The following is a 57,671-nucleotide window of genomic DNA, read 5'->3' as shown; positions in this document are numbered from 1 at the left end:
ACTGCGGTATTGGAGCTGGGGCTTGCTGTGAGCCTATATTTCCATAATTATTGGACGTGGGTGGCGTATTATTAATAACGCCACTTTGATTGGGGGTATAGTTGGGAGCACTGAGTGTATTCGAGGACGGAGGTACTACTAATGTTGGTTGTGTTACATTAGACAATGGCTGAGCAGTATTTATGTTATTCAACCTATTGTTGATAACTTGGTTAAGAAGAATAGCCCTGCTATTAGGAACTGCACTTGGAGTTTGCGGTATGCCTACAGGTGCTAATTGAGGTTGAGGATAAGCTGTTCCAGGAATGGAAGTTTGTAGTTGGTTTGCAGTTGGTGGTTGTATATAACTTGTTCCACCAGATAAATTTTGTGGTTGCGGATTATTGAAACTTGGTTGGGGGTAAGCTGTTCCAGGAGTAGTTCCTGGTTGTATGTAATTGGTTCCAGAAATCGCTCCCGGCTGCGTAGAACCTGTTCCTATGTTCAGAGGATTGATTGTGTTTGTATTAAAGTTAGTGCTTGGAACAACAGTCTGACTGCTTCTGTTTTCAGTGGATAGTAAAGATGATGGCTCAAGAGGGTATCTCTGAGTTGAGGTGATACGATTTGAGTTTGTAGATTGTTGGCTCTTTATTTGGTTAAGCGCTGTTTGCAAGGCACTTTCTGAGACGCCGTTTTGATTAGAAGTGGTTTGAGTCGCTAATCCCGTTCCCAAACTCGGAGCTAAGGCATTCACTCCTAGTGAATTGCTACCATTTTGAAGATTTTTAAATTGTAATAAACTCTGTGCTTGTGCTAGGAATGGATTTTCCAACTCTAGAACGGGTGTAGAATTACCGTCCTTGACATTAAGCTTTAATTTACTATCACTTGTAGAAGTCTGGGTGTTGCTATTTAAAGCTTCTAATAAACTTTTGCTGTTTTTTGCTTGAGTGTTTTGTTTGGAGGCGAGATTTTTGGCTGGATACGGAACTGGTGGTAAATTATTAATATCCGGTGTTATTGGGCTGTCTTCCTTTGAAACAGAGGAATTGACAGGCTTGTTATCCGCAACTTGATTTTTTTGCCATTGAGTCAAAAAGTCGGGGTTTGTCCAGTATTCTTTGATACCCAGTCCTACGACAGATAAAAAAATTGCTGTTCCCCAAAAACTAGGTCGTGCTAAATACCATAACCTAGCTTTGAGATAGCGTAAGTAGGCGGGAGGATGGTGGTGGCGTGACATGGGCAATATAGTCTAAGTTTACAAATAAATTGGTAAAAGAAAAAAGGTTTAGACCAGCGGTTTTAATGCGAGTTTTTTTATCCTACCTACTCCACAATTGTAATTTATTAACCCCAGGTGTGATTGTTGTCAAAAAACTATTTTTGTGCAACTCGCCTCAATAACAAGAAACCTACACCAAATCCCAGAAAGTTACACATCCAAGCAGCTACCAAGGGAGAAAGGATACCAGCTTCTCCTAAAGCACCAGTAATAAACCAAAGCAAATAATAACTAAAAATAACTATGACACTGATGCCAAAACTTGTCCCTTTTCCAGTACGCTGAGGTACGGTTCCCATTGCTGCACCGACCAAACCAAAAACGACACAGACAAATGGTAAGGAAATTTTTTGTTGAATCCTGACTTGGAGTTTGCGAATTTTGTGCTCATCACCACCGAGACGTTCAACCTCTAGTTGTTCCAGTGCTTGACCAATGTTCATCTCGCCATAGTCTCGGCTTTTCTGTGCCAAATCAAGAGCAGTCCGAGGCAATTTTATTTGTTGGTGTTCAAACCTGAGAATGTTACGATAAGAGCGGTCAGGGGCGACTAAATAGATGGTACCGTTGTGAAAATCCCAGACATTTTGAGATGGATTCCACTCGCCTGATTCTGATACAATGATTTGACTCACACCTTGTGTAGAACGGTCAATAATTGTCAAACCTTTCATCTCTTTACCGTCAAATTCATCAGCGTAAAACAAGCGTGTTAAGATTTTACTATTTCCACTACCATCCTTTTTTTTTACCTTCTGGTATTCGGGGTAAAAAATGTTTTGCCGCTTAACAATAGTTGGAGTTTCGGACTTGAGAGCCGCATTCAATATTTGAGTTGCTCGGTATTTGGATGCTGGTGCAAGCTGTTCGTTAAACACAAATGTCATTCCTGTAACGATCAAACTCAACATCACAGCAGTGAGTACCATGCGATACACACTAACTCCGCAGCCGCGTAAAGCTACAAGTTCGCTATCGCTGGAAAGACGACTGTAAGTCATCAAAGTAGCCAGGAGCGTGGACATGGGGAAAGCTAAAACGATAAACTCTGGCATAGTTAACATAAAAACTTGAGCGGCGATGCTTATCGGTAATCCGGATTCCACGATTTTCCGTATTAGCTCGAACATAGCATCTATTGTTACGCCAATTGAAGCGAAAGCCCCAACACCAAACAAAAATGTTGGCAACAATTCCCTCGCCAGGTAGCGATCCATTATAGAAAAAGGGAGCAGCGAATTGATGGTGTAGAAAGACTTAAATTTAGGCATTAGTTATTAGTTATTAGTTATTAGTCATTAGTCATTGATACTAGGTTTTTTGTCACGATTCATCAAACATTTATGCACTATACTATGCAAACTCAAGTGAGAAATCCTGGTTTCGGGTAGCAACAATTTCAGCCACAAGAAGATTTAAGCATCAAAAATGTAGCAGTTATCAAAATAAATCGTAAACAAAATAAAGCCAGATTACGAAATTTTAATTAAAAACAGTAAATATAAAAGTTTTTTTATTTTTAATTGATTTTTTATTTACGCTTGGAAGTTATCGCCCAGATAGTATTGCCGCACAAGGGGGTTATTGTAGAGTTCTTTGGAGGTACCGGAGGCAAGGATTTGCCCCTCACGCATAATATATCCGCGATCTGTGATGGCTAGAGTTTCGCGGACGTTATGATCGGTGATTAAAATGCCCATATCGCGATCGCGCAGTTGCGCGACAATTTGCTGAATTTCTGAGACTGCTATGGGATCAACTCCTGCAAATGGTTCATCTAAAAATAAAAATTTTGGTCCTTCTTTACCAGCAGCCAACGCCCTTGCCAATTCTGTCCGGCGTCTTTCACCTCCAGAAAGTTGAATTCCTTTGTTGTTGGCTACTTTTTCTAAACGAAACTCCCGCAACAAGGTATCCACTCGCCTTGCCCAATCCCAGCTTGGCACATTTGTTTGTTCTAGCACCAAAAGAATATTATCTCGCACGCTGAGTTGACGAAAAACACTTGCTTCTTGTGCCAAATAACCAAGGCCTAGTCGCGCCCTTCTGTGCATTGGTAGCGGAGTCATATCTACATTGTCTAACCAGACTTTTCCCTTATCTGGTTTTTCTAAACCTGTGGCTATGTAAAAAGTCGTCGTTTTACCAGCGCCATTAGGACCAAGTAACCCAACGATTTCGCCTTGGGCGACTGAAAGGTTGACGCGATTGACAATGACTCGCTTGCCATAAGTTTTATGAACATTTTCTAAGACAATTTTCACCCTCTGCCGTCCTTTATGAGTTATCTGTGCTAATTAGATTTTTTCACAGGTGCTGTTGCAGGAGCAGATCCAGGAGTTTGGTTATTCTCGTTAACCAGATAAATAGATTCTACTTGACTACCTTGCTTGGGTGTAGCAACAAATCGCGCTTCATCAATTAGATACGTTACTGAGTCAGCCTTAATGCTATTGCCTCCTTGTTGCAAAACATAGACGTTGCCACTAAGAATAATCTGACGTTCGCGGGTAAAGTATTGTGCTTGGGCAGCTGTTGCTTGAATACCTCGTGCGGGATAAGACAGTTCCACTTCACCGCGAATAGTTGCCACTTGTGTCTTAGAGTTATACTCTTGTACCTTTCCACGGATGTAAAGAGGACGATTTTGCTGAGCTTTTTGAGTTTGTGCAGTAGCTCTTTGCAGTTGGCTCGGAAAGGTCATTGACCCCAGAAGCACAACTGGTACTATTAAAGCTAGTGCCAAACGACGTATGTGAAACTGAGGCAATTGATAGTGGGGCATGATAGCAATTTATAGTTTCTGATTTTTGATTGTTATTCCAATTTTCTCAACTACTTTAACCACAGATCATAAAATACGCATTTTGGGCTATTCGAGGATAGCTGCTGGCTAAAACTAGGAGTATTGACGCTGTCTCGACTTTTAAGGTTTCATTTGTTAGAAACGCCGGAATAGGGAACACGGAACAGGGAACAGGGAGGTGTTTGTTTCATCCATAACGGATTGCAATCCCTGCCCATGGGGTGCTATCAGAGCACACAGATTTGCATGCACTGCCACCTAGGTTGAATCTACAGTATTTTAATAATTTTTAATATTTCTTTAATTTTTTTTTTAATTCTTTACGTATTTTCATTATTAACTCTGATAATCCTAGGCAAGGGTAAACCTTCATCTTGACCGAGGTTAAGAGCGGCAATCTTTTCTGGCTCTGTGAGTTGTAATGCCTTCAACAATGCCGCACTCTGAATTAATAATTCGTCTACATCAATGCCGCCATATTCTGATGGGTAACGTCGCAAGCGATTGCTACCCTCACCCAACAAAATGACCGCACCACGTAAATTTTTGTTGCCTAAATGATAAAATGCTACGGCAATTTGCAAAATGCCTTGATAAAAAGTTTTGTCTGGCTCTGTTGCTTCAATCCACAGAGCCTCCAAGGTATCATGACAAGCATAATACTCCCCAGTATTAAACTGCTCTACACCTTGCCAAAACTCATCAGGCATTTCTTCGTTCATCCCATACCATCTCGTACTTCCTTAATTGTTTCTAAAGAAATTTCTTGCTTATCACCAGCGAAATCATTATCTGATGTAAGGAACAGCATGCAGTGACATTCTTTGCGCTCCCGCATTGGTACGCATGGACAGTTCCAAAAAGTAGCTTTGACTTCCGCTTGTTTGTCTTCATAATGGCGACATGGACACAAAGGAGCTCCGATTTCATCTTTGTGCTTGGCAAGTCCTTCAATCACAACTGCGGTAACAGAAGGTTCAGAACAGAAGTACGTTCCAGTACGCTTGGCGTATTGTTCCGAAAAATGCCGCATCGCCTCTAGGCTATGTTCGCTGGATTTTGTTGTGTTAACCTCTGGTGAAATCATGGGATCGGCCATTCATAATTTAAACATTTCTTTGCATTGTACCGCAGCCTACGGGAGCTATAACTAGGGAGGACTCCCCTTCTTTGAAGCGATTTGAAATTTTGTAAAATGTGTGTTAAGGCGCGAGTTCGTGACTCAAGGGTTAGGACACAAGGCAGATTTCACTATTTTGAATTGACAAAAACTGTATGGGGAGCAGAGCATCGTAGAATCGGCAGAATCTGGACATCACATCATAGTTACCGTTTCCTCGCACCCAATTGAAATTTTCATGGGTGAAATTTGAATGCATTTTATAGCGATAGATTCTTGCGGTAGACATACATAGGACTTACGCACGAGTTACTAATGAACTTGACTGTGAGATTGCTTTGTGACGTCGCAATGACACAACTACGTTACTTTTGCATAAGTCCTGATACACAAAAAGTGCTGAGCCTTAAGTGAGATGTCCTCAAAACTCAGCACTCAGCATTTCATAGTGTCTAGCGTTTCGCTAACTTCTTCGCCAACTTCCGCAGACGAATTGACTGAGGAGTCACTTCCACCAATTCATCTGGTCCAATGTACTCTAAAGCACGCTCTAGACTCATATCGACTGGTGCTTGCAACTGTACCAGTTCATCACCGCCAGCTGCACGGTGGTTGGTCAGTTGCTTCGTCTTGCAGACGTTCAATTCCAAGTCTTGGGGACGATTGTGTTCTCCGACAATCATGCCTCTGTAAACTTTCGTACCTGGAACAATAAAGAATACACCTCTATCTTCGGCGTTCTTCATGGCGTAGAAGGTGGAAACGCCTTCCTCAAATGAGATTAAGACACCTTTGTTACGGGCTTCAATATCACCAGTGATAGGACGGTAGTCAAGGAAACTGTGGTTCATGATACCTTCACCACGAGTCATACGCATGAATTCACCGCGAAAACCGATTAATCCACGGGCGGGGATGACAAACTCTAGCTGGGTGCGTCCGTTACTACCCACTTGCATATCTTGCATTTCGCCTTTGCGTTGTCCCAGTCGCTCAATGCAACTGCCAACGGCATCTTCAGGAATGTCTAATACCAGAAGTTCGTAAGGTTCGCAAGGTTGCCCGTTGACTTCGCGGTAAATCACCTGTGGCTGGGATACTTGAAACTCAAAACCTTCGCGGCGCATGGTTTCTATTAAGATCCCTAGGTGGAGTTCTCCACGACCGGAAACCAAGAATTTATCGGGGGAGTCGGTTTCTTCAACGCGTAGGGCGACGTTAGTTTCTAGTTCGCGAAGGAGGCGATCGCGCACTTGTCGTGATGTCACCAACTTTCCTTCTTGACCTGCAAAGGGCGAATCATTCACCCAGAAGGTCATTTGCAATGTCGGTTCATCTACCTTAATCAGTGGCAATGCTTGGGGTTCGTTCGGGTCAGTAATCGTTTCCCCAATGTTGGCATCAGCAAACCCTGACACAGCTACGATATTGCCAGCGGAAGCTTCTGTGATTTCAATGCGCTTCAGCCCTTCAAAGCCCATCAATTTGGTGATTTTTGCCTTGACAACTTCGCCGTTTTCTTTTACCAAACCCGCTTGTTGTCCCATGCGGATGATGCCATTGTGAATTTTGCCAATGACAATCCGTCCCAGATACTCAGAATAATCTAGGGTTGTGACTTGTAGTTGCAGTTGCTTGTCGGCGTCACCCACTGGTGCTGGTACATGGCGCAGGATAGCTTCAAATAGTGGCTGCATATCCTTGGCTTCATCTTCCAACTTTTCTTTGGCATAGCCACTTATACCAGAAGCAAACAGATAAGGAAAATCACACTGATCATCATCTGCCCCTAGTTCCAGAAACAGATCCAGCACTTTATCTGTGGCACCATGTGGGTCTGCTTGGGGACGGTCGATTTTATTAACGACAACGATGGGGCGCAGTCCTTTTTCCAGGGCTTTTTTCAAGACAAAGCGTGTTTGAGGCATGGGACCTTCGTTGGCATCAACAATGAGAATGCAACCGTCAACCATGCCGAGTACACGTTCTACTTCACCACCGAAGTCAGCGTGTCCAGGCGTATCAACAATGTTGATCAGCGTCTCTCCATAGTGAACCGCAGTATTTTTGGCAAGAATTGTAATTCCCCGTTCCCGTTCTAGGGCGTTGGAGTCCATGACGCAATCCGGAACGTCTTCTCCTTCACGGAAGATGCCGGATTGTTTGAGGAGAGCATCAACAAGGGTTGTTTTGCCGTGGTCAACGTGGGCAATAATAGCGACGTTACGGATTGGGAGCGTCATAATAGAGCGTTTGGATAAAATTAGCGTGGGGATTTTAGAACTTACATCTAGTGGAGGAATGTTATAACAGAATTCCGGTAGTTTGATAAATTCTGTAAACAACCCTTAACAATTCTATATTAACTCTTTATGGTTGAAGTGTTTTTGCGAATCACCAAGATGCTAAGGACGTAATAGATTGGATGTTATGCTGGCAACACCGTGATATAAACCACTTGCGCTCCCGTATCCTGTGACCAAATCAAGCAGGGGTGCAGGGAATATCAAAAAATGATCAAAAATTTTTGTCCTCTACACCCTTGCAATTCGGTTTAAAGCCGACGTATTGTCCCTAAAAATCTGGTAGCCTTCTTTTTGTTGATTAACGCCAGTCGCCTACGGCGCTGGACTAACTGTTTAATTGCAGGGGTGAAAAATCCGGCAGATTTCATTCTATTATGAAAAAGATTTTTTCTATAACTTGTTTGATAGCTTTATTGTGTTTAGTTGGTTCGTGCTCCATATTTGATCGAACGGTTCAAATTAAGGATGTCAGCAAACCAGAACAAATCACCATCAGCAAAGCACCATTACAAGGAAATGTTTATCTCATTAGTATTCAAGTTACTGGCCAACTTGATGGCACAGCGAGTTTAACGATTGATGGCAGAACCTCTGTATCAGATAAAATGCATAACAATGTGAATTTTAAATGGGAAAATGATTGGTATTCTGATGTCGCTGTTATCCAATACCAACCAATTGATGTTAAATCTGGTAAGTTGACCATTTCCTATCGCTTTTTTGGTTAATATCACTATCGGTACGATTGGGGTAGTTAATGCATTCAAGATTCTGGTAACTAAGTGATAGCGCTTACATATAGTACTCCTACATCATTTGTGAAACTTTCTTTTGTTTCTCTGCTCTAAATTAACCGTTGAGTAAATATAAGTGGTAGGTAGGTATTCAAATGTGATTAGCCATAATAAAATATGATTGTACCAGTCGAATTTTACATTTCTTATGTCTATCGAGCAAATTTTCAACGTTGCTAATATTTTCGTTTTACCATTTTGGACATTAATGTTTCTCCTACCCAAATGGAAAGTGACACAAAGGGTTATGGAATCGTATCTTCCTTTTGTGCCGTTGGCAGGCGTGTATTTGTATTTGTTTGTTACTAGCATCACACCAGAAAATGCTCAAGCTTTATCAAATCCTCAATTAGCAGATATTGCTAGATTTTTTGCAGATGAGAAAGCTGCTGCAACTGGTTGGGTTCATTTCCTGGTTATGGATTTATTTGTTGGGCGCTACATTTATTTAGAAGGACAGAAAACAGGAGTTTGGACAATCCACTCGTTGGCGCTTTGCTTATTTGCTGGTCCAATGGGATTACTTTCTCATATTTTCACGACTTGGATAACAAAGGCAGTTTCCCCAACTGTTAAGAACGAAGCGGCAGAAGTTGCCGAGAAAACAGTATCTTCTTAAAGTGACTTGATTTCACTACACTACTCCCTGACTCCCTATCTCAAGCGTGTCCTACGGGTATATTTTGAATTTTGAATTCTTTAGTGCTGCTGCTTCCTCTGGTGCTTGAGCGACTAATCGATTTCTGCTACAGAAGAAGAAGTAAAAAGTCGCAATAATCAGAACAAGTGCAATGCCCTTGATACCAGGTTGATAAGCAGGTATAAAATAACAAGCAACCAGGGCAAAAATTGCTAGGATAGACCCAAGACTTGCCCCAAAAATCCCCAATGGGCTTTCGTAAGGTCTTGGTAGATTAGGACAACTGAACTTGAGCTTGATGTAGCTGAGCATCACGAGAATATAGGAAATGAGTGCTGCAAAAACAGCCATATTTAAAATAACTGCATCCACTGCATCGCTACCTAAGTCAATTAGCATGACACAAATTAATCCGACTACTGTACCTAGAATTAATGCCCGATAAGGAGTATGGTTTTCACTTGTAACAGAAATCCAATGGGGTATATATCCGGCACGGGACAGGGAAAAGAGCGATCGCCCGTAACCGTAAATCACAGTATGAAAGCTAGCCACCAAGCCAAAAGTGAGTGCAATCACTGTTAAGACGTCACTAGTCACACCCTTACCAAAATAAGCTTCCAACCCATCTTTTAGAGGAACATTGGATTGACCAATTGCAGCAGCGCCACCACCAACACCAGAGTTTAGCACTAGAGTAAGAACCGAAAGGGCAATCAGGGTGAACATACTTAATATAAGTGCTTTGGGCATATTCCTAGGCACGTCATTAGTTTCTTCGCTAGAGAGTGGAAGTATTTCAATTGCCAGATAGAACCAGATAGCATAGGGAATTGAGGCAAAAACTCCCTGCCAGCCTTTGGGTAACCAGGTTGCTGATTCCCCCAGATTGGCAGGAACATTGAACAGTAGTTCCGGCTTAAAAACATCTGCTGCCAACATACTCACATAAAATATCCCTAACACCAGCATTGCTGCCAAGGTGAGAAAAACACTCACATTCAGAGTCAGTTCCAAACTCTGGATCGCGATCGCCACGAAAATTGTGTAGGCAAGCAGCCACAGAAGGTAGCTTGGTACGTTGGGTATCAACGATTTCAGGTAGTTACTCATACTAAAGACAATCGCAGCAGTCGTTAGCACATACTCAATGGTGACAGCTACACCGCAAATAAACCCCCAAAACGGACCAAAGGCGTTACGAGTGAAGGAGTAAAAGCCGCCTGTATGGGGTAAGGCTACTGACAGTTCCGCAAGACTGTACACCATGCATAAATACATGATTGCGATCACAAAGGTAGCAATCGTTAAACCCCAGAAGCCACCTGCTGCCAAACCATAGTTCCAACCAAAGAAATCACCAGAGATCACAGCACCAACACCTAAACTCCACAAAAGGAAAGAATCAGCGCCTCTTTTTAGTTGCCGCTGCCTTAAATAATTTTTTTGAACATTTTTATACGAGATAATTCCTCTTGATTTTTGCATGAATACACTTATGCTCATCAGTAACATATGTATTCTGTTCTTGGACTTTATCTCCGGAATTTTGTAATGAACTATTACAATTGCAGTTAGGATGAGTTATGACTTAAATCGTTATGTTAACTGACATAAACAAATATTTTTCAGATAAATTTTCAGAAAAGTCCAAGTGATCGCAGACCGAATATAATGTGTCCCAAAGCACATAGTCTTCTAAAAGTAAAAATCGATATGCCATCCAATAATTTTACTGTCGTCTACGGTTTTAGGTAGGAAGAAGCCATTTTTCAAAAAAGACACTGCCTTTTCTACTGCATAAGTCGATTTCGCCTACATCTATATAGAAATTAGACCACTGTATATTTTGCACCCCCTTTAGCAGCGGATGAAGGGGGGCATTTTTTTGCACCTGATGACATCAGGTGTGGGGTTGCTGTTAAGACTCACCGTCACGTTAAAAGGGGCACAGCATACCGTACCCCAAAAAATGTTGAAACTTAATGAAAAAAGCTGTTTTTCGCTACGAACTTCTGGAATCTAGTACTAAGTCGGTCAACCCTACCATTGCTAATTCTAGGTATTTGTCCGTCCCGACCCGCACGTTAAGTGACCTTTACACTCCCGATACTGTAAGATTACATGTCTTGCTGAAATCTTTTTAAAATATCTACTAGGTTGCCTTGGGATTGCTGCGGTAGTAAATCAATCAGAGGAAGTTCTTTTGTGCCACCACCAATTTTAACAGGAATAGATTCTAAAACTTGTACAACTTCATCTTGATCCACTGATTTTCCAGCAGTAATTAAGGGATATACTTTTTCTGCAACTATAGTATGTAACTTGGCATTCGATAAGTAAAGGTGCCATTTGGCAATATCTATATAAATGTTTTCGCCTATTTCTGCTGCTAGGGCTTCTATTGACTCTGTAATGTTAGTGTTAGCCATAAAGATAATCCTACATAAAGCGAGAACTTTCATTTTATATAGATTATCCCTCAAATCTGAGACTGACTCTACCACCGCAAGTTACAATCGCCCTAGTCTGTCTGGTCAGTCTTCAGGTGGATGTAGGTGGTATTTCGGAGTAATTGGCGATCGCCGAAATATAAATCAAATGTCCCAATACCACGACCATCCAACCTACTGTTAACCAAGGAAGCCACTCCCAAGTAACCATATTCAAGTTATGGAAAAACCACAAACCGGAATTACACAGGGCAAATATCGCCACATGAATGGCAAAATTCATCCGGTCATCTAATTTCCGGTAAGCAGGGTCTTTGCGATCGGGTTTACGAGGCCAACGAGGAGGCATAAGTTATTGTTACAGATATTAACAAAAGTGCTTTCTCACTCATTTTATGATTTTTGGGAGTAAGGTTGACTACCTTTTGAGAACTTGATTAACAAACGCAACAGCCAATTGTGTATTTAATTTAGGGTTGAGTGTACTTAGACACCCTAAAAAAATAAAATACTTACTATGGAAAAAGTTTTATTTTTTTGTTGCTGCTTAGCAGCGCTTGGCACCACCGCCTTGCTCCTTTTATGGTCGTTGCCCCTCTCCCCATTTACACACCCTGGAATAACTGCTAATGAAGCCGTGATCATCTTCTTCCCTGTCATGCTTATGCGCTGGCTTGCTCTCGCCGCCGCACTCATACTGATTGTTATTGCTTGGGGGCGACGGTTGAATATGGCAATGCGCTGGATTGTTGGTCTGAGTATCGTCGTACTAGCCCTACACTTCGTGCTTGGGGTGATAAATACTGGCGTGATGAATGCTTGGATGAGTATTGACCACACAAAAACCCGCGCTACTAACGCCGTTTACGCAGCAATCTACTTTGGTCTGCCCACGCTTTTGCTGCTACTCACAGCGCCCCTAATGCTGAGTGCTGCTCGTTTTTTGCGCTGATCGTCGAATCGGCGGTTACTGAAAGTGGCGATACGCCTTTGGCGTCTGCGCTCCGCGCAATCGCGCTCAGACACATTAACCAAAAGGTACATCAATCTGACTGGCTATAATCTCCTGATTTCCCGCCAGTTTTACTAATCAACCTAATCGATTCAATTTGAATCGACTTTTCCAAAGCTTTCGCCATATCATACAAAGTCAGAGCCGCAACAGAAACTGCAGTTAAAGCTTCCATTTCGACCCCTGTTTCTGCTTTGGTCTTGACTGTTGCTTGAATTTGGTAACCAGGTAATTCTGGATCAGGTGTCACCAGTACTTCGATTTTTTGTAATGGTAAGGGATGACATAGGGGAATCAAAGAAGCCGTCTGTTTGGCTGCCATAATTCCGGCTAGTCTGGTGGTTCCTAAGACATCCCCTTTTGGAGCATTTCCTGCTTGAATGGCGGCGAAGGTTTCTGGTAGCATCCTGACTCTGGCTGCGGCGACAGCTTTGCGAACGGTGGACGCTTTTCCAGATACATCCACCATCTGAGCCTGACCCTGATTATCCAGGTGGCTCAAGTTTTTGGAGAAAATTTCAAAATCTTCTTGCGTCATTTAAAAAAGGTGTGCTATTATTAGATGTCGGCAAGGGCGTGTAGCTCAGTGGACTAGAGCACGTGGCTACGGACCACGGTGTCGGGGGTTCGAATCCCTCCTCGCCCGTTATTTGAGAGACACGAACTTTCGTGTCTCTATCTGTTATATATCTACGTATCTTTCAATGCATAAACATCTCGACCGCGCCCAAGAGCAAAGCGCACGGAACTAGATAAATCTTTGCCAGAAAAAGTCAAAAAGACGATAAGACCTAAGAATGTTAAACTAGCGCATAGACCAAACATATTTCTATAGCCAAGATATTCGGCAACATAACCAAGAATTGGACCTGCGATCGCAATCCCTATATCTAAGCCCATCAGACAGATAGCAAATATCTGCCCCCGTTCATAAGGGTGCGCTCGATCCACCATCAAAACTGCAATAATGGGAATCAGAGTGCCAGAAGCAATCCCCTCAATCATTGATGCAAATAAGAAAGTCGCAGGACTCTTTGCTAGCCATAGAACTGATAATGCTAACGTGTAAAGAACTAGACTGATAGTAATAAACAAACCACGACCAAAGCGATCGCTTGCCTTTGCTGTAAATATCCTGATGGCAAAACTAGCAACTGCAGCGGCTGTATAAAACAACCCTGGATTTAAATTAATCCCTGTTGATTTAATGAACAACGGGACAAAAACGTGTAAAGCACCAAAAGCCAAACCAACCAGCAACATGATAAAAGCCGGAATTCTCACTCTGGGGCTAAACAAAACTTGCCAAAATTGAAGATTTTGGATACTACCTTGCTGATGTGTTGGCAATGGTGGATTGACAATTGTCAACAAACCTAAAAACGCCACAAAAGCCAATTCAGCAGTCATCAGAAATAAAATCTGATCACCAACTCCGGCTTGCAAATATCCGCCTAAAGCAGGTCCAATCGCCACTCCGATAGGATTAACCAAGCTCATGTAGCCAATGATTTCACCTCGTTTTTGCGAAGGAGCGATGTCAGCCACCAATGCATTAAAACCAGTGGTGAAAGCCGCTAAACTAATACCATGAAAAGCACGCACTACTATCAGTAGGGGAATAGATTTGACTAACAAGTAACCAAGCGGTGCTATAGCAGCCACGAGCGTACCAATTAGTAAGACGATTTTACGACCCCGCCAATCCGCTAAGCGTCCTAACAAAGGGCGAAAAAACAACAGTCCGATGGCAAAACTACCCATCACAATCCCAATTTGCTGCTTTGTTGCACCCACAGACTCAACATACAGTGGTAGCGTTGGCAGCAATGAACCAATGCTGGACCAGAATAATAAACCTGCTGCAAATAAAATCAGCAGCTTGCTTTGCAATTGGATATTGATTGTGCCAGACATATTCACAGCAAATGCTTATTAATTGTGTCTTTGTTTAATCTTTTACCAGCAATTTCAATCAAATACAATAATGACTCGTTCTTAAAAGAGTACAAAATCCCGTAAAACCCGATAAGCAGGCTTTTTTATGGTATCAAAAAAAAGAAAAGATTGGCTTAGGGGTCGCGTACTATAAAAAGATCGGTTTAGTTATTAGATAAACTAGTAGCATTTCTTACTATCGAAAGCTTAGTAGGTCTATTTGAAAATCTTTCTAAAGATGCAACTTAAACAGTCATGCTGTCCATCTGTGTCAACTTAAGCCAAAACTTTTTCACATGGTGGGTGCGAACGCTTACGCGTAAGCGTTCACGTTCGCCGTGTCTGGAGGATATAGGGCACCTACTTGAATTGCTTATGCCCGCGTCTTTTGCCTGAACGCAAAATTTAAAGAGACTGCAAAATCTCTTCATCCATAGAAAAATCAACTTCTACTTGATCTCGCCCAGAAGTGAGAAAATCATTCTCAAAGGAGTCTTTGAGTCCAGAAATTAAATCATACTCAGGCTGCCAGTTTAATTCTGTTTTCGCTTTATTCACTGAGGCAAAGAAGTGCTGCACCCGCAAAGGAAAAGCTTTGCGCTTCTTACCGAAATCAAATTTTTTCGGATCGTAATGCACGATATTTATCTCATCGGGTGATTTGCCAGCAGCAACGATGCAGGCGCGGGCTAAACCATCAAAAGTGACGAAGCGATCGCCAGACAGATTGTAAATTTGTCGCAGTGCTACAGAATTGCCCAGAACTTTGGACATTGCTGTTGCTAAGTCTTTGACATGACCGAATTGGGTTATGTGCAAACCGTTCCCAGGGATAGGAATGGGACGGTTACGCACAATTCTGTCAAAAAACCAAGCTTCTAAATCGTTATAGTTCTGAGGACCGTAAATGTAGGTGGGACGAATTGAGGTAAAAGGCAATCCCTGTTGCGTTAGGTAAGCTTCTGTTTCATGTTTACCTAAGTGGCGACTTTTGGGATCGATAGTATCCCCTTCCACATGAGGCATTTGGTCTGATTTGAGATATACTCCAGCAGAACTCATGTACACAAAATGTTCTACGCGGTCTTGAAAAATTTCTGCTAATGGTTGAGTATCAGTCAGTTCTCGTCCGTTGTTGTCAAAAATGGCATCGAAATTTTCTTTAGATAATTTTTCTTTTAACTGGGCAGCATCAGTGCGATCGCCTATAATTTGTCCTACACCCTCGACTGGTGCAGGACGATTCCCACGATTAAAGAGTACGACTGAATGTCCTTGTTCTACTAATAATTTGGTTAAGTAAACACCAATGAACCGTGTACCACCCATTACTAAAATTCGCATACCATTACCCGATCTTAAGTTGCTTGATAAAGGGACTAGTACAGCATGGCGGAATTCGCAAGCCGGAGAAAACCCTGAACATAAGGGTTTTTGATTTTTTGTCAAATGGTATGCTTATTTCCGCGCCCGACGTACTAGGGACTGGTGAGTAGGAGTGAGGATATGAAAAAAAATCCGCGCCCTAAGACTCAATACCTAGTATTTTGTCCCCATCTTGAGGTTATCAGTTTGCGGTATTCTGCAGGAACCTCCTATAAAAGGATTACGTCTTTAGCTAGAAGTGGGGCGTTTCCCATTCCTTTGGGAATACTGTTTGGTGTAAAGCAACCTCTAACTCCCGCCTTGCGTGTTCTCTACCAATTACAGTTAGCTGTGCCCACTAAATGTGCCCTCGTTCATGAATGGTTAACACCGAAAGCCACTGGTGGTTCAGAACTCGTTGTGCGAGAAATTCTCAACCACATCGATGCTGATTTATACGCCCTCATCGATTTTGAATCCAGTCACTCGGAAAGTTACTTATACCAGAGGAAGATTGGCACAACGTTTCTTCAACACTTTCCTTTTGCCCGTAATGGTGTACAAAAATATTTGCCCTTGTTACCACTAGCAATAGAACAGCTAGATTTACGAGCATATGATGTCATTTTATCTTCATCCCACGCCGTAGCAAAAGGAGTTATAACCACTTCCGAACAGTTACATATTTGCTACTGTCATAGCCCCATGCGCTACGCATGGGAGTTGACTTTCGATTATCTTCAACAGAGCAAGTTGGGAAGTGGTTTACCTGGGTGGATGACGCGGTATATACTGCATCGTCTGCGTCAGTGGGATGTGTTGAGTGCGAATCGTGTTGATTACTTTATTGCTAACTCAAAACATACTGCAGGTCGTATTTGGCGTTGCTATCGAAGAGAAGCAACAGTCATTTATCCGCCAGTTAATATTGAGAGTTTTCCTTTCTTGCCTCAAAAAGAAGATTTTTATCTAACTGTTTCCCGGTTGGTGAGTTACAAACAAGTATCTTTGATAATCAGGGCTTTTAATAAATTGCAACTACCTTTAGTAGTAATTGGAACAGGATCAGAGATGAGAAAAATCCGGAGTGTAGCACAATCAAATATACAAATACTGGGGTGGCAACCCGATGATGTGGTAAAAAAATATATGGCTAATGCTAAAGGTTTTGTCTATGCAGCTCGTGAAGATTTTGGCATAGCTTTAGTGGAAGCGCAGGCTTGCGGCACTCCCGTGATCGCCTATGGTGCTGGTGGTGCTTTAGAAACTGTGCGAGATCTACGCGAACACGGCGAGCAAGGAACTGGTATCTTTTTTAAAGAGCAAACAGAGGAGGCATTAGTAGACGCGATCAAAAAATTTGAAGTTTATCAAGGAAAATGTAATCCTGAGTATGCGCGAGTGCACGCTGCTCAATTTTCCCCGGAAATGTTTGCACAGCGCTATCTTGACTTTCTAAATAAGTGTATACAAAAAAGACCATCACCTGATTGATGGTCTTGTTTTACAGGCTTTTGGAAATTTGCCCCAGAAGCACCTCCTTTTAGCTTTAAGATTGGGACTATGTGTGGTGTGGATTGTTAAGGAGTATGATGACTGCCCAGAGCTCACTCCTCTCCGGGAAGCGATCGCGTACTAAGCCCGGGACTGGGCGCTGTTTTTCCAGCAGCGTCCGCTCATCTGAAGGACGGACACAACTAAATGCACCTCGGTTAGCGTTGAGCAGGAGATCGCCCTTTAAGGCACTGCGCTCCGCACAACCGCATAGAGCGTTTTTACGCTCAACTGCAACAAATGTGGCTGCCCTATTGCCCTGGAAACGGGCAGGTGTTGTTGAGACAAACACTTCAACAACATACAGAGGATCACGGCTTTTCTTCAAACGCGATCAACACAAAAAGATACCTAAAGTTCAAACTAAAGGTCTGTCTTTTCAAGTTTTAAACGGAGAGTTTACCAAGCGACTGTTCGATATTTTCTTTTCTCTGTCGGTACTAATTCTGTTTTCCCCTTTGTACTTAATTTTGGCTTTGCTGATTGCTTTAAGCTCACAAGGTCCAATTTTTTATATACAGGAACGGGTTGGTAAAAATTACAAACCCTTTTATTGTATAAAATTCAGAACAATGGTAACCAATGCCGACGAAATTCTCGTACAAATGATGGAAACATCTCCTCATATGCGGCAAGAATTTGAGACAAATTTCAAACTCAAGCATGATCCACGAATTACGACAATCGGTCGTTTTTTGCGAATGACTAGCTTGGATGAATTTCCTCAGTTCTGGAATGTTTTAAAAGGAGACATGAGCGTCGTCGGTCCGAGACCTCTAGTCGCAGAAGAGTTACCTAAGTATGGTTCTCACATAGAGCAGATTTTAACTATCCAACCAGGAATTACTGGATTGTGGCAAGTCTCTGGACGTAATGATATTCCCTATCCTCGACGGGTTCAAATAGACTTGCATTACGCCAAATTCAGAAATTTTTGGTTAGATTTGTGGATAATTTTTAAAACCATTGGTGTTGTCATTATGCCCAAAGACAATGGAGCGTACTAAACAATTCAAAATTAAAAGTATGGCACTTTGTCTGGGGCACAGGCTAACGCTCTACGTACCAAGCTATCTCCTTGAGAGAGGCTATGTGTATGCCTACGATACCTTTTGTGTTTACACTATCAAAATTGACAAGCTAATGCTCGGGAGCATTGTAGTCGTTTTTTTATTGCAAATTAAATTCGCGACAATGATCTCGTGATCAAAAATTCGTAATTCCTAATTAAAGTTGTGATTATGAATTACGAATTTTTCCTGAGACTCTGTGCTCAAGCGGCAACTTGACTGCTGAGTTGAGCCTAAATGGTCACTTCACTAAATTTTTTCTTATTTTTAGATAATTTTAAAGTAAACGCTTATATAAAGTTTTTATAAAGGTAACAAAAAATTACAGAATGAGGTAAAAGAGTTTGTATAGGGTAATAAAATCTTGCTGTCAACTCAGGTATCGGCAGATTTACGCATCTGTCCATAAATCTACAAATTAGAACTTGTAAATTTCCCGTTGGAAAATTAAGCAAATACTTGTTAGGTTGTACCAGGGTCGCCTGTAGTATTCATCTATTCAGTAACCACAAGGGATAAGAAAGCATGACGCAAAAGAAGCGAGCGTTGATTACTGGTATTACCGGTCAAGATGGTTCATATCTGAGTGAGTTTTTGCTAGACCAAGGATATGAAGTTCATGGTATTATACGTCGGACATCCACCTTCAACACTGACCGCATAGATCATATCTACGAAGACCCTCACAAAGAGGGAGTGCGGTTATTTCTACACTATGGCGACTTGACGGATGGTACCACTTTGCGCCGCATTCTAGAGGAAGTCCAACCAATAGAAATTTATAATCTGGGTGCTCAATCCCATGTACGGGTGAGCTTTGATTCTCCTGAATACACAGTGGATGCTGTAGGTGTAGGAACGCTGCGTTTGTTAGAAGCAATTCGTGACTACCAGCGTCGCACAGGTATCCAAGTGCGATTCTACCAAGCAGGTTCTTCGGAAATGTTTGGTTTGGTACAAGCAGTCCCACAGACAGAAACCACACCGTTTTACCCCCGTAGTCCTTATGCTTGTGCTAAGGTTTACGCTCATTGGCAAACACTAAATTACCGTGAATCTTACGATATATTTGCGTGTAATGGAATACTGTTTAACCACGAATCACCAAGACGAGGTGAAACGTTTGTCACCCGCAAGATTACTATGGCAGTTGCCAGAATCGTTGCTGGCAGACAGAAAAAGCTTTACATGGGTAATCTTGATTCCAAGCGCGACTGGGGCTATGCCAAGGATTATGTTAAGGCAATGTGGTTGATGCTTCAGCAGGACAAGCCAGAGGATTACGTGATTGCTACGGGTGAAACCCATACAGTACAAGAGTTTCTCGAACAAGCGTTTGGTTATGTCAACCTTAACTGGGAAGACTATGTGGAATTTGACGAACGCTATCTCCGTCCAGCAGAGGTGGACTTGTTAATAGGTGATTCTACCAAGGCTCAGCAAAAGTTGGGTTGGAAACCATCGATAACATTTGACCAACTAGTAGCCATAATGGTAGAAGCTGACCTGCAAGGATTGGGACTGACTTTACCAAATGGTAAGGTAGCAAAAGTCCTCAAGGATAATGCTATGATTCGGCAAGAATTGGGTGCGCTCCACTTGTGATGTACACCGCGAGGAAAAAAATATGAATGCCTTAGAACTCAAGGACAAAAGGATTCTCGTGACTGGTGGGGCTGGTTTTTTAGGGCGTCAAGTCATAGACCAGCTGTGTAAGGCAGGAGCCACAGAAAATAAAATTACGGTACCGCGATCGCATTCATGCGATTTACGTGTCCTACAAAATTGCCAACGAGCAGTGGATCAACAAGACATTGTTATCCACCTAGCAGCTCATGTCGGCGGTATCGGTCTTAACCGTGAGAAACCTGCTGAATTATTCTACGACAACTTGATGATGGGAACTCAGTTGATTCATGCATCTTATCAAGCGAAAGTAGAAAAATTTGTCTGCGTTGGTACAATCTGCGCTTATCCTAAATTTACCCCAGTTCCATTCAAAGAGGATGACCTGTGGGATGGATACCCAGAAGAAACCAACGCTCCCTACGGAATAGCAAAAAAAGCCCTTCTTGTCCAACTGGAAGCTTACCGCCAGCAATACGACTTTAATGGTGTTTACCTGCTACCTGTGAATCTGTATGGACCAGAGGATAACTTTGATCCTAAAAGTTCTCACGTCATCCCAGCGCTGATTCGCAAAGTTTATGAAGCACAAATCAAGGGAGAAAAGAAACTCCCAGTTTGGGGTGATGGTAGTCCTACCCGCGAGTTTCTGTATTCAGAAGACGCGGGGCGGGGTATTGTGATGGGGACTCAATTTTACAACGACCCTGAACCCGTTAACTTGGGAACAGGTTATGAAATCTCCATCCGTGACTTAATCAATCTCATCTGTGAATTGATGGAGTTTGATGGCGAAATTGTTTGGGAAACCGACAAACCCAACGGTCAACCGCGTCGCTGTTTAGATACCGAACGGGCGAAGAAAGCCTTTGGTTTCAATGCTGAAGTAGACTTCAAGCAAGGGTTGAAGAACACGATAGAGTGGTGGCGTAAAAACGCTGCTTAATTATCGTCAGAATACTAATTAATTGTAAGGTGGGCATTGTCCACCTTATTTTTGTTTTTTAGAACTCAGATGAGAAAAACAGAGTTACGCAAATCGTTGCTCAAAACACGTCAATCTTTATCCGTAACAGACTGGAAACATAAGAGTCAGCTTATCTGCCAAAACCTTTTAGACTCCCCTCAATTTAACCAAGCAAAAACAATACTCGCTTATTTTAGCTTTCGCCAAGAACCAGATCTGGGTTCTTTATTTTCAGATTCCCCTCATCGTTGGGGTTTTCCTCGCTGTGTTGGTCAGTCGCTTTCTTGGCATCTCTGGACACATCAAGACACCGTAGTAACCGGAAATTATGGCATCACGGAACCCCATGCTGACGCACCAACTATAGCTCCTGGAGACGTTGATTTAATTCTCGTTCCTTGTCTGGCTTGTGACTATCAAGGATATCGCTTGGGTTATGGGGGGGGATATTATGACCGAATGCTGAGTTCTCCAGAATGGATAAATAAGCCAACCATAGGTATTGTGTTTGCATTTGCCTATTTACCTGAGATACCCATTGATACTTGGGATAAACCGTTGCAAAGTGTATGCACAGAAATAGCCACTTAGAAATTACTCTTTTGACAGAGTTACAAAAGATTTTTATCTAGTTTCTTTCTCCTCCTATAGAGAGAATGCTTGATGATAATTTATAGCAATAATAATATGAAGCAGATGACACTTAAGTCACTTGCAACTGAATTAATCGTGCTTACTAACAAATTCAAGGAGATTCTTATGGCAATTTCAGATGATGTGCAACCCGGAAGCGAACGACCAGATAATCTGCGAGATGAACTTTTTTACTATCTACTTAATAAAGTCAAACACAGTGAGCAAGGACAGGATGTTACCTACTTCGCTGAAGATTTTGAGGGTAAATCAGTAAGCAAACCTGAATTGATTGAACATCTGGAGCATTTGATTCGGGAAGGAGCGATCGAGGGTAAGGTTGAATCTGATGGCTCGTCTGGTTTGGTGACTTGTAAGAACGCTCGAATTACGACAGAAGGTGAAAACCTGGCGAGAGTAAATTTTTTCAAGGTGTAGCCGTCATTTAGGAATGATTTAACAAGATTTGGCAAACTGAACTACCAACTTATACCCTTTCACGAAAATCCTGATACATTTCACTCCCCCTACTCCCCCTACTCCCCCTACTTCCCCTACTTCCCCTACTTCCCCTACTTCCCCATATGTATCAACGTTAAAGTGAAACGGTATTACCAGACTCCCCACATCTGCCTGTACGGGCGTGGGGATGTCTCGTTTTAGACGGCGTTTAAAACCGATTAAATAGTTTTGAAAGAAATCAGATATGGAAGGAAGCGCTTGTGCAAGTAGAACTTAAAAGTCGGGAGTGAGTTTCTTTAGTGCAGCGCTTGCATGTAGTCTGACTTGAGCATCTTTGTCTGCCAACATCTGGGTTAATGGATGTATTGCTTGCTTTTTGCCCAACTGTCCTAAAGATAGGGCGATCGCACTTTTAATATTGGCAATTTCAACTCCCGGATGGTTTTGTTGCAACATTTCCAATAAAATTTCTGCTGATTTGTCTGTTAAACTTGTATCACTGACTCGCCCTAAAACTGTAACAATTTCCTGCCATACTGTGGGGAACTCCAGTTGATAAAGTGCTTGTTGCAAATACTCTAAACCCGATAGTGTCCCTACCCAACTTAAAGCGCGGATGGCTTCTAGTTGCAACCGAATTGGTACATTAGGCGACACCAAAACCTGAAATAATTGCTGTGCTGCAGCCTCACCACCCATTCTAGAAAGAGCAACGACGGCGGCACAAGAAACATCTTGGTTAACGTCATAAAGTCTCGCTTGTAATTCTGCCACCAAATCTAGCGCTTCACGTAACTCAGGGCGAAAACCCAAACCAACCACAGCTTCTCGCCTGACTGGGGCGGCAATATCATTCAAAGCATTGATAAGCACTAGTGGCACACGGTGATCGTGAAAGCTACTCAGTGCTTCAATTGCCACAGCACGCACAGCAACTTGTGAATCTTGCACTATGCTCAACAAAGGTGCGATCGTTTCTTTTTGCCGGATGTAAGAAAGCATTTGAGTTGCTAATAGCCGTGTCTGTTCCTGGGCTAAAAGTTCTGTTAAGGAAGCAATAGCAACACAACCCATTTGCCCCAAGGCAGTAGCTGCTATCTCCTTGAGTTGCTCACTGTCATTGCTTTGTAGCAATTCCATTAGAGGTGGAATGGCATTTGGATTTTTCAAATCCCCCAAAATGCGTGCTGCGTAAGCGCGTAACTCTTCCTCTACGTCTTCATCTTTTAATATATCTATCAATGGGGGGATGGTAATCGTCCCTAAGCCAGTTAATATTTTGGCTATTTCCCAGCGTTGCTGAAAATCTCCATTTTCCAGAACACAAAGTGCTAATTCCAGGAGATGTTCTTGATTTTTCAGTATCTCTGGATGTTCTAAGTTGTGTTGTTGAGTCAACTGTTGCAAGCATTGAATCAGTGATGACCAATCAGCTGCGTTGTATGCTACTTGCGCTTGCACTAAAAGCTGGTTGATGTTATCCACAATTAACAAAATCTCTCGCTAGGTTTCAAAAGCTATCAGCTTTTTGTCATGTGTCCTCGCTTGCAAGGCAGAGGTGATAAGGGAAGAAAAAGTTTTAAGATATGGGTTTGAGACAAGCGCTCCTACCAGGGGTGTTCCATTAGCGACTCATGACTAACACCGAATTTTTCTCTATCTTGACGGAGTAGGTTGCTAACGGTTTTGTAGCTGGACCTGTTTGCACCTTACCATCATTTCCAAATTTTGAGGCATGACAGGGACAGAAGAATTTTTGTGCATCATCTTTCCATTGGACTGTGCAACCTGCATGAGTACAAGTAGGGTCAACTGCAATTAGATTATTTGATTTAGATTTACCAACTACCAAGACTGGACCAACAGGTGAGTTTTTGGCAAGCAACTGACCAGTCTTATCTAAATCTTCCGTTGTACCTACAGTTTGCCAACCTTTAGGTTTTTGGGAAGAACAAGCTGCAATCAATACGGGTAAGGAACTTGCTATCCAACCCAAACCAACGAAAGTTATGAAATCACGACGATTCATGGCTGCTAAAAAAAGGTAGAAAATATAACCCTAGTGTGGCATCTCAAATGTTGTTCTGGGTAAATAAAAGGCTTTGCGTCTCTTGTGCTTATTTTGATGCGAGAAATGCATCTGATTGATACAGTTTAATCAATTTTTCTAAAATTTCGTAACTAAAGATACGATTTTCATCGCTTTACAACATTAATGTAAGGAGGAACAAGTACATAATGTGTATTCAAACAGTGCAGCAAACAAATTATTTTTAGCAAGCATCTAAACACCAAAAAATACAAACAATTTTTTCTACTTATATACCTCATAAACCTAGAAAAACAGGATGTTATGAGGTGAACTAGCGCTGGTCTCACCGTAAGGCGTGGCGTTAGCCATAGGGTGATAAATTGATGTTGAGCAACGACCTCTAAAACTTTTCTGGAATTTGCAATTGAGTTGAGCTCATGACAGACCTAGCAACTACCACTACAACCAGCTTAAACAAGTTTGAGAAATTTAAGGCACAAAAAGATGGTCTTGCTGTTAAGGCAGAAATAGAAAAATTTGCCTCTGTTGGCTGGGAGGCGATGGACGAAACCGATCGCGATCATCGGCTTAAGTGGGTGGGTGTATTTTTTCGCCCAGTCACTCCTGGTAAGTTTATGATGCGGATGCGGATACCTAATGGTATTCTCAGTTGCGAGCAAATGCGTGTGCTTGCTGAAGTGATTCAGCGTTACGGTGATGATGGTAACGCTGACCTTACGACCAGACAAAATATCCAACTGCGGGGCATCCGGATTGAAGATTTACCAGAAATCTTTAAGAAACTTCGTGCCGTAGACTTAACCAGTGTCCAGTCAGGGATGGATAATGTCCGCAATATTACAGGCGATCCAGTCGCTGGGTTAGATGCGGATGAATTGTTTGACACACGAGAGTTGGTACAACAAATTCAGAATATGATTACCAGTCAAGGTGAAGGTAATCCTGAGTTCACCAACCTCCCACGCAAATTTAATATTGCGATCACTGGTGGACGGGATAATTCAGTTCACGCCGAAATTAACGATTTAGCTTTCGTTCCAGCTTTTAAGGAAGTCGAGGGAGCTCGGATCTCTGAGCAGGGAGCAGAGGAAGAAATGACTTTCTCATCCCCAATATTTGGCTTCAATGTTATTGTTGGTGGATTCTTTTCTGCTAAGCGCTGTGAGGCGGCTGTTCCGCTGAATGTTTGGGTTCCACCAGAGGATGTCGTCGCTTTGTGTAGAGCCGTTTTAGAAGTTTTTCGTGATCACGGCTTACGCGCAAATCGGCAAAAAGCCCGCCTGATGTGGTTAATTGACGAATGGGGTTTGGAAAAATTCCGCGCAGAAGTTGAAAAACAGTTTGGTAAGTCGTTAATCAGGGCAGCAGCACGGGATGAAATTGATTGGGAAAAACGCGACCACGTTGGGGTATATAAACAAAAACAACCAGGATTGAACTACGTAGGGTTACACATTCCCGTTGGTCGGTTGTTTGCCGAGGATATGTTTGAAATCGCACGTCTGGCAGAAGTTTACGGCAGTGGCGAAATCCGTCTTACGGTTGAACAAAACTTGATTATTCCCAATATTGCTGATTCATTGCTGGAAAGTTTATTAACAGAACCTGTACTTAACAAGTTTAGTATTAACCCCACTTTGTTGACGCGATCGCTCGTTTCTTGCACAGGCGCACAATTTTGCAACTTTGCCCTCATTGAAACCAAAAACCGCGCTTTAGAAACCGTAAAGGCGTTGGAAGCAGAGGTAGAACTAACTCGTCCTGTGCGAATTCACTGGACAGGATGCCCCAACTCTTGCGGACAGCCCCAAGTGGCAGACATTGGCTTGATGGGAACTAAAGTTCGCAAAAATGGTAAAACTCTGGAAGGGGTTGATATTTACATGGGTGGTAAAGTTGGCAAGGAGGCACAACTAGGAACCTGTGTTACCAAAGGTATCCCTTGCGAAGACTTGATACCAGTCTTGCAAGAACTCCTGATTTCACATTTTGGCGCACGCTTACGAGAACCAGCGACAGTTTAAAGCTACGCCTGATTTCATTTCCATATTTTTTTTCTACATTATTTGTCCTGATTCATTAAGTATTAGAAATGACTTAGGGGATAAGGACAGGCTTCACTAAAAATGTAGCCACATGAATGTTTTTAGGACCATCGCACGATTGTCCCCAGATTTGTCGATCCAATTTTTCTGTCTTCTATCCAATAAAACCCAATGCTCAAAGGATTGTTTTCGTTTAACGGTCGCTATCGCATTCTGCACCAGACTTGGTTTGCCTTCTTTCTAACTTTTGTTTGTTGGTTTAACTTTGCTCCTTTTGCGACAACTATTGGCAAGGAGTTACATCTGGCACCAGAGCAAGTTAAGACTTTGGGCATTTGCAATCTTGCTTTAACAATCCCCGCACGGATCATCATTGGGATGCTTCTAGACCGTTTTGGTCCGAGAATTACCTATTCAATGCTGCTGATTTTTGCTGCTGTTCCTTGTTTGGCAACAGCGCTATCGCAGAATTTTCACCATCTCGTCATCAGTCGCTTACTAATGGGAATTGTTGGTAGTGGGTTTGTCGTTGGTATCCGGATGGTGGCGGAATGGTTCCCACCAAAGGAGATTGGAATTGCCCAAGGTATTTATGGCGGTTGGGGTAACTTTGGGGCTTTTGGGGCAGAGTTTGCCCTACCTACAATTGCGGTTGCTGCTAGCTTTTTGAGTGGTGGCGCTTCTAATTGGCGGTTTGCGATCGCCCTAACTGGTATCATCGCCGCTATCTATGGCGTGATTTATTACAACAGTGTTCAAAACACACCCCCCGGCAAAGCTTATAAAAGACCTAAGAAAAATGGTGCTTTAGAAGTGACCAGTGTTAAAAGCTTCTGGGCAATGATTCTGTCAAATTTCGGTTTGATTTTCGCCTTGGGTTTGTTGGCTTGGCGTCTGGAACAAAAGAACATTCACTTTTTGAATTTGAGCCAAATGTATTTGGTTTGGGTCATGTTGGCAGGATTATTTGCTTACCAAACATACAAAGCTTGGCAAGTTAACAAAGAACTTCTCACTGGCAATAAAACCTACGCTCTTTCTGAACGCTATCAGTTTGGTCAAGTTGCTTTACTCGAATTTACTTACGTGACTAACTTTGGTTCGGAACTTGCTGCCGTTTCCATGCTACCCGCGTTTTTTGAAAAAACCTTTGGTTTAGAACATGTGGTAGCTGGGATGATTGCTGCTACTTATCCCTTTTTAAACTTAATTTCTCGTCCCAGTGGAGGTTTAATTTCTGATAAGTTTGGCTCCCGTAAATGGACAATGACAATTATTTCTGTTGGCATTGGTGTCAGCTATTTAATGGCACATTTTATTAACGGCAGTTGGGCGCTTCCAGTTGCAATTGCAGTGACGATGTTAGCCGCTTATTTTGCTCAAGCTGGCTGCGGTGCGACCTACGGAATTGTACCTCTCATCAAGAAAGAAGCGACTGGACAAATTGCTGGAAATGTGGGAGCTTACGGTAATTTTGGAGGCGTGGTTTATCTGACAATTTTCAGCTTAACTGATGCACCAACGCTGTTTACCACAATGGGTGTAGCTGCTCTGATCTGCGCTTTTATGTGTGCTTTTTTCCTGAAGGAACCAAAGGGTTCGTTTGCTGCTGCTTATGAAGGTGAAGTACCAGAAATGGGAACTGCAGCGAATCACAATTCTGGTCTGATGGCGGAGAAATAAGATGAAATAATTGATATCTTAGAAAAATCTGGCATAAGAGTATTAATAACCGCAGATGGACGCAGATAAAGTATCTGTGTTTATCTGTGTTTTTTTCATAAAATGATGTTGTTTTAAAAATCTTTATTTAAAATTAATAGATTAGATAAATTGTATAAGAAAGCTCTATCAATCAAGTCACTAAAAAACGACATTTTGTATCAGTAAAAACTTTTTTTGTTTTTGAACTCAGATTTAATTAAGTAGAAATACTTGCAATTACGAAATTTGACTTAAAAGAGTAAATAAAATTAAGCAAATATTAGTTACTCTGATTTCATGTTTGGTCAATCAGTACTCGGAGAATTTTGTTAGTGCAGTAAACTGAATAGAACAAGTTTAAAAACATAGTATTTTGCTGGAATAGATCTTTGACAAACGAAACATTTAAACAATTTATGAACATGGTGGAATTGCCATGACTGAATCTACCAAAACTGTGTGTCCATACTGTGGTGTTGGCTGTGGACTGGAAGTTTCTCCGCCAGCACAATTAGGCAAAGCGACTCATCGAGATAGTCACGGAAATCCGATTTGGCGGGTGCGAGGCGACAAAGCGCACCCTTCTAGCCAAGGTATGGTTTGTGTCAAAGGTGCCACAATCGCTGAGTCTTTAGACAAAAACAGATTGCACTACCCAATGGTACGAGACTCGTTGGATCGGGAGTTTCGCCGCGTTAGTTGGGATGAAGCTTTTGATATTATTGTCAATCGTATTCAAACACTGCGCCTCACCACTGGATCTGAAGCTATATGTATGTATGGTTCAGGTCAGTTTCAAACTGAGGACTACTATATGGCTCAGAAACTCTTAAAAGGGTGTCTGGGTACTAATAATTTTGATGCTAACTCGCGTTTATGTATGTCTAGCGCTGTAGCTGGATACATACAAAGCTTTGGATCGGATGGTCCGCCGTGTTGTTATGAAGATTTGGAGTTAACGGACTGTGCGTTTTTAATTGGGACAAATACGGCGGAATGTCACCCAATTATTTTTAACAGACTTGAGAAATACCACAAAAAGAACCGCAAAGTGAAAGTGATTGTGGTTGATCCCCGTCGCACACCAACCGCAGAAGCCGCTGATTTACATTTAGCTATTCGTCCCGGTACAGATATTGACTTGTTGAACGGTATCGCTCACTTGTTGATGCGCTGGAACTACATAGATACCGCATTTATTGACGACTGCACTAGCAACTTTCCCGCATATGCTGAGGTGATTCGCCACTATCCTCCAGAGGTGGTGGCTCGTCAATGTGGTATCAGTGTTGAAGATTTAGAAACAGCAGCACGCTATTGGGGTCAATCTAATCGGGTGTTGTCCCTGTGGTCGATGGGCGTGAATCAATCATCAGAAGGAACTGCTAAGGTCAGAACTATTATTAACCTGCACCTGATGACTGGACAAATTGGCAAGCCAGGTGCAGGACCTTTCTCTCTCACTGGTCAGCCAAACGCGATGGGAGGACGAGAAGCTGGAGGTTTATCGCACTTGTTACCTGGCTATCGAGTGGTCAAAAATCCTCAGCACCGCGCCGAGGTTGAGGAGTTTTGGGGACTCAAGCCAGGACAGATTTCTCCAAATCCCGGTATGACGGCTTGGGACATGATTACTGGGCTGGAAAATGGCAATGTGGGGTTAGTGTGGGTTGCTGCTACTAATCCTGCTGTGAGTATGCCGGATTTGGAACGGACTAAGAAGGCTTTGTTGCGATCGCCCTTCACCATCTACCAAGACGCCTACTATCCAACAGAAACCGCTGCTTACGCTCATGTCCTGCTTCCAGCTGCACAGTGGAGTGAGAAAACTGGCGTGATGACCAATTCTGAACGCATGGTCACGCTGGGTCCAGCATTCCGTCAACCGCCTGGTGAAGCCAAACCAGATTGGGAAATTTTTGCAGAAGTTGGTCGCAGGTTGGGTTACCACAAGGAGTTTGCTTTTGCTAATTCTGCTGAAGTTTACGCTGAGTTTGTCAAACTCACTGGCGATCGCCCTTGCGATATGACGGGTATTAGTCACCAGCTATTACAGCAAAGTCCGACACAATGGCCCCATCCGCAAGAGAGGGGCATAGAAGAAGTTGAATCTAGACTCTCCCGTATTCCCTTGCAAGGGAAGCGTCTCTACACCAACCTCCGCTTCCACACCCCTGATGGACGCGCGCGCTTTGGGGCGTATCACTCGCGAGGCTTGGCAGAACCACCAGACCCGAATTATCCTTTTGTCTTGACAACTGGGCGACTTTATGGTCATTGGCATACCCAAACTCGTACTGGTCGGATTGAAAAGATTTGCCAAATGCATCCTGAACCGTTTGTTGAGATTCATCCCCGTGATGCTGCAAAGTTGGGGATTACAGATAGTCAGTGGGTGGAAGTGCGATCGCGTCGGGGAAAAGCTAGGTTTCCGGCAAAAGTTACGAAGGCGATCGCCCCTGGTACAGTGTTTGTCCCTATGCATTGGGGTGCGCTTTGGGCAGAGAATGCTGAAGCTAACGCCCTGACTCATCCAGAATCTTGTCCCGATTCACTACAACCAGAATTAAAAGCTTGTGCCGTACAGCTCGTGCCTGTGGCTGCTGAATCGGTTGTTACCGATAAGACCACTAGGACCCGAGCCGAGATCGGTGCGTAGTTCATGCCACTTCACCCAAAAAGCTTACTAAAAAAGTCCCATTAAGTGTGTTTGGTAGAATAAAGGTAACATTATCAACAGATAGGTCTTATTGACAAAACTAGATCTATCTTTTTTTATCATAAATTGCTGCACATTTTTTTGATCACAAGCGTTTAAAACTATTTTGTCGCCCCGTCAGGTTTGCTCTACAGTACTGTTCATGCTATTAATGCTTTGGAGAGTTATTTAATAAGCAAATGGTATGCACAAAATTGCTGTTATCACCTTCTGCTTTGACCGGGAATTGGAACTGGTACGCTGTATAAAGAGTGTTCAGGCTCAGCAGGATGCACCACCCTTTGTCCATTACGTGTTTTCTGAGCGCGTTGAAGCTCTTAAAAACGTTTCCGAGGTAGCAAAGGTGGAGAAGCTTGTTCATTGGGTTTCCATTAGCAATCCCTATCATGCAGAACACTCTTCTCCTCGCATGGCCAAGCTACGTCAGGCGGCCTTGGAGATGATACAAGAGCCGTATGTCTGTTTCCTGGACGATGATAATGAAATTCTACCGAATCATTTGAGCAGTTTGTTTAATGTCATAGAAGTCCAGCAACTAGATGCTGCCTATTCCTGGAGGGTATTGGTTTACCCTGATGGTTCTCCGTTCACGGGGGATTACTACCCATGGAACCCAAGCCAGGAAATTGCGGAGTCATTATACCAGTGGTGTTTGGAAAATGGGCTACTCCGTCCTGGAGACTCGATTGTCTACGATGGTCCCCGAAATTCAGATGATCCACGTAACGTAGCCACTGTAGATATGAATGAGTGGTTGTTTCGCACAGATTCCATACGCCATCTCGGGTTCAACCCGGAATTTTCTCAGCAGGAACTGGCAAATCAAGTCGGTGAAGACGACAAATTGCTAGAAAAAATTCTCCAGAACGATTTTCGTTTTGAGTGTACCCAGAACGCAACTGTCCGTTATTACCTGGGAGGTGTTTCCAATGCTATACCCAACATCAAGTGAATCAAAGCTAACCAAAGAATCCAGCAAACTAGCAATCAATGGGGGAACCCCTATTTGTCAAAAGACCTGGCCCACTTGGCCTCAATCCAACCCGGCAACGGAAAAAGCGGTCATTGATGTTTTGCGTAGCGGTCGCTGGACAATTAGCGGTTTTACTAATGGGAAATCTACTCAAGAGCAGATATTTGCGGCAGCTTTTGCCGATTTTCTAGGAGTGAAGCACTGCATACCCACCGATCACGGTACCTCAGCTCTAGAACTAGCTTTAGCCGCGTGCAGTGTAGGACCAGGAGATGAAGTGATTGTACCCGGACTTACCTGGGTTGCCTGTCCCTATGCAGTGCTGACAAATCAGGCGGTTCCAGTGTTGGCGGATGTAGATCCCCATACCATGTGTATTGCCGCTGAATCAGTGCAGCAGCTGATCACGCCTAAAACCAAGGCTGTACTGGTAGTTCATTTATACTGTCGTATCGCCGACATGACCGCCCTAAACCTCATAGCAAAAGAACACAATCTGGTTCTGATAGAAGACTGTGCCCAAGCCCATGGAGCCCGGTGGCGCGGAAGAAGTGTGGGAACCATAGGCAAGGTGGGAGCGTTCAGTATGCAACAGGGAAAACCTATGACTTCTGGAGAGGGAGGATGTTGTGTCACTGATGATGATGAACTGGCGGATCTGATCTATCGTCTACGCACCGATGGCAGAAGTTTTTTACCGAATGTACAAGCGTTGGGAAAGATGCAATTGTGGGAACACGGTGGGGTAGCTGGGCGTAACCACTGCCTTTCTGATATTCAATTGGCAATCCTTACAGCCCAACTCAAGGACTTGCAGGATCAAAACGCCCGTCGTCGGGAAAATGCTGCTTATCTCACAGAACTGTTGATACAATTACCAGGAGTGTCTATTCCCAATTTTCACGATCCGGAGGACGAAGAAACTTACTATCACTTCGCTTTTTTCTTAAATGAAGAGTTTTTGCAGGGGCGCTCTATTGGCTGGGTTAGTGAGGCTTTGTCCGCTGAACTTGGCATCTGGGTTCATCAGCCCTATGTGCCACTAAATCGTCATCCTCTTTATGTTCCAGAGGAGAAACACTGGGTAAAGCAATGTACCGAGGCCCGCGAGGCAGTGCGCAAAGATCAATTTACGCTTCCCTACGCAGAAGAAGTTTATGGAAAAACCCTACTCCTGCATCACTCTATTCTCCTAGCAGAACACAAGGATATGGAGCTGATTGCTGCGGCAATGAAAAAAGTTCATGAGGTCGGGAAATGATGCGCCCTGATACGATAGCAACACCGTATAATAAACAGCATTCTCAAGTAGAGGAGCAGCTAATCAAAATTAACTTTTTCTTTGCTGAGCGGTCAATGCCCATCTTCATCGGACAAGACGTAGGTTCGTCATGTATCGAGTTTTGTGCCCAGAGAAATCCGGATCGGCTCTTTTTCATAGCAGATTCTCATGTCTGGGATCTGCACGGCGAAGAAATCATCTCTTACTACGGGTCTCATTTTCCTATCGAAACTGTTCTGGTGGAACCAAATGAGCAGTGTAAAACTCTAGATCTGGTCAACCGCCTGCTAGAGGCGGCTATGGCTGCTGGTGTAACTCGTCGCAGCATCATCATGGCTCTGGGTGGCGGACTAACGGGGAATATTGCAGGTATGGTAGCTGGACTGCTCTATCGAGGTATTTCCCTAGTGCATCTGCCCACATCCTTTCTAGCCATGTCAGATTCTATCCTTTCTCTCAAACAAGCGGTTAACGGCAGTACAGGCAAAAATCTTTTTGGTATGTATTATTTACCGACTGCCAGCTTTGTATCTGTGAACTTTCTGCGAACCTTGCCTCAGGTGGAACTCGTCGCTGGAATCAATGAGTTGATCAAGAATTGTTTGGTGTTTGACGCTGAGCGTATTGAAATCTTGCTCTCGCTTATCAATCAGCCTCAAACTTGTTCCACCCTAACACAGCTTTTAATTCTGGGGATTGAAGCTAAACAGAAATTACTACTGCAAGATCCGAATGAAAAGAACATCGGCATTTCTCTGGAATACGGACACACCGTTGGACATGCTTTAGAGTATCAGGGCTATGGTCTGTCCCACGGGATTGCTGTTGCATTGGGAATGCTTGTGGCATCTGCCATTTCCTTCAAGCGGGGGTGGTTAAGTGAACAGGAGTATTGGCTGCACTACGAACTGATTAACAGTGTCAATGGCAACCTACAATTTCCGCAAAATCTCGACTTGGATACTACTATCAATATTATCCGTAGGGATAACAAACACGGCTATCTCACTCTCTGCCAAGATCCGCATCCTTTTGTTTTGTTGCGGTCAATAGGAAGGGTTGAGATGACTGAGGGCAAACCCCTAGTTGGTGTTAGCGAGGATGAGATTATCACCGCTATAAAACAGGCTCAAAGTGATGCATGGGAGTATTTTCACAGGATAAACTGTGCGCAAGCGAATATATGGAACGCAGGAGTTGGTTGATGTTTGACCAGGCTGTTATCCTTGCAGGTGGACGAGGAACTCGTCTAGCTCCTTTGACCGACACCTTACCCAAGGTCATGGCACCCGTGCATGGTCATCCTTTCCTAGAATATCAGATCATGTATCTGCTCCGTCAAGGAATTACCTCTATTCTTCTTTTGGTCGGCTATCGCTGGAAACAGATTTGGGACTACTTCGGGGACGGTAGCAAATGGGGAGTGGATATTAAATATAGCCAAGAATTAACACCTTACGGTACTGCCGGATGTTTGTCTCACGCCTATCCTCAGCTTAGAGACTCCTTTGTTGTGATTTATGGTGACTCTTTTCTGCCTTGTGATTATGCACTCATGTTTAAGTGTGCTACTGAACACGCACCTACCGCTTTCATGACCGTCTATCCCAACCGAGGAGAATTGCCCGTTCCTAACAATGTGCAAGTTGATTCTGAGGGTTACGTTCAGCAGTATCTCAAAGATAAACCAGAGCTAAAATTTGATTATGTCGATGCGGGTGTACTGCTGTTGCACCGCCATCATGTAGCCGCTTTTCCCCAGCATCTTCCTTCCAGTTTAGAGGAGGACATTTTCCCCCGTTTGGTAGCTTCAGGAATGATACGAGCTTTCGTGAGCGAGCAGCGCTTTTATGACATTGGAACGCCAGATCGATTGGATGTGTTCCGGCAAGATGTTACGAAATTTTTCGACCTATCAAATTTTCGCGTGGGTTCAGGCTTACTATGAATAATTTACAAAATCCTATGGCTCTCGAACCAGAAAATCATCAATCTCGGCGTATGATTACTGAACCCCAACACTATATAAAGGTGTTGCGAGATGTGCTCTCCCTTCTTGATTTTGTAGCGATAGAAAAGATAGCTCACATCATCTTTAATACTGTAAACCGACAAGCCCAAGTGTTGCTAGTGGGTAATGGTGGCAGCGCCAACAACGCAGCTCATTATCGTTGCGATTTCTTGAGCACTTTCCGCTATCACCAACTTCGGTTCCAAGTGCTTAACTTAGCTGAGTCTCCTGCGATGCTTACTGCTCTGGGAAACGATTTTGATTTTACTGAAATCTTCAGCTACCAGGTTCAAGAAAATGGCAGACCTGGCGATTTACTCATCATGCTCACAGCTTCAGGTAATTCCCCGAACATTCTTGCCGCCTGCAAGACAGCTCAAAAGTTGGATATGTGTACTGTATCAATTACTGGCTTCGATGGGGGGAAGGTTGCCCAGATGGCCGACTTCAACATTACTATTCCCTCTGATAACTATGGTATTATCGAGGATACTCAACTAGCTGTGGGTCATATGCTCAGCCAAACTATTAGCGGAATGCTTAAAAAATCTTTAGTAGGCTGAAACTGTCATGCAGAGAAACTCCCATGTTAGACCAGCAGTCTTTTTAGACCGTGATGGCACTCTCATCAAACATGTGCATCATCTTTGCTCCCCAGAGCAGGTAGTACTTGAGCAAGGAGCAGCCGAGGCTCTCTGTCTCTTGCAAAGCGCAGGGTTTGCCTGCGTAGTGGTAACCAATCAGTCAGTAGTTGGACGGGGAATGCTGACTTTCGAGGGACTAAAAGCTATTCACGATAAGATGGAGCAGCTCCTTTCTATGCAGGGAGCAAGTGTGGAGGGTATTTACTTTTCCACTCACGTTCCTCGTACTTCAGACTTACGCAAAGTTGAGTATTTTGATAGAAAGCCGGGTCCTGGTATGCTGCTCTTAGCAGCCCAGGAATTAGGACTCTCTGTAGCAGATAGCTGGATGATTGGCGACTCCATCAGTGATGTGCTGGCTGGTGTAAACGCTGGTTGCAAAGGTAGTTGTCTCCTGAAAACAGGGCTGTATTCTCTTGAATGGCAAGATGACAACCAAATCTCGTTTCTCGCCTCGGATATATTGGATGCAGTTCAGATAATTCTGAAACAACATAGCATTTGTATATAGGCTATTACCCTTCTTGCGTAACCAGCTTTTCTAGTTGTGTCAACAAGCATTCAAATTTCTTTCGCTTTTTGGAGTTATCCTACACCTTTAACCCTAATCACAAATCTTAAACCAGGAGAGTTATAATGACAGTGTTGGTTACAGGTGCAGGTGGTTTTATTGGCAGCCATCTCACTGAAGCCTTGTTAAGCCAGGGATACAAAGTTCGGGCTTTAGTACATTACAATAGCCAAAATAACTGGGGGCATCTCCGAGAGTTACGACCTGAATTGCAAAGCAAACTAGAGGTGTGTCTGGGGGACATCACAGATACTTATTTGGTCACCAGTCTGGTTGCAGGGTGCGAGGTTGTATTCCACCTTGCTGCCTTAATTGGTATTCCCTATTCCTACCAAGCCCCAGCTTCCTATGTGGCTACGAATGTGTGTGGAACTCTAAATGTTCTGCAGGCCTGTCGTCAAGCAAGTGTACGTCGGCTAATTGTAACTTCTACAAGTGAGGTTTATGGTACAGCTCGTTACACTCCCATAAATGAAGCTCATCCATTACAAGCGCAATCTCCATACGCTGCAAGCAAAATAGCCGCAGATAAGCTAGCTGAATCTTATTTCTGTAGCTATGATCTACCTGTCGTAACCTTCCGCCCATTCAACACCTATGGGCCTCGTCAATCTGCCCGTGCTATCATTCCAACGGTGTTGACTCAGGCTATCGCCAAAGTTGAAAAAATCACTCTCGGAAATCTAGAACCAAAGCGTGACCTGACCTTTGTTTCAGATACTGTGCAGGCGTTCTTGTTAGCAGCTCAAACACCAGGGATTGAAGGAGAAACCATTCACTTTGGGCAAGGTACAGCAGTGAGTGTAGCGGAGATTGCTCAACGATGTTTGAGTGTGGTTGGTAGCAAGGCGGAAATTGTGAGCGTGACTGAACGACAACGACCCCAACATAGCGAAGTTCAACTACTCTTGTGTGATGCGTCTAAGGCACAACGCATGTTGGGGTGGAAACCAATAATCTCACTAGATGAGGGATTGTCTCGAGTAGCTGATTATGTGCGAAGCTACTCTGAGCAATATCGCCATAGAGATTATGTCGTATGAGTATACAATCCTTTTATGAATAAATGTAACAACAGTGCGGTAAGTTGATAATTGATCCCTTGCAATCATCCTTTAAACATTTTCCAAAAAACAGTATTCATCCGTGAGAGGTTAAGGTAATTGCATTTTTGTCAAGAGGTCTTTGGAATATAAGTTGTTCCATGCCGTAGCATATGGGCATGAACAGGAAAAGGTAGACAAGCCTTCTCACCAGCCCGTTCAACAATTCCAGCGATAGTTCTTGTGCTAATGATCCGTGTCGAGAAGACTGGAAAACATAGGGACTAGCAGGATAATCTCTTTGCAGCTTGCGGAGAGCGCGAATTTCCTCAGAGTAAAGACGATAAATAGACGGAGTACCTTTTTTAACTTGCTTTACGTAAATTGTGCCACTATTCCAGTCTATTTGCTCCTCGACTCTGGGCAGTGTCAAAGTCCGGTAACCTGGCGATACCAGTTAATTGTCTGCTTCAGTCCAGTCTCAAAATCTACTTTGGGCTGGTAATTCAGTAGCTTCTGAGCTTTGGTCAAATCAACTAGGCGAATGGGAATAGTCGTTGGCTTGGATGGATCGTAGGTCGGAGGAACGGTATGCCCAGTTAGTTTGAGAATCAATTCTACCGCTTCCTTAATAGTCACGGGTTGACCGGAGCCGATGTTGATGGGATCACAGTTAGCACAGTGTTCCATTGCTGCTAGGATTCCTGTCACAAGATCGGTTGCGTAGACAAAATCTCGCACTGTCGAACCATCTCCCCAGACCTCAAACGGATTCTGCTTCTCCAGAGATCTACGAATTAGTGCAGGCAATACCTGGGAAGTTTCAAAGTCAAATTTGTCGTAAGGTCCGTAGACATTTGTGGGACGCACGACAGCGACTTTGAAGCCATAGCGTTGGTAGTAAAACTGCGCCAATTTTTCAATGTAACGCTTCATCCAGCCCACCCCCATGTAGCTGGGGTATGGGTCACCCACAAAGGCTTCAGTTTCTTTAACCGGGTAATCTGCTGGGGGATAGATAGTGGTGCTACTGATAAACAGTAGACGATTGACCTTTGACAGACAGGCAGCTTCAAACATCTGGGAATTGAGTAGGAGATTAATTGTGACGTGAGCCACTGGGTTTCTAGCCATAACGGCAGCACCTGAAGTATTGGCAGCACAGAGAAAAACATAGTTCATGCCTTTCACCACTTCATAACAGTCATCCCGTTGGGTCAAGTCACACTGGACATATTCGATACGCTCGTCCTGAACGAGGGATGGCTTTTTATGAAGTGTTGCTCGCACCACTGCCCCGCGATTTAACAATTCCTCGATCAAATGAGTGCCAATTAACCCTGCTCCTCCAGTTACTAAAACCTTTTTATTCTTGTAAAACATAGATTCTCCAGAATTTGTACTATTGTGGCTTCACATCTACAAACGGCAATCGGCATTGATAGTGACTTCAACGTATTTATTCTTTCATAAAGTCGTCAGTAGACCGAAAAGTTTTGGGATTGAGATCAGGTACGCTCCTCGTATTAACCTGCCACACCTGACGTTGCCTCTGTTAGCTGTATTATTGCAATACCTTAGCCAATTTAACAATGTGCCGAAATCAGGTAATAAGCGTAGGTTTTTCCATCCCCCTGAGTATACTAAGTTGGGCAAAAATTGTAGTGAGTGTGATTGAACGACAACGACCCCAAGATAGTCAAGTTGAACTACTCTTGTGTGATGCATCTAAGGCACCACGGATATTGGGGTGGAGACTGACAATCTCTCTAGATAAGGAATTGTCTCGAGTAGCTGATTATGTGTGGAGCTACTCTAAGCAATATCATTATAGAGATTATGTCGCATGAGTACAGAATCTCTAATGAATAAATGTAATAGCAGTGCAGCCGGGTTAAGAACTGTCATTTTGGCTGGGGGTAAGGGAACCAGACTGAGACCTTTTACCGTCAACTTTCCTAAGCCTCTTGTACCCTTAGGCGATACACCTGTACTGGAAGTCTTAATCCGTCGCCTTATCCACTATGGTATTACTGATATTACTCTTGCCTTAGGGCATCTAGCTGAGTTGGTTAAAGCATACTTTGACCATCGGCAGAAGCTAGTTGAACACATTACACTCCATTTTATCGAAGAAGAAGAACCAACGGGAACAGCGGGTTCACTATCATTTGTTCCCAATCTTGATGATACATTTTTGGTAATGAATGGAGATTTGTTAACTAATCTAAATTTTCATGATCTGGTGCAGTTCCACCGAGAACAGAAAGCATTGCTCACAATCGCAACCCATACTCGCACAGTCAAAATAGACCTAGGTGTTCTAAAATTGGACGATACCTATCAAGTCGTTGATTACTTGGAGAAGCCAGAAACAAAGTATCAAGTCAGCATGGGGATCTATGTCTATGAACCGAGCGTACTTAAACACATTGAGTACGGCAAATATCTTGATCTGCCCGATCTGGTATTGCGACTTTTGGCAAAAGGGGAGCGAATTTGTGCGTATCCGACCGATTGCCTCTGGTTAGATATTGGTAGACCGGATGACTACGCCAAAGCCCAGGAAATCTTTTCCGAAAAAAGGGAGGAGTTTGACCTTGTCTAATTGGCACATTCCTCTTAGCGATTTGGATTATGGTTCTGAAGAAACCATGGCTGTTCAAAGAGTGCTGCAAAGTAAGTGGCTTTCTATGGGGCCAGAAGTTCAGGCTTTTGAACAGGAGTTTGCAGAATTTTTGGGAGTAAAGCATGCGATCGCTGTAGCTAATGGAACAGCAGCTTTGCACTTGTCCTATCTGGCACTGGGGTTAGAGCCTGGGGATGAGATTATTCAACCCGCAATTAATTTTGTAGCAGCAGCCAACATGGCTGTAGCAATAGGCGTGAAACCAGTGTTTGCCGATATTATTGGTCTGAATGAACCTACAATAGATCCAGCAGATATTGAACGTTGCATCTCGCCTCGTACAAAAGCTGTTGTAGTTATGCACTATGGTGGTTACCCTTGTCGCATGGCAGAAATTCAAACAATTTGTCAGCAATATGGTTTGGTATTGATTGAAGATGCCTGTCATGCTGTAGGAGCACGTTACCTTGACTCCCAAGCAAGAGAGCCCCATGGGAACATGGTAGGCACGCTGGGTGATATTGCCTGCTTTTCATTCTTTAGCAATAAAAACTTAGCAACTGGAGAAGGCGGTTTAGTCACTACCAATCGGGATAATTTAGCTGAACGTCTGCGTCTGCTTCGCTCCCATGGAATGACGACTCTCTCTTGGGAGCGTCACAAAGGTCATGCAAGCTCTTATGATGTAATCCTACACGGGTATAACTATCGACTTGATGAGTTGCGAGCTGCATTGGGTAGAGTTCAGCTTAGAAAACTGAAGCGCAATAACTCCCGACGCCAGCAAATTGTATTAGCTTATCAAAAGCATCTGACCCCGCTATCAGGTTGGACTGTTCCCTTTTGGGACTATCTTGGTGACTCCGCTCATCACTTAATGGCACTTGTAGCACCAGATAGGGAAACTCGCACTCATGTAGTCAAAGCTTTAAAGCAAGCAGGCATTCAAACAAGCTTTCACTACCCCTGCTTAGCAGACTTTACAGCGTTTAGACATTTGACAAGTCATGACTTAGAACAAAGCCGCTTGTTTGCCCAAAGTGTTATAACACTACCACTGTTTCCAACTATGACCACAGACCAAGTTGAACAGGTTTGCTCCCATATTTATGAATTTAGCAGTCTTACGAAGCTAAAAGATGACCTCCATTAAAACTATTTAGGAGTAACTTTTTAATAATTCCCAAAATATCGGGGATAAGTAGACAAGACGTACTATAGTTTTCATAGCTACCTCTAAAGGAAATGTACATGCCAAGTGTCCATACTATCAAACCCAAGCCGGAGCAACAAACCTTCTATTCCCCCTACTGTAGCGAGTATCCCAAAGCTCTTTACATAGAGTTGACTGATCGCTGCAATCTTTTATGTCCTATGTGCCGCCAATCTGCCGTAGCAGGCGATGTGCTACCACTAGAAACCTTCAAGGAAATTGCAGACACCTTATTTCCTCATGCAGTATTCGTAGATCTCCGAGGGTGGGGCGAAAGTACAATGTTGCCTACCTTTGATGACTATCTCGACTATTCCCTCAAATTTCCTCTAAAGAAAAAGCTGATTACTAATGCCACCGTAAATAAGCCATCTGTTTGGCAACGACTTGGTGAAAATGGCGTCGTAGTCGGTGTATCTATTGATGCAGCAGACAAAGAGTTGTATGAACAGCTACGCGTTGGTGGCAAGTTAGAGAAAACTCTTGCAAACGTGCAGCAGTTAGTGCAAGCAGCTGAAGCGGCAGGATATGACCCTAAACAACAAGTATACTTTTGTATTACTGCCAGTGGTTCAAATATTTTCGATATTAAAAATATCGTTCGCATAGGACTCGATTTGGGTATTGACCGTTTCAAGTTAGAACCCATCAAAACCTCTGATCAAGACCCTGTTCACCTCAAGAATTTCACCCTGGAGGTGCGAGAGGAAATGGAAACACTGCGCGAACTCGCTAGGGAAACAGGGGCACGTATCGAACTTTCGGCATCAATGATTGAGGGGGATGTACACGTAATGGCGACGCGAAAGCTGTGCATCCATCCTTGGCAATATCTTTATGTCAATGCCAGGGGTCGGATGGGATTTTGCGACCACCTCAATGGTGTAGAGGAATTTACTTTTGCTCGCTGGGGCGAGGTTGATTTCGATACCTTCTGGAATGGAGAACAAATGGTGAGACTGCGACAGGAACACTTGGAGCGCTTCCACCAAAAGCAGCAGATCTCAATTTGTGGCGATTGCAATTGGTGTTATGACCAACGCTACATGGATTTGGAAGACTGGGTAGAACCGGGTTGGTCAGCCTATCGCGTGCAACTTTGAAGAACGAGCAAAGAAAAATACAATGGTCAGTGAAGAACTGTGTTGCCCCTGGGAGCAGCTCTTTTATGAGCCAGCGCTGCTCGATTCTGCTTCCGGCGATGCTGATAGCGGTGAAACCGTAAAGTATTACTGTTCAATTCTTAAACAAGGAGAAATCCGGGTACTTGATGTTGGTTGTGGAACAGGTCGGTTAGCTATTCCGCTAGCAGCTCAGGGCCACGAAGTATATGCCATAGATAGTTCCAGTGATATGGTCTCTTTTTTTCAGGAGAAGCTTGCTCACCTTGACAGTGAACTCCAGTGCCGCATCCATCTGCATCATCTAAATATTCAGTCGCAATTTTATGATGGCAGCCTTGATGTTGCTATAGCAGTAGACGATTTTCTTACGCATTTTTTGGATGATTCAAGTTTGCTTTCCACTCTCAAAAATATTTGCTATAGTCTTAAACCGGGCGGTCGTTTCCTGACGGACTTACGAGGAAGGAGTCAACAACGCATAGCAACAGCCACCCAACCTTTTCCCAAACCCATGCATTTCTTCGGTATTGTTCACCAAGTGCCAACGCCATTTGGAAAGAGATCAGCTGCTATGCGCTCTGTAGAAAGCTATGACGAAAATAAGCGCATCCTGACTAGCACTCAGATTTTTGAATGGATCTTGCCTGATGGCACTGTTGAGAAAACAATCTACCGCACTCTACGCCAGCGATTGCATCGTTTAGAACAACTCGCTGCTGCTGCGGAGGATGTGGGTTTGAAGTTAGGATTAGCACACCAACGTCTTAACCCATTGAACGAGGCTAGCTACGAAGAGGGAATGTCTGTGGAATTTTATCGGGTGTAACGATGGTTAAAAGGATTCAGTGAAACAATGAATTTACTCCTTTCCGCCCATGCCGATGATATTGCCTATTCCCTTGGCGGTGCCTTGCTAAAGGGATATATCAGTCAAACTACAGCTACTTTAATCACCGTGTTTCAGCGCGGTTTATATGTCCCCTACGCTCGACCAGAAGCTTCGGTAGAGGAAGCCAGTGCCATTCGGAATACTGAGGATCTTGCCTACGCCGCCAAAGTTGGCCTCAAGCACAAGGGGTTGGGGTTAGGGGATGTTACTCTGCGGGGATACCCAGATTTGGACTCCATTTTCACAGTGACAGATTACCGCCAAGACCCAGGTGCAGTGGAGAGTATCGAGACAATCCAGTCATTCTTAAATGAGCAAACAGAAATGACGCACCTCTGGGTACCTTTGGCGATCTGCAATCATATCGATCATGTATTGCTACTGAAGGCGGTTCTTGGATGGAAGGCAAAACCCGAACTGGAAGTGATTTTTTATGAAGATATTCCCTATGCGGGCTTTGAGGAGCTAGACAGTATTGAAACCTGGGTACAGCAAGTCATTGGCTCGGCAGAAGCAGAAATTATCGATATCAGCGAACAGTTCGAGGAAAAACTGAAAAATTTGGAAATTTATGCTTCCCAGGTTAGCCAAGATGACATCGAGTTGGTAAAACTGCATGCCCGACGCATCGTACCGGGTTTGGCAGTGGAACGTGTGTGGCGCAAAAAAAGGTTAGGAGAATGAAAGTCGCGATCGCAACTCAGTGGTTAACACATATGGGAGGTTCTGAAGTCCTAACAGTAGCGACTGCTTTGTCTCTAGCACTCCTGGGACATCAGGTACAGGTCATCGTTGCCGAAGGGACGATTCATCCCAAATTTGAGCGTCAATTAGATCAACAAGGAGTGAAGCTAGTTTCTTTAGCGGTCTATAATAATATAACAGATAAAGTTGCTGCTCTAACACAGCTGCTGCGACAACAGCAACCCACTCTGGTCCACTTTATTCCCCTCGAATCCTTAGCTTGTGAGTGGATAGCAACGGAAACGGTTCGAACAATTCCTGTGGTAGTCACAGAAACGACTAACGCTTCCCCTTCCGTTTGGTGGATTGGCGATCGCGAGCACTATGCTTTTAAAGCAGCCGATGGAGTAATCGCTATGTCCCATCAAGCTGCGGCGAACATTCAGCGCTATAGGAAAACAGAGCAACTTTTACAAGTCATACCACCGTCCTTGCCTCCTATAGATAATATGTGGGATCCACCTTTGATGGAAATAACGGATACTGCCCTCAATAATATTGGTTGCGTCAGCCGACTGTCTGAAGAGAAGGGGCTAGAATTTCTTCTAGCTGCTATGACTATGATTGATAGAAAAGCTAGGAAAATAACGCTGCACATATTTGGTGAGGGACAAGAGCGTTATCGAGTTGAATCTCTAATTCGGGCTTTCGATTTAAATGATGCGGTTGTGCTGCACGGATATGTCGAGGACATATATGTAGCTATAAAAAGCTGTGCACTTTTTGTTCTTCCTTCTTTAGTCGAAGGGTTGCCTCTGTCTTTAATTGAAATTATTGCTTCGGGACGACCTTTCATTGCTACAAATGTGGGAGGTATCCCAGAACTGGTTGATGGTGAAGACTGGGCTGATTTAGTGCCTGTAGGAGATTCAAGAGCACTAGCAGAAGCTATTGAGCGGCGGATGGGAAATCCAACACAGGCGTGTAGCAGTGGGAGACTGGCTCGTGCTGCTTATGAGCGTTGCTGGCATTCCAGACTACGGGCAGAAGAACTCATTCAATTTTATCAACAGGTCTTATTTAGACAAGTTTAACTGGTGTAGAGTACCACATTAACCCTCTTTAATGTCTCAGATGCTAGCAATAACACCTACACAGCATATGAAACAAAGGTCAGATCACACTTTGGTTCTAGATTTCCGAGAGTAATTTTTTCAACTTTGGCGATCGCCTGAGTCAACACCGTTGGAATGGTAGCACGGGCAGATTGACGAGGTCCATAGGTGTTGAATGGGCGGAGGGTTACGGCAGGTGAACTATCGCTACAGAAATAAAATTCAGCTAGCTTATTTGCAACTATCTTGCTCGTGACTAATAATAACACTACTTAGTAACTCTTCTACTGAATTGTTACAAACTTAATTAAAATTAAAATAGTTTACAATAAATAATTAAAATTAAAATAGTTTACAATAAAATTTTTATCTCAATTCCAACAGTTGCCCTAAATGAGAGTTGCGATTATTTAACCGATGCTCTAGATGTAGTACTTTACCAAATTCCAAACTTTTTTAAACTTTTTTTGAAGGAAAATACTTCTGTTACTGAAATGCAGATAGCTTCAACTCAATTTAAGTCAGAGCTTTTATCAGAAGCTCTAAAAAGTCTACGACTGATAGTTCCCTTAGTAATTACTCAAATATCTGATACTGCCATCAATGCCATTGATGTAGTAATGATGGGCTTACTTGGTGCTCAAAGTTTGGCAGGTGGTGCTCTAGGCGCAATTGCTTTTTCTACCTCAGTATATGTTGTGTATGGAATTTGCTCTGGAGTAGGAGCAATGGCAGCTAAGGCTTTTGGTGCGAGCAAGACAGACCAAATAGATCGCGTCACTTGTCATGGACTATGGCTAGCAGGTGCAATATCTATACCTGTGATGCTCTTAATTTGGCATTGCGACTCGCTGTTGCTCTTATCGGGTCAAGAACGCAGCAATGTTCTGCTAGCACAAACCTATTCACGAGCGCTGGTTTGGGGTTTTCCTGCTGCCATTGGTGTTCTCATACTAAAAGACGTTGCTTCTGCTGTCAATCACCCCCGATTTATCGCAGCTATAACAATATTTGGGATGTTTTTAAATATACCACTTAACTATGTAATGATGTTTGGTAAATTCGGTTTTCCTCACCTTGGTTTAGCTGGGATTGGCTGGGCAAGTAGCATCGTTTTTTGGGTAAACTTCTCGATAGCATTTGCTTTGTTTTCTTTCCACCCGAATTTTAAGGATTACAAGTTTTTTGATCATTTGTATCAATTTGACAAGTCTATTTTCGTAACAATCTTCCAAACTGGATGGTCTATGGGGATTCACTTTGGAGCGGAAATAGCACTATTAAATGTTACAGTTTGGCTCATGGGGTATCTTGGAACGGAAGTGTTAACGGCTCATCAAATTGCGATCCAGACAGTAGAAATCTTTATGGCGATTCCAGCAGCCATTACCAGTGCTACTACAGCGAGAGTAGGACAAAGGCTGGGTGAGAAAGATTTGTTTGGTGTAAAAAGAGCGGCATCTATCGGTATTACTTTTGGTGCGGTGTTTTCGTTCGTTGTTGCACTAATTTGTTGGCTTTTTCCTGACCACCTTGTGGCAATTTATTTGGACATCAATAACGTAGACAATACTGAAGCCATTAAGATTGCAATATCTTTTCTCAAATTGGCAGCGCTCTACCAAATTGCTTATGGTATTCAAATGATCGCTGTTGGGGCGTTGCTAGGGTTACAGGATACTAGGATACCTATGTTGATAAACCTTTTGACTTTTTGGGGTATTGGCTTGGGTGGAGGCTATTTTATGGGACTCAATTTGGTTTGGGGAGGTATCGGTCTATGGTGGGGTTTAATTCTAGGTCCCGCAATCTCCGCAGTAATTTTAGTTTGGCGTTTTTATTCTGTAATTTCTCAAAAACTTGCCAACTGTAGTAATGAGGACCGCGATCACGTCATTAGTAGTCAACCTTTAGACGACATTCAAGCGTCTATTAGTTGAGAATGATCAACGAACTCATTTGAGTGGCTCTTTATCTTTAGAACCACTGATAGGTAAGCTTACTTGTTTTATTTTCAGCATCAAATGTCAATTCCAAACTAATTATTTTTTTTACATGAATATTCGTACCGTTTCCACAAGCCCTTTTGCCGATCAAAAACCTGGTACTTCTGGATTACGCAAATCTACTGCTGTATTTCAGCAACCCAATTACTTAGAGAATTTTATTCAATCAATCTTCGAGAGTATCAAAGATTGCCAGGGGCAGACCCTAGTACTGGGTGGCGATGGTCGCTATTACAATCGTCAAGCCACACAAATCGTCCTGAAAATGGCTGCGGCCAATAAATTTGGGCGAATTAAAGTCGGTCATCGCGGTATCTTGTCTACTCCTGCAACCTCCTGCATCATTCGCAAGTATAACGCCTTGGCTGGCATTATTTTGTCTGCCAGTCATAATCCAGGCGGGTTCCTTGGTGATTTCGGAGTGAAATACAACGTCAGCAATGGTGGACCAGCACCCGAAAAAGTAACACAAGCAATCTACGCCTACAGCAAAACAATTAACTACTACAAGATCCTAGATGCACCAGATATCGATTTAGACACTTTGGGAGAGTCTCGTTTGGGAAATACGGTAGTTGAAGTCATTGATCCCGTATATGATTACGAAAAATTAATGGAAACTTTGTTTGATTTTGATTGTATTCATCAACTTCTAACTAAATCTGGGTTTCGGATGTGTTTTGATGCCCTACACGCTGTTACAGGTCCTTATGCCCATTCCATTTTTGAGCACCGTTTAGGAGCATCTATGGGAACAGTGCGTAATGGTACGCCTTTGGAGGATTTTGGTGGTGGGCATCCCGATCCGAATCTCGTCTACGCACGTGACTTGGTGGAGATTCTTTACGGCAAAGACGCTCCTGATTTTGGGGCGGCTTCTGATGGGGATGGAGATCGCAACATGATCCTAGGTCGCAATTTTTTTGTCAGCCCCAGCGATAGTTTAGCGGTATTAGCAGCTAATGCAAAGCTGGTTTACGGTTATAAGTCAGGATTAGCAGGAATAGCACGATCAGTAGCTACTAGCACTGCTGTAGATAAAGTAGCAGCAAAGTTGGGAATTGATTGTTATGAAACCCCCACAGGTTGGAAATTCTTTAGCAATCTCCTTGACGCAGGTCTAGTCACACTCTGCGGCGAAGAGAGCTTCAGTACTGGCTCTAACCACATCCGAGAAAAAGACGGGATCTGGGCAGTGCTGTTTTGGCTAAATATTTTAGCAGTGCGGCAACAATCCGTTGAGCAAATTGTTCAAGAATACTGGCAACTGTATGGTCGGAATTATCACTTACGGTATGACTATGAAGGAGTAGATCCGGAACGAGCCGCAACACTCATGAACAAGTTGCAAACTTCAATGGCAAGTTTAAAAGGAAAACGATTCGGTCCCCATGAAGTAATATACTGTGATGATTTCAGCTATACTGATCCAGTAGATGGTAGCGTCAGTACGCATAAAGGTATCCGAATTATTTTCGATGATGAATCTAGAATTGTGTTTCGCCTTTCTGGTACAGCGACATATGCGGCAACCATAAGGATTTTTTTAGAAACTTACGAACCCAAGGTTGCTAAACAGAATCAGCAGCCACAGCAAGCACTTGCTAGCCTGCTTGCTATTGCTAATGAAATTGCCCAACTTAGTATACTCACAGGGATGGAAAAACCCACGCTGATTATCTGATTTCGGCACATTGTCCAATTGCTTTCGACTTATGTGTACACGCTGAAGGGGAGACAAGCAACCCAAAGCCTGTGTACTGTATTAAGTTGAGCGAATTATGGTAAAAAAGATCGACCAATATTGTCAATAAGATATATCTATTGAAACCGTTACCTAAATTATACCAGAAGCATCTACAAAGTTTACTTTCACAGTCCGAATTAATATTTCTGACGCTGGTGATTAAAGTAGTACAAAACATCAAAGCTGTGAAACTAGAGAAAATATCAGAGTCGTTACCATTATTCATTCAATGCTAGTCAAGACGGAAGAAATTACAAAGGTTCCTATCATTAGCAATATTGAATATAGAAGAATTGTGGTTTCCCATAATTGAAAAATGGTTAGCTCAAACTTTTTTCGGAAATCAGCGAATATATTTAGCAATCGATAGAACGAAATCGATAGAACGAATTGGAAAAGAAAAAATCTACTAATGATTCACCCGTGACAAGTTAAGAAAATTGCACATTTGTCAAGTGGGTGCAAAAAAAGGGGACAGATTTAGCTTGGGGACTGGCAGAACCACCAGATCCGAATTATCCTTTTGTCTTGACAACTGGGCGAGTTTATGGTTTATGGCACACCCAAACCCGCACTGGTCGGATTGAAAAGATTCGCCAAATGCATCCCGAACCGTTTGTTGAGATTCATCCCCGTGATGCTGCAAAGTTGGGGATTTCAGTGGGTGGAAGTGTGATCGCGTCGGGGAAAAGCTAAGTTCCCAGCAAAAGTCACAAAGGCGATCGCCCCAGGTACAGTGTTTGTCCCCATGCATTGGGGTGCGCTTTGGGCAGACAGTGCTGAAGCCAACGCCCTGACTCATCCAGAATCTTGTCCCGACTCACTGCAACCAGAATTAAAAGCCTGTGCCGTACAGCTCGTGCCTGTGGCTGCTAAATCAGTTGTTACCGATAAGACCACTAGAGTTCGAGCCGAGATCGGTGCATAGTTCGTGCCACTTCGCGCAAAAAGCTTACTAAGTATACATTTCCACAAACGCTGTTTTTTGGCGAAAAGAAATTGAAACTACTCCCTTCCTGGGCCAAAATTACCGATCCTGAACCTTGCCTTTCTTGGCGACGCCAGTCGCCTAGCTGTCGGGAAAGCCTACCAAGAGCGCTGCCTCACCCCGGCGCTGGCTCGTCTTGGCGGTTTTTAATAACCCAAGTTGCTAGTTATAAAAAAGCGCCTCTTTTTAAGTACAAAGTCTTAAATTTTGGTGCCTACCAATACGCAAAAAGTATAATTCAGTATCACATGATACGATTAAGGAGTACTAACTAGCAACTTGCGTTAATAGGTAGTCTTCTGGCGGTTCAAAGTTTGGGATGACGATATTGTTAATGATTGCTGTCCTGCACTCATACAAAAAATATGGTGTCAGGATACTCGATCACCACGCCTTAACCGCTTCCTTTATGCTGTTTGTAGATCATGAACAATAGTGTGGTCGTCATGTTTATGGCGATCGCATTTGGCTGATTCCACCAATATCAGCTTCCACGACTCCGGTGTATACCGTAGAGTTTGAAAATCGTCTTCTCAAACCAAATTATTTCTATCAACGTGACCCCTGGCAAACAGAATCTGCTGCTACTAAGTGTCCATTTCGTCATCAGGCTTAATACCCTTTCACAAAAATCCTGATACATTTGACTCCCCCTACTCCCCCACTTACCCGCTATGTTCTAACTTTAAAGTGAAACGGTATAAGCACCCCTCGCCCCTAAGTTTTCATGCGTAAGTCGTAAATATTTTGTGTGTGGGTGCGTTCGTTATGAGCTATGACAAGAATTGGTTTAAATTAGTCCTGAGTTTCAGAGGTTCTGTTATTTGGGATATTAAGTATTAGGTGTGGGATAATAGCGATTGAGACATGGTTATCGCTAAATAGCAGCTTGAGGATAGATCCGTTGATGGGAAAAATATCAAAAACTACTGCCAGAAAATTATGGCTTAGAGAAATATTTAGATATCAAGGTTCTGTTATTCCAGGGATTTTACAACGTTGTCTTTTCTGTGCTGCATTTGGCATTATAATTTCCTTTCTTTACTTCAATAAATTGCCTGTTTGTCAACCCATTTTAGGCAGTGTAATTCCCAGTATTGTTTTAGCTTTATTACTAGTATTTCGTACTAATACAGCTTATGAGCGATTTTGGGAAGGAAGAAAACTTTGGGGTAGTACAGTTAACACTATCCGCAATTTAGCTTGGCAAATTTGGGTTGCAGTTGACGAAGTTGAACCTGGAGATCGAGAGCGTAAAATTAACACATTACGTTTATTGTCGGCGTTTGCGATTTCAAAAAAGCGATTTCTTCGTTATGAACCAGCTAGTGAGGAGTTAAAACCTTGGGTTTCGCCCTCTCAATACAAGGTTTTGCAAAATATTCAAAATATGCCGTTAGAAATCACTCGTTGGTTAGGAGATTACTTGCAGCAGGAATACAAGCGAGGTGTTTTAACTAATTATCAATTGGCTACTATTCACACTTTAATGAATGACTTGATGGATAATCTAGGCGGCTGCGAACGCATTTTGAAAACACCAATCCCCACAGCCTACGTCATTCATCTGAATCAACTGGTACTCATCTACTGCTTAATTCTGCCTTTTCAGTTTGTCAAAGATTTAGGTTGGTGGACAGGTCTATTTGTAGGAATAGTCAGTTTTGCTTTGTTTGGGATTGAGGAAATTGGAGTGGAAATAGAAAATCCCTTCGGTTACGATTATAACGATTTACCACTAGATAAAATTTGTCAAAGCATTCAGAATAATCTTGAAGAATTCATAGCTTCTCAAACAAACCAAGACAGCATGGAAGCGTAACCGTTCACAGGAGTAGAAACGCTACTGTAAGAAATAGGCAGCTTTGGTCCTTTTTTACGCTAGAAAAATTCTGCTTAAGGGAGAACCTTAAAATAATATGAGTTCTGAAAAAATTGGTTGAAATTAGTTCGGAGTTTGCGTGACTGAATCTACTAAAACTCTGTGTCCATAATGTTTTCGCTCACTGGTCAGCCTTCACCATCTACCAAGACGCTTACTATCCAACAGAAACCGCTGCTTACGTTCACGTCCTCTTTCGAGCTGCACAGTGGAGTGAGAAAACTGGCGTGATGACCAATTCTGAACGCATGGTCACGCTGTGTGCAGCATTCTGCCGACCGCCTAGTGAAGCAAAAGCAGATTGGGAAATTTTGCCAGGAGTTGGTCGCAGGTTGGGTTACCACAAGGAGTTAGGCTTTGCTAATTGTGCTGAAGTTTATGCTGAATTTGTCAAACTCACTGGCGATCGCCCGAACCGTTTGTTGAGATTCATCCCCGTGATGCTGCACGGTTGGGGATTATAGATAACCAATGGGTGGGAGTGCGATCGCGTCGGGGGAAAGCTAGGTTTGGGGCAAAAGTTACGAAGGCGATCGCCCCTGAAGAGTTTTTGTCCCTATGCATTGGGGTGCAGTTTGGGCAGATAATGCTGAAGCTAACGCTCTCACCCACCCTGAATCTTGCCCCGATTCACTCCAACCAGAATTAAAAGCTTGTGCAGTACAGCTAGTGGCGATTCATGTTGATATCGAATTGGGTAACTTTCAACAAACACAGGGGTGTAAGGGTGTAGGGAAGCAGCTCTCAAAGGGGCTTAGGCTTGGTCAGTCGGACGCTCACATCTTGCATCTGAACAATTTAATATTTTTTAAGCACTAAGTATTAAGCCTGAAATACCTGATTTACTAAAAATATCCGCATCATCCAATGTATCTTTTTTTGTGCTTTTTTAGTAAAGCATGGTTTACACGTATAGGTACAAGATATTAGTATTATGCATTGAAAGAATCGTTATCAACTGTCACCCTAAGAATGCTAAGCTGCTATACATACACCACAGTATGTTTAGCGATAAAAACAATTCGTCAATAGTTAATAGTGTTTAAAATTCTTGACTATTGTTTCTTGATGGTCTCTTAGCTTTAGCTATGCAAAAGAAAAAAGTGCCATTTCAACACAAAGGACAAATCGACAAACCATCCTTTTTCCATCCTATAGATTTATCTTGGTGGTTTTTCTTTTTTCTTTTTACTATTGACTTTTTACTTTCTAGGGGAGCGCTGCAGATGCGAAAGCTATTCAAGCAAATTGCAGAAAATCTCAAAGATCATAGGTTTATGCACTCTATTGAAAATATAGAGGTGGTAGTATCTAAGTTGCTATCTCTTTTTATGGTGATAGTGATTGTAGCAGCAATTATTGATCTAGGAATTTTTTTGGTACAAGAACTATTTACGACACCTCACGGAAAGTTTAACACAATATTATTTGAAATATTTGGTTTATTCCTTAATATATTAATTGCTTTAGAAATCTTAGAAAATATCACGGGTTATCTAAAGAAGCACGTCTTGCAAGTAGAATTAGTTATTGTGACTTCCTTAATTGCTATTGCTCGTAAAATTATTATTCTTGACTTAAGGAAAGTAACAGGTATTGATATTATCGGTTTAGGTATTGCTATTCTTGCTTTATCAATCAGTTATTTAATTATTCGATTCAGTAACAAACAAAATAATTAAAGCAGAGCTAAATATTATTATGTCAGAGTTTTTTGAGTTTGAAGCAGATTTTGTTGATTCACTGCGTTGTATTCCTATGCAGGTGCGTCAAAAACTTGATATTTGTGGCATCAAGTTAAAGTTATCTGATTGGAGTCATTTGACGAAAGCTGATCGTGAAGCTTTGGTTGAATTACCTTGCTCTACAGAACCTGAAATTAAAACATATAAGGAATATCTCCAGAGCCTGATTTTAGAACGTATTGGCACACCAGTTGCGGAGTTACCAATAGAACCACATCCCGCATGGTTAGATGCTAAAAGTGTACCAACAAACCTCCAAGAGAAAGCGAGAGAATGTGGCGTCACGCTTTCTCCTCAACAGTGGGCAGAATTAACTTCATTACAACGTTTTGCTTTGATTAAACTTAGCCGTCCTGGACATGAAAATCCAAATTTTCCCAAAGCTTTGAAGGAGTTTCATTTAGTTTGAAGAGTCATTATTCATTAGTAACGCATCTGAGGAATTCAGAATTTTTTAAAATATGTTAAAATTTTTAAAGTTAAACTGTTTCAGTTGGACATGAAGGTAAAAAGAATTATATCTTTGAAAAAAATCTAATCTAGCAGCACTCAAAAAAGCAAAAATCAATTAATATTAACTCATAAATTAATGATTAATCAGTAAAAAATCAAATGACTACTAAAAAAATTTTGATGCTCCTAGGAGACTATGTCGAAGACTACGAGGTAATGGTTCCCTTCCAAGCTTTGCAGATGGTGGGACATACCGTTCATGCTGTTTGTCCAGACAAAAAAGCTGGAGAAAAAGTTAGGACTGCTGTCCACGATTTTGAAGGTGACCAAACTTACAGTGAAAAACCCGGTCACAATTTTACTCTTAATGCTTCTTTTGCAGAAGTAAAAGCTGAAAACTATGATGCATTGGTTATTCCTGGAGGACGTGCACCTGAATATATCCGCCTCAATCGCATGGTACTAGAAATTACGCGCCATTTTGCCCAAGCAAACAAGCCCATTGCTGCCATTTGTCACGGCTTGCAGTTGTTGGCTGCTGCTGATGTCCTACAAGGCAAAAACTGCACTGCTTACCCTGCTTGTAGCACGGAGGTGTGGCGTGCTGGTGGTACTTACGTGGATGTTCCAGCTAATGAGGTTGTCATTGATGGTAATTTAGTCACAGCACCAGCTTGGCCTGCTCATCCCCGTTGGTTAGCAGAATTTCTCAAAATACTGGGTACTAGGATTGAGCATCTGGAAATGGCTGCTGTTTAGCTAGCACTTAAAGCCATTTAGGTATGAGCCTTTAACTTCTTCGTCGTAAGTCCCGCACTATAAGGTATAAGGTTGGTTGAGATAGATAGATGGTTTCCCTGTTCTAAGCTCTGCTCTAATTGTTTCTATCAAGTTGGTGATATGCCGTTAGACGTGAGGGATTGGACTTGCCCTCATTGTGGTATTCACCATGACCGGGATGGAAACGCAGCTATCAATATTAGAACACAAGGAATCAGAATGCTAAAGGCGGAAGGTTCAGCCGTCTGGTGCTGTAGGAGGGGAAGTAAGACCAAAAATGGGACGAAAGTCTCATTTGAGGCATTCGCCTATGAGTACAGAAGCCCACACCGTATCCGACAGGGTCGGTGTTGGGTAGTTCACGTAGCGCTCTTAATCCTCCGGGGAGAACCTCCAGTTCCGCTTCGCTTAAGATCTCTGGGCGTGCACTTTGCGCATACGTCAGTCGCCTGGCTGCCCTTGAAAACGCCACATGCGACAGATTGCACCGAAGCCCCTTCTAAGGTGTTAACAGTCAAGCGTTTAGAGTTCCCGTTCGGCTGATCCTCTAGGCGTTGCTTGTTCCCTGTGTTTTTTCGGAGGTATAGTGGTAAAAACTATAAATATGTCAATTGTCAACGGTAAAAATGACCAATGTTGTGTCAAAATCTATGTTTATTTTGATTTTTTTAATTTCTCATTGATAAGCAGTGACTGAAGCTATAGTGGATTTAGCAATTTTGCTGTTGTGGCTAGGGTTAAGTCCTATTGCCCAATTATTTTAAGAAATACTTTAGAAACACCCTGCAACTCAATGACAGGTAAAAATGCAAGACAGAATGCAATTCTGCGGCAAGTGTCTGGTATTGGAACTTCTTTTGGATCGGAAACTTGTTACTCGCTGCTTCCCAGTCAAGAGGTAGTTATTGGACGTGATCCCAGCTGCCAAGTTGTGTTAGAGGCCATGTCATATCGCATGGTATCTCGTCGCCATGCAGCTGTTCGTCCTCTGACTTCATCTGCAGATGCTCAAGCTAGTTGGTTAATCTGTGATTTGGCTAGTGCCAATGGCACGTACTTAAATGGACAACGATTGCAGGGTTGTCAGCAATTGATGAACGGAGATAGCATTACTCTGGGTCATGATGGTCCAGAATTTGTTTTTGAGTACGAACAAAACCACGAACAAGCCACTGCGATCGCCCCACCAGCAGCAATACCACTTACTCCAGCAAATAGTTATCCAACACCAACCTCGGCGCATTATCGACCTCCCTCAAAAACACCAGATGCGCTTAGCTTCACTCAGCTGTTTCCGATTATTTCTACTGGCAAAGATTTAACTCGTAAAGCTTACCTGATACCGGGAGTTCTCACAGTTATCTTCGTGGTACTTATGTTTGCCACCGTAGGTCAACCACAAGCCAACCAAGTCATAGTCGCAATTTATATAGCCTCAGCAGCTTACTACTTTATTTATCAGTTGTGTGGTAAACCAAAGCCTTGGTGGGTGCTGTGTGCATCGGCATTGACGACGGCAGTGATTTTACTGACTCCCGTTTTGGATTTGTTTATCTTTGTGTTTCGCGGTCTGTTGCCTGGTAGTTTGCCCTCAGAACAGGAGTCCATTACTTTAACAGAGTTGCTGGTGCGAATGTTTTTTGGCGCTGGCTTAATGGAGGAATTACTCAAGGCAATACCTTTGCTGATAGCGTTTATGATTGCTAAGGTAGTCCCGTCACCGTGGAGGGAACGCATCGGTATCACGGAACCTCTTGATGGTATTCTACTGGGAACAGCTTCTGCTGTGGGTTTTACCCTATTGGAAACTTTAGGACAGTATGTGCCTAATATAACTCAAAGTGTCTCAGCACAGTATGGAGCAGGAGCTGGTAATTTGGCAGGTTTGCAACTGGTGATTCCACGAATTCTCGGTTCTGTTGCCGGGCATATGGCTTACAGTGGATATTTTGGCTATTTTTTCGGTTTGGCTGTACTCAAACCCTCTAAAAGTTGGCAAATTTTGCCAGTTGGTTATCTGACAGCAGCGGGATTACACGCTTTGTGGAATACAACGGGAATTTTTAACGGTTTGCTGTTGGTGATTGTTGGGGTTTTGTCTTACGCCTTTTTAATGGCAGCTATTCTCAAAGCTAGGGTGCTTTCACCAACGCGATCGCAAAACTTCGCTACCCGTTTTCTTGGACGTAAGTAATGAGTGCAACAAGATGATCACGGAGATGGCGGATGATTGATTGATAGTTGACTCTTGTGTCTATTATCGACTACTGTTGCTGCACCCATCTAATACTTTGTACTTTTATATACATTGGCTTGATTGGGAACTCACTACCAACATATTAAGTCAGACATTTTGTGTCTCAATCAGAAAAACCCTGCATTTTTACATAAACAACAAAATTATCGCTCTTCTGGCAAGATAAGTTTTCCTCGCCCGTTGGATAAAAGCAGGAAATAGGGAACAAATCTTAGACTTCTTCTTCAATATTCTTGAGTTCATCAAGCGCATGGTAAGCAATTGCCAAACTTACCTTTGCTTTCTCAACTTCAGATAGATTTGTCCACTCGCGATCGCCGACGTGATCTACAACTGAGTTTACATTTTTGTGTTCACCGCTCCTCATTGCGTAAGCGAAAGGACGAGCCATAACTAAAAGATCATCTGTTTCCCAATTAGGTAATACAGATTTTACACAACTTACCAGTTGTTCACCCTTAGATTGCCCTGAATGAAAAATTTCAGCAGCTTTGTGCGCAATTTCCGTGATCCAATCTTGAGGGACACTAGCGGCGAAGCCTGCTTGTAAATTTTTTTGAAGATTCACTAAGATAGAAGATTTTGTAGTAACTTTGTACTGCCGGGAATTCAAATTATTGTGCCAAAGTGTATCCAAGCAATTATAGAAAGCTTGGGAACGTTCAGTCAGTTCCTCATCAAGAACGTCCTCAAACTGGAACTGTTGTTCTAGTTGTGCAAAATAGTTTTCTGATTGTTCATCAGCGGGATTCCAAGGATATGTAGCATCCTCGGGTTCAAGCAGTGCTTCTAAAAGCTGGAGATCAACTTGAGACCGTAGGGAATGAGAAGTTTTTGATTTGTTGATTTTCTTAACCATTGTCGCTCGATCCTTTGTTAATTATTTAATGTACATACACAGCTACAACTGCCAAAGTGTCATTTCCGCAAAAAGAATGCCGTTCTACCAAAAAGTACTGGTTTATTTAGCTATATTTCAATGGTAGAAAATCAGTGTTCCCAACCCTTATGGTGGGGAATTATCAACGATGAACTCCCAAGGTTGACTTCTGGTACTGCCAAACTTTAACTGCATGCCAGATTGTAACGGGACTTCCTGAC

Annotated in this window: 52 protein-coding genes, 1 tRNA gene and 5 pseudogenes (2 of these 58 cut by a window edge); 38 read left to right on the top strand and 20 right to left on the bottom strand. The window is 42.9% G+C overall.

Annotated features, from left to right (window positions below; genetic code table 11):
• From DP114_RS09700 to typA, 7 genes are all read right to left on the bottom strand, one after another.
• A protein-coding gene (locus DP114_RS09700) for a hypothetical protein (protein ID WP_171975980.1) crosses the window boundary here: on the bottom strand, positions 1 to 1,225 show its 5' portion. Its footprint begins 68 nt before the window's first position; 1,225 of the gene's 1,293 nt are visible here — the first part of the coding sequence; its start codon is at positions 1,223 to 1,225; its stop codon lies beyond the left edge, outside the window.
• A gap of 137 nt (positions 1,226 to 1,362) precedes the next feature.
• Positions 1,363 to 2,538 (bottom strand): LptF/LptG family permease, encoded by a 1,176-nt coding sequence (locus DP114_RS09695; protein ID WP_246163096.1) that lies wholly within the window; start codon positions 2,536 to 2,538, stop codon positions 1,363 to 1,365.
• A 264-nt stretch (positions 2,539 to 2,802) separates the two neighbouring features.
• Positions 2,803 to 3,531, bottom strand: a complete 729-nt coding sequence (gene lptB / locus DP114_RS09690) for an LPS export ABC transporter ATP-binding protein (RefSeq protein ID WP_169263176.1) — start codon at positions 3,529 to 3,531, stop codon at positions 2,803 to 2,805.
• 29 nt (positions 3,532 to 3,560) lie between these two features.
• Positions 3,561 to 4,055, bottom strand: a complete 495-nt coding sequence (locus DP114_RS09685; RefSeq protein WP_169263206.1) for an LptA/OstA family protein — start codon at positions 4,053 to 4,055, stop codon at positions 3,561 to 3,563.
• A 338-nt stretch (positions 4,056 to 4,393) separates the two neighbouring features.
• A complete protein-coding gene (locus tag DP114_RS09680) occupies positions 4,394 to 4,795 on the bottom strand; it encodes a DUF309 domain-containing protein (RefSeq protein WP_169263178.1) in 402 nt (133 codons plus the stop codon).
• Entirely contained in the window at positions 4,792 to 5,160 is a 369-nt protein-coding gene (locus DP114_RS09675; protein ID WP_169263179.1) for a ferredoxin thioredoxin reductase catalytic beta subunit, read from the bottom strand. Before DP114_RS09675 ends, DP114_RS09680 begins: the two co-directional genes overlap by 4 nt.
• A 485-nt stretch (positions 5,161 to 5,645) precedes the next feature.
• Positions 5,646 to 7,436 (bottom strand): translational GTPase TypA, encoded by a 1,791-nt coding sequence (gene typA / locus DP114_RS09670; RefSeq protein ID WP_169263180.1) that lies wholly within the window; start codon positions 7,434 to 7,436, stop codon positions 5,646 to 5,648.
• Between the two features lie 437 nt (positions 7,437 to 7,873).
• On the opposite strand from typA, the gene DP114_RS09665 reads away from it, so the two are divergent.
• Both DP114_RS09665 and DP114_RS09660 read left to right on the top strand, forming a co-directional pair.
• The gene (locus DP114_RS09665) at positions 7,874 to 8,227 is read left to right on the top strand and encodes a hypothetical protein (protein ID WP_171975979.1); all 354 of its coding nucleotides are present in this window, start codon (positions 7,874 to 7,876) and stop codon (positions 8,225 to 8,227) included.
• A gap of 214 nt (positions 8,228 to 8,441) precedes the next feature.
• Positions 8,442 to 8,912, top strand: coding sequence for an ABA4-like family protein (locus DP114_RS09660; RefSeq protein WP_169263182.1), 471 nt, complete (start codon positions 8,442 to 8,444; stop codon positions 8,910 to 8,912).
• A gap of 51 nt (positions 8,913 to 8,963) precedes the next feature.
• On the opposite strand, the gene DP114_RS09655 is transcribed toward DP114_RS09660, so the two are convergent.
• The 3 genes from DP114_RS09655 to DP114_RS09645 form a co-directional block, all read right to left on the bottom strand.
• Positions 8,964 to 10,421: an amino acid permease gene (locus tag DP114_RS09655; RefSeq protein ID WP_171975978.1), complete on the bottom strand. Its 1,458-nt coding sequence runs from the start codon at positions 10,419 to 10,421 to the stop codon at positions 8,964 to 8,966.
• Between the two features lie 632 nt (positions 10,422 to 11,053).
• Complete coding sequence (locus DP114_RS09650; protein WP_171975977.1) at positions 11,054 to 11,365, bottom strand: DUF3181 family protein; 312 nt, start codon at positions 11,363 to 11,365, stop codon at positions 11,054 to 11,056.
• Positions 11,366 to 11,477: 112 nt separating this feature from the next.
• The gene (locus DP114_RS09645) at positions 11,478 to 11,735 is read right to left on the bottom strand and encodes a 2TM domain-containing protein (RefSeq protein WP_171975976.1); all 258 of its coding nucleotides are present in this window, start codon (positions 11,733 to 11,735) and stop codon (positions 11,478 to 11,480) included.
• A 168-nt stretch (positions 11,736 to 11,903) separates the two neighbouring features.
• Here DP114_RS09645 and DP114_RS09640 point away from each other — a divergent pair, with 168 nt between their 5' ends.
• A complete protein-coding gene (locus tag DP114_RS09640) occupies positions 11,904 to 12,338 on the top strand; it encodes a hypothetical protein (protein WP_171975975.1) in 435 nt (144 codons plus the stop codon).
• 91 nt (positions 12,339 to 12,429) lie between these two features.
• Here DP114_RS09640 and moaC read toward each other — a convergent pair whose 3' ends face one another.
• Complete coding sequence (moaC, locus tag DP114_RS09635) at positions 12,430 to 12,936, bottom strand: cyclic pyranopterin monophosphate synthase MoaC (protein ID WP_171975974.1); 507 nt, start codon at positions 12,934 to 12,936, stop codon at positions 12,430 to 12,432.
• A gap of 34 nt (positions 12,937 to 12,970) precedes the next feature.
• Here moaC and DP114_RS09630 point away from each other — a divergent pair.
• Positions 12,971 to 13,044, top strand: a tRNA-Arg gene (locus tag DP114_RS09630).
• A gap of 44 nt (positions 13,045 to 13,088) precedes the next feature.
• On the opposite strand, the gene DP114_RS09625 is transcribed toward DP114_RS09630, so the two are convergent.
• Positions 13,089 to 14,321 (bottom strand): MFS transporter, encoded by a 1,233-nt coding sequence (locus tag DP114_RS09625; protein WP_407650775.1) that lies wholly within the window; start codon positions 14,319 to 14,321, stop codon positions 13,089 to 13,091.
• Positions 14,322 to 14,741: 420 nt separating this feature from the next.
• Complete coding sequence (locus tag DP114_RS09620) at positions 14,742 to 15,680, bottom strand: NAD-dependent epimerase/dehydratase family protein (RefSeq protein WP_171975973.1); 939 nt, start codon at positions 15,678 to 15,680, stop codon at positions 14,742 to 14,744.
• 372 nt (positions 15,681 to 16,052) lie between these two features.
• On the opposite strand from DP114_RS09620, the gene DP114_RS09615 reads away from it, so the two are divergent.
• From DP114_RS09615 to DP114_RS09590, 6 genes are all read left to right on the top strand, one after another.
• Positions 16,053 to 17,195, top strand: coding sequence for a glycosyltransferase (locus DP114_RS09615; RefSeq protein ID WP_171978148.1), 1,143 nt, complete (start codon positions 16,053 to 16,055; stop codon positions 17,193 to 17,195).
• A 314-nt stretch (positions 17,196 to 17,509) separates the two neighbouring features.
• A complete protein-coding gene (locus DP114_RS09610) occupies positions 17,510 to 18,262 on the top strand; it encodes an undecaprenyl-phosphate galactose phosphotransferase family protein (RefSeq protein ID WP_169263208.1) in 753 nt (250 codons plus the stop codon).
• Positions 18,263 to 18,850: 588 nt separating this feature from the next.
• Positions 18,851 to 19,930 carry a GDP-mannose 4,6-dehydratase gene (gene gmd, locus DP114_RS09605; RefSeq protein WP_171975972.1) on the top strand — a complete coding sequence of 360 codons (1,080 nt, stop codon included), beginning with the start codon at positions 18,851 to 18,853 and terminating at the stop codon, positions 19,928 to 19,930.
• A 22-nt stretch (positions 19,931 to 19,952) separates the two neighbouring features.
• Positions 19,953 to 20,897, top strand: a complete 945-nt coding sequence (locus DP114_RS09600) for a GDP-L-fucose synthase family protein (protein WP_171975971.1) — start codon at positions 19,953 to 19,955, stop codon at positions 20,895 to 20,897.
• Between the two features lie 69 nt (positions 20,898 to 20,966).
• Positions 20,967 to 21,509 (top strand): 5-formyltetrahydrofolate cyclo-ligase, encoded by a 543-nt coding sequence (locus tag DP114_RS09595; RefSeq protein ID WP_169263192.1) that lies wholly within the window; start codon positions 20,967 to 20,969, stop codon positions 21,507 to 21,509.
• 168 nt (positions 21,510 to 21,677) lie between these two features.
• Positions 21,678 to 21,989, top strand: coding sequence for a hypothetical protein (locus DP114_RS09590; protein ID WP_169263193.1), 312 nt, complete (start codon positions 21,678 to 21,680; stop codon positions 21,987 to 21,989).
• 297 nt (positions 21,990 to 22,286) lie between these two features.
• Here DP114_RS09590 and DP114_RS09585 read toward each other — a convergent pair whose 3' ends face one another.
• Together DP114_RS09585 and DP114_RS09580 are read right to left on the bottom strand one after the other, a co-directional pair.
• Entirely contained in the window at positions 22,287 to 23,498 is a 1,212-nt protein-coding gene (locus tag DP114_RS09585; RefSeq protein ID WP_246163095.1) for a HEAT repeat domain-containing protein, read from the bottom strand.
• Between the two features lie 139 nt (positions 23,499 to 23,637).
• A complete protein-coding gene (locus tag DP114_RS09580) occupies positions 23,638 to 24,042 on the bottom strand; it encodes a QcrA and Rieske domain-containing protein (RefSeq protein WP_171975970.1) in 405 nt (134 codons plus the stop codon).
• Between the two features lie 440 nt (positions 24,043 to 24,482).
• Here DP114_RS09580 and DP114_RS09575 point away from each other — a divergent pair, with 440 nt between their 5' ends.
• The 10 genes from DP114_RS09575 to DP114_RS09530 all read left to right on the top strand — a co-directional run bounded on the left by DP114_RS09575 (position 24,483) and on the right by DP114_RS09530 (position 37,058).
• Entirely contained in the window at positions 24,483 to 26,090 is a 1,608-nt protein-coding gene (locus DP114_RS09575) for a ferredoxin--nitrite reductase (protein ID WP_171975969.1), read from the top strand.
• A gap of 192 nt (positions 26,091 to 26,282) precedes the next feature.
• On the top strand, positions 26,283 to 27,794 hold the full coding sequence (locus DP114_RS09570) for a NarK family nitrate/nitrite MFS transporter (protein ID WP_171975968.1): 1,512 nt from the start codon (positions 26,283 to 26,285) through the stop codon (positions 27,792 to 27,794).
• A 457-nt stretch (positions 27,795 to 28,251) separates the two neighbouring features.
• The gene (locus DP114_RS09565) at positions 28,252 to 30,474 is read left to right on the top strand and encodes a molybdopterin oxidoreductase family protein (RefSeq protein WP_171975967.1); all 2,223 of its coding nucleotides are present in this window, start codon (positions 28,252 to 28,254) and stop codon (positions 30,472 to 30,474) included.
• A 244-nt stretch (positions 30,475 to 30,718) separates the two neighbouring features.
• Positions 30,719 to 31,486: a glycosyltransferase family A protein gene (locus DP114_RS09560; RefSeq protein ID WP_169265178.1), complete on the top strand. Its 768-nt coding sequence runs from the start codon at positions 30,719 to 30,721 to the stop codon at positions 31,484 to 31,486.
• Positions 31,464 to 32,768, top strand: a complete 1,305-nt coding sequence (locus DP114_RS09555) for a DegT/DnrJ/EryC1/StrS family aminotransferase (protein WP_169265179.1) — start codon at positions 31,464 to 31,466, stop codon at positions 32,766 to 32,768. Before DP114_RS09560 ends, DP114_RS09555 begins: the two co-directional genes overlap by 23 nt.
• Complete coding sequence (locus DP114_RS09550) at positions 32,765 to 33,994, top strand: 3-dehydroquinate synthase family protein (RefSeq protein WP_169265180.1); 1,230 nt, start codon at positions 32,765 to 32,767, stop codon at positions 33,992 to 33,994. Before DP114_RS09555 ends, DP114_RS09550 begins: the two co-directional genes overlap by 4 nt.
• The gene (locus DP114_RS09545; protein ID WP_169265181.1) at positions 33,994 to 34,737 is read left to right on the top strand and encodes a sugar phosphate nucleotidyltransferase; all 744 of its coding nucleotides are present in this window, start codon (positions 33,994 to 33,996) and stop codon (positions 34,735 to 34,737) included. Before DP114_RS09550 ends, DP114_RS09545 begins: the two co-directional genes overlap by 1 nt.
• Entirely contained in the window at positions 34,734 to 35,363 is a 630-nt protein-coding gene (locus DP114_RS09540; protein WP_169265182.1) for an SIS domain-containing protein, read from the top strand. Before DP114_RS09545 ends, DP114_RS09540 begins: the two co-directional genes overlap by 4 nt.
• A 7-nt stretch (positions 35,364 to 35,370) precedes the next feature.
• On the top strand, positions 35,371 to 35,955 hold the full coding sequence (locus DP114_RS09535) for a D-glycero-alpha-D-manno-heptose-1,7-bisphosphate 7-phosphatase (RefSeq protein ID WP_169265183.1): 585 nt from the start codon (positions 35,371 to 35,373) through the stop codon (positions 35,953 to 35,955).
• A gap of 125 nt (positions 35,956 to 36,080) precedes the next feature.
• The gene (locus DP114_RS09530) at positions 36,081 to 37,058 is read left to right on the top strand and encodes an SDR family NAD(P)-dependent oxidoreductase (protein WP_211178444.1); all 978 of its coding nucleotides are present in this window, start codon (positions 36,081 to 36,083) and stop codon (positions 37,056 to 37,058) included.
• 97 nt (positions 37,059 to 37,155) lie between these two features.
• Here DP114_RS09530 and DP114_RS09525 read toward each other — a convergent pair whose 3' ends face one another.
• The gene (locus DP114_RS09525) at positions 37,156 to 37,491 is read right to left on the bottom strand and encodes a site-specific integrase (RefSeq protein WP_211178445.1); all 336 of its coding nucleotides are present in this window, start codon (positions 37,489 to 37,491) and stop codon (positions 37,156 to 37,158) included.
• Entirely contained in the window at positions 37,488 to 38,441 is a 954-nt protein-coding gene (locus DP114_RS09520) for an NAD-dependent epimerase/dehydratase family protein (RefSeq protein WP_169265184.1), read from the bottom strand. The genes DP114_RS09525 and DP114_RS09520 overlap by 4 nt, the downstream gene beginning before the upstream one ends.
• A gap of 481 nt (positions 38,442 to 38,922) precedes the next feature.
• On the opposite strand from DP114_RS09520, the gene DP114_RS09515 reads away from it, so the two are divergent.
• The 6 genes from DP114_RS09515 (at position 38,923) to DP114_RS09490 (ending at position 44,691) form a co-directional block, all read left to right on the top strand.
• Positions 38,923 to 39,666: a sugar phosphate nucleotidyltransferase gene (locus tag DP114_RS09515; protein ID WP_211178446.1), complete on the top strand. Its 744-nt coding sequence runs from the start codon at positions 38,923 to 38,925 to the stop codon at positions 39,664 to 39,666.
• The gene (locus DP114_RS09510; RefSeq protein ID WP_211178447.1) at positions 39,659 to 40,840 is read left to right on the top strand and encodes a DegT/DnrJ/EryC1/StrS family aminotransferase; all 1,182 of its coding nucleotides are present in this window, start codon (positions 39,659 to 39,661) and stop codon (positions 40,838 to 40,840) included. The genes DP114_RS09515 and DP114_RS09510 overlap by 8 nt, the downstream gene beginning before the upstream one ends.
• A gap of 98 nt (positions 40,841 to 40,938) precedes the next feature.
• Entirely contained in the window at positions 40,939 to 42,003 is a 1,065-nt protein-coding gene (locus DP114_RS09505) for a radical SAM protein (protein ID WP_169265187.1), read from the top strand.
• A gap of 22 nt (positions 42,004 to 42,025) precedes the next feature.
• Positions 42,026 to 42,850: a class I SAM-dependent methyltransferase gene (locus DP114_RS09500; protein ID WP_169265188.1), complete on the top strand. Its 825-nt coding sequence runs from the start codon at positions 42,026 to 42,028 to the stop codon at positions 42,848 to 42,850.
• Positions 42,851 to 42,877: 27 nt separating this feature from the next.
• The gene (locus tag DP114_RS09495) at positions 42,878 to 43,597 is read left to right on the top strand and encodes a PIG-L deacetylase family protein (protein WP_169265189.1); all 720 of its coding nucleotides are present in this window, start codon (positions 42,878 to 42,880) and stop codon (positions 43,595 to 43,597) included.
• Complete coding sequence (locus DP114_RS09490; protein ID WP_169265190.1) at positions 43,594 to 44,691, top strand: glycosyltransferase family 4 protein; 1,098 nt, start codon at positions 43,594 to 43,596, stop codon at positions 44,689 to 44,691. The genes DP114_RS09495 and DP114_RS09490 overlap by 4 nt, the downstream gene beginning before the upstream one ends.
• 56 nt (positions 44,692 to 44,747) lie before the next feature.
• Here the strand turns inward: DP114_RS09490 and DP114_RS09485 are convergent, their stop codons facing one another.
• Positions 44,748 to 44,981 (bottom strand): NAD-dependent epimerase/dehydratase family protein, encoded by a 234-nt coding sequence (locus DP114_RS09485; protein ID WP_211178448.1) that lies wholly within the window; start codon positions 44,979 to 44,981, stop codon positions 44,748 to 44,750.
• Between the two features lie 225 nt (positions 44,982 to 45,206).
• Here DP114_RS09485 and DP114_RS09480 point away from each other — a divergent pair, with 225 nt between their 5' ends.
• The 12 genes and pseudogenes from DP114_RS09480 (at position 45,207) to DP114_RS09425 (ending at position 56,507) form a co-directional block, all read left to right on the top strand.
• Positions 45,207 to 46,652: an MATE family efflux transporter gene (locus tag DP114_RS09480; protein ID WP_169265191.1), complete on the top strand. Its 1,446-nt coding sequence runs from the start codon at positions 45,207 to 45,209 to the stop codon at positions 46,650 to 46,652.
• Between the two features lie 115 nt (positions 46,653 to 46,767).
• Complete coding sequence (locus DP114_RS09475) at positions 46,768 to 48,402, top strand: alpha-D-glucose phosphate-specific phosphoglucomutase (RefSeq protein WP_169265192.1); 1,635 nt, start codon at positions 46,768 to 46,770, stop codon at positions 48,400 to 48,402.
• A 140-nt stretch (positions 48,403 to 48,542) separates the two neighbouring features.
• A pseudogene (locus DP114_RS09470) lies at positions 48,543 to 48,883 on the top strand (IS4 family transposase); the annotation flags it as partial.
• Between the two features lie 71 nt (positions 48,884 to 48,954).
• Positions 48,955 to 49,393, top strand: a pseudogene (locus tag DP114_RS09465) (molybdopterin dinucleotide binding domain-containing protein); the annotation flags it as partial.
• A 379-nt stretch (positions 49,394 to 49,772) separates the two neighbouring features.
• Positions 49,773 to 50,069, top strand: a pseudogene (locus DP114_RS34840) (nitric oxide synthase oxygenase).
• Positions 50,070 to 50,360: 291 nt separating this feature from the next.
• The gene (locus tag DP114_RS09455) at positions 50,361 to 51,275 is read left to right on the top strand and encodes a bestrophin family protein (protein WP_171975966.1); all 915 of its coding nucleotides are present in this window, start codon (positions 50,361 to 50,363) and stop codon (positions 51,273 to 51,275) included.
• A 188-nt stretch (positions 51,276 to 51,463) separates the two neighbouring features.
• Positions 51,464 to 52,154: pseudogene (locus tag DP114_RS09450) on the top strand (molybdopterin oxidoreductase family protein); the annotation flags it as partial.
• A 407-nt stretch (positions 52,155 to 52,561) separates the two neighbouring features.
• Positions 52,562 to 53,017 carry a phosphate-starvation-inducible PsiE family protein gene (locus DP114_RS09445; RefSeq protein WP_171978147.1) on the top strand — a complete coding sequence of 152 codons (456 nt, stop codon included), beginning with the start codon at positions 52,562 to 52,564 and terminating at the stop codon, positions 53,015 to 53,017.
• A 19-nt stretch (positions 53,018 to 53,036) separates the two neighbouring features.
• Positions 53,037 to 53,489 (top strand): nitrate reductase associated protein, encoded by a 453-nt coding sequence (locus DP114_RS09440; RefSeq protein ID WP_169265194.1) that lies wholly within the window; start codon positions 53,037 to 53,039, stop codon positions 53,487 to 53,489.
• A gap of 203 nt (positions 53,490 to 53,692) precedes the next feature.
• Positions 53,693 to 54,292: a DJ-1/PfpI family protein gene (locus DP114_RS09435; RefSeq protein ID WP_171975965.1), complete on the top strand. Its 600-nt coding sequence runs from the start codon at positions 53,693 to 53,695 to the stop codon at positions 54,290 to 54,292.
• A gap of 63 nt (positions 54,293 to 54,355) precedes the next feature.
• Positions 54,356 to 54,671: pseudogene (locus tag DP114_RS09430) on the top strand (zinc ribbon domain-containing protein); the annotation flags it as partial.
• 435 nt (positions 54,672 to 55,106) lie between these two features.
• Positions 55,107 to 56,507 (top strand): PrsW family glutamic-type intramembrane protease, encoded by a 1,401-nt coding sequence (locus DP114_RS09425; RefSeq protein WP_169265196.1) that lies wholly within the window; start codon positions 55,107 to 55,109, stop codon positions 56,505 to 56,507.
• Between the two features lie 274 nt (positions 56,508 to 56,781).
• On the opposite strand, the gene DP114_RS09420 is transcribed toward DP114_RS09425, so the two are convergent.
• Together DP114_RS09420 and DP114_RS09415 are read right to left on the bottom strand one after the other, a co-directional pair.
• On the bottom strand, positions 56,782 to 57,429 hold the full coding sequence (locus DP114_RS09420) for a hypothetical protein (protein ID WP_169265197.1): 648 nt from the start codon (positions 57,427 to 57,429) through the stop codon (positions 56,782 to 56,784).
• A gap of 147 nt (positions 57,430 to 57,576) precedes the next feature.
• A protein-coding gene (locus DP114_RS09415; protein WP_169265198.1) for a CHAT domain-containing protein crosses the window boundary here: on the bottom strand, positions 57,577 to 57,671 show its 3' end. The gene runs 1,495 nt beyond the window's last position; 95 of the gene's 1,590 nt are visible here — the last part of the coding sequence; the start codon falls outside the window, past its right edge; the stop codon is at positions 57,577 to 57,579.

The organism is Brasilonema sennae CENA114 (genome assembly GCF_006968745.1).
Classification (GTDB): Bacteria; Cyanobacteriota; Cyanobacteriia; order Cyanobacteriales; family Nostocaceae; genus Brasilonema; species Brasilonema sennae.
The sequence above is the reverse complement of the archived record's forward strand: the minus strand, read 5'-3'. Positions and strand labels throughout refer to the sequence as shown.

What these genes read in the sequence shown, in the direction of transcription:
- DP114_RS09695 (WP_246163096.1), bottom strand. Translation starts at nt 2,538, where the DNA reads ATGCCTAAATTTAAGTCTTTCTACACCATCAATTCGCTGCTCCCTTTT.
- DP114_RS09680 (WP_169263178.1), bottom strand. Translation starts at nt 4,795, where the DNA reads ATGAACGAAGAAATGCCTGATGAGTTTTGGCAAGGTGTAGAGCAGTTT.
- DP114_RS09675 (WP_169263179.1), bottom strand. Translation starts at nt 5,160, where the DNA reads ATGATTTCACCAGAGGTTAACACAACAAAATCCAGCGAACATAGCCTA.
- typA (WP_169263180.1), bottom strand. Translation starts at nt 7,436, where the DNA reads ATGACGCTCCCAATCCGTAACGTCGCTATTATTGCCCACGTTGACCAC.
- DP114_RS09665 (WP_171975979.1), top strand. Translation starts at nt 7,874, where the DNA reads ATGAAAAAGATTTTTTCTATAACTTGTTTGATAGCTTTATTGTGTTTA.
- DP114_RS09660 (WP_169263182.1), top strand. Translation starts at nt 8,442, where the DNA reads ATGTCTATCGAGCAAATTTTCAACGTTGCTAATATTTTCGTTTTACCA.
- DP114_RS09655 (WP_171975978.1), bottom strand. Translation starts at nt 10,421, where the DNA reads ATGCAAAAATCAAGAGGAATTATCTCGTATAAAAATGTTCAAAAAAAT.
- DP114_RS09650 (WP_171975977.1), bottom strand. Translation starts at nt 11,365, where the DNA reads ATGGCTAACACTAACATTACAGAGTCAATAGAAGCCCTAGCAGCAGAA.
- DP114_RS09645 (WP_171975976.1), bottom strand. Translation starts at nt 11,735, where the DNA reads ATGCCTCCTCGTTGGCCTCGTAAACCCGATCGCAAAGACCCTGCTTAC.
- DP114_RS09640 (WP_171975975.1), top strand. Translation starts at nt 11,904, where the DNA reads ATGGAAAAAGTTTTATTTTTTTGTTGCTGCTTAGCAGCGCTTGGCACC.
- moaC (WP_171975974.1), bottom strand. Translation starts at nt 12,936, where the DNA reads ATGACGCAAGAAGATTTTGAAATTTTCTCCAAAAACTTGAGCCACCTG.
- DP114_RS09620 (WP_171975973.1), bottom strand. Translation starts at nt 15,680, where the DNA reads ATGCGAATTTTAGTAATGGGTGGTACACGGTTCATTGGTGTTTACTTA.
- gmd (WP_171975972.1), top strand. Translation starts at nt 18,851, where the DNA reads ATGACGCAAAAGAAGCGAGCGTTGATTACTGGTATTACCGGTCAAGAT.
- DP114_RS09600 (WP_171975971.1), top strand. Translation starts at nt 19,953, where the DNA reads ATGAATGCCTTAGAACTCAAGGACAAAAGGATTCTCGTGACTGGTGGG.
- DP114_RS09595 (WP_169263192.1), top strand. Translation starts at nt 20,967, where the DNA reads ATGAGAAAAACAGAGTTACGCAAATCGTTGCTCAAAACACGTCAATCT.
- DP114_RS09590 (WP_169263193.1), top strand. Translation starts at nt 21,678, where the DNA reads ATGGCAATTTCAGATGATGTGCAACCCGGAAGCGAACGACCAGATAAT.
- DP114_RS09580 (WP_171975970.1), bottom strand. Translation starts at nt 24,042, where the DNA reads ATGAATCGTCGTGATTTCATAACTTTCGTTGGTTTGGGTTGGATAGCA.
- DP114_RS09575 (WP_171975969.1), top strand. Translation starts at nt 24,483, where the DNA reads ATGACAGACCTAGCAACTACCACTACAACCAGCTTAAACAAGTTTGAG.
- DP114_RS09570 (WP_171975968.1), top strand. Translation starts at nt 26,283, where the DNA reads ATGCTCAAAGGATTGTTTTCGTTTAACGGTCGCTATCGCATTCTGCAC.
- DP114_RS09565 (WP_171975967.1), top strand. Translation starts at nt 28,252, where the DNA reads ATGACTGAATCTACCAAAACTGTGTGTCCATACTGTGGTGTTGGCTGT.
- DP114_RS09560 (WP_169265178.1), top strand. Translation starts at nt 30,719, where the DNA reads ATGCACAAAATTGCTGTTATCACCTTCTGCTTTGACCGGGAATTGGAA.
- DP114_RS09555 (WP_169265179.1), top strand. Translation starts at nt 31,464, where the DNA reads ATGCTATACCCAACATCAAGTGAATCAAAGCTAACCAAAGAATCCAGC.
- DP114_RS09550 (WP_169265180.1), top strand. Translation starts at nt 32,765, where the DNA reads ATGATGCGCCCTGATACGATAGCAACACCGTATAATAAACAGCATTCT.
- DP114_RS09545 (WP_169265181.1), top strand. Translation starts at nt 33,994, where the DNA reads ATGTTTGACCAGGCTGTTATCCTTGCAGGTGGACGAGGAACTCGTCTA.
- DP114_RS09540 (WP_169265182.1), top strand. Translation starts at nt 34,734, where the DNA reads ATGAATAATTTACAAAATCCTATGGCTCTCGAACCAGAAAATCATCAA.
- DP114_RS09535 (WP_169265183.1), top strand. Translation starts at nt 35,371, where the DNA reads ATGCAGAGAAACTCCCATGTTAGACCAGCAGTCTTTTTAGACCGTGAT.
- DP114_RS09530 (WP_211178444.1), top strand. Translation starts at nt 36,081, where the DNA reads ATGACAGTGTTGGTTACAGGTGCAGGTGGTTTTATTGGCAGCCATCTC.
- DP114_RS09520 (WP_169265184.1), bottom strand. Translation starts at nt 38,441, where the DNA reads ATGTTTTACAAGAATAAAAAGGTTTTAGTAACTGGAGGAGCAGGGTTA.
- DP114_RS09515 (WP_211178446.1), top strand. Translation starts at nt 38,923, where the DNA reads ATGAATAAATGTAATAGCAGTGCAGCCGGGTTAAGAACTGTCATTTTG.
- DP114_RS09505 (WP_169265187.1), top strand. Translation starts at nt 40,939, where the DNA reads ATGCCAAGTGTCCATACTATCAAACCCAAGCCGGAGCAACAAACCTTC.
- DP114_RS09500 (WP_169265188.1), top strand. Translation starts at nt 42,026, where the DNA reads ATGGTCAGTGAAGAACTGTGTTGCCCCTGGGAGCAGCTCTTTTATGAG.
- DP114_RS09495 (WP_169265189.1), top strand. Translation starts at nt 42,878, where the DNA reads ATGAATTTACTCCTTTCCGCCCATGCCGATGATATTGCCTATTCCCTT.
- DP114_RS09490 (WP_169265190.1), top strand. Translation starts at nt 43,594, where the DNA reads ATGAAAGTCGCGATCGCAACTCAGTGGTTAACACATATGGGAGGTTCT.
- DP114_RS09480 (WP_169265191.1), top strand. Translation starts at nt 45,207, where the DNA reads ATGCAGATAGCTTCAACTCAATTTAAGTCAGAGCTTTTATCAGAAGCT.
- DP114_RS09475 (WP_169265192.1), top strand. Translation starts at nt 46,768, where the DNA reads ATGAATATTCGTACCGTTTCCACAAGCCCTTTTGCCGATCAAAAACCT.
- DP114_RS09455 (WP_171975966.1), top strand. Translation starts at nt 50,361, where the DNA reads ATGGGAAAAATATCAAAAACTACTGCCAGAAAATTATGGCTTAGAGAA.
- DP114_RS09445 (WP_171978147.1), top strand. Translation starts at nt 52,562, where the DNA reads ATGCGAAAGCTATTCAAGCAAATTGCAGAAAATCTCAAAGATCATAGG.
- DP114_RS09440 (WP_169265194.1), top strand. Translation starts at nt 53,037, where the DNA reads ATGTCAGAGTTTTTTGAGTTTGAAGCAGATTTTGTTGATTCACTGCGT.
- DP114_RS09435 (WP_171975965.1), top strand. Translation starts at nt 53,693, where the DNA reads ATGACTACTAAAAAAATTTTGATGCTCCTAGGAGACTATGTCGAAGAC.
- DP114_RS09425 (WP_169265196.1), top strand. Translation starts at nt 55,107, where the DNA reads ATGACAGGTAAAAATGCAAGACAGAATGCAATTCTGCGGCAAGTGTCT.
- DP114_RS09420 (WP_169265197.1), bottom strand. Translation starts at nt 57,429, where the DNA reads ATGGTTAAGAAAATCAACAAATCAAAAACTTCTCATTCCCTACGGTCT.